Consider the following 57,671-nt stretch of genomic DNA (forward strand, 5'->3'; position numbering starts at 1 on the left):
CCGGGCCAGGTTGAAGCCCTGCTCGCCGCCGGGCAGCCCGCAGCCGACGTAGAGGTCGTCGATGGTGGTGGGGTCGAGGCCGGGGACCGTGTCCAGCGCGGCCTGGACGATGGTGGCGGCGAGGTCGTCCGGGCGGACCTCACGCAGGGAACCCTTGAACGCGCGGCCGATGGGGGACCGGGCGGTGGCGACGATGACGGCGTCGCGGGACGACTCAATCGGCATGAACCAACGTTAACTTGACGGTAACTTGGCGCGGAAGGACGCCGGCCAGCGGGAAATGTCACCCGTGCCGGCCCGGCCGGTCCGCCCGCCGGCCGCGACTCCTCGCAGCCGGCGGAACGGATCGAGACCGCTCAGTGCCGGGAGGCGACGTTCGCGGCGGCGACGACCGCCGGCAGCAGGGCGTGCGCCCAGACCCGGTAACCGTCGGCGGACGGGTGGAAACCGTCGTGGCAGAGCGTCCCGGCGTCGGCCCGGAACACCGGCCCGGTCTCCGTGCCCAGGTCGACGACCGTGCCACCGGCCTCCAGCACGGCGGCGGTCTGTGCCCGCGCGACCCGCCGGCCCGACCAGCCGATCACCTGCCGCAGCGGCGGGGCCACCGCGCGTACCGCCCCCAGGTCCGGGCAGGTGCCGACGACGACCTCGACCCGGGCCTCCCGCAGCCGACGCACCGCCGAGGCGAGGTACGCCGCCGCCTCCGCCGGCCGCCGCATGGCCGTGGCGTCGTTCGCTCCGATCAGCACCACCGCGACGTCCGGCCGGTCACCCAGCAGCGCCCGCGCCACCTGGGTCGCCAGGTCGGTGGAGCGGGAACCGGACACCCCCACGCTGGACAGGTGCACCCGCCGGCCGGTCGGCCCCTCGGTCAGCAGGTGGGCGAGCTGACCGCCGACCGTCTCGTCGAAGCGGGCCACCCCGACGCCGAGCGCCGAGGAGTCACCGAGCAGCACCAGCCGCAGCAGCGGGGCACCGGCCCGGCCGACCGTGGCCCGCAGCGCCAGCCCCAGCTCCGGCTGGGCGTAGTCGCGGTTGCGGGCCGCCACCGCCTGACCGGCGAGCACCGCCGCGCCACCGATCGTCCCGGCGACCAGGGAGACCGCTGCGGCCTTGCCGAGCCGTACGGCCAGCTCGCCGCCGAGTGAGCGGCCCGTCACGGGGTCACCGCCCGAAGGTCCACGGCGGCGGGGACCGGCCCGGCGGGGCGTCTGCGGCACCAGGTGGTTCGCTCACTGTGCTCGCTCATGCCAGTCCCTCCAGTTGGGGTGAGTCGGCGCCGGTGCCGGGTTGCGGCACCGGGGCGACGCCGAAGAAGGCCCGCCGCCGCAGCTGCGCCCAGCGGCCGGCCGGGCCGTGGTCCCGGCCCCTGACCTGGGTGCCGCTGACCTCCGTGCCGGCGTTGCGGGCCGCCTCGTGGGCGGCCCGGGGCAGCGACCGTACGCCCTCGCCCGGGGCCAGCGTCGGCCGGCGCTCCCCGCTGCCGAGCGCCGACAGCACCGTCGGCAGGAGCGCGGCGGCGGCCATCGCGTAGCCCTCGGCGGAGGGGTGGAACCGGTCCCAGGCGAACATCCGGGTCGGCTCGGCGGAGAACCGGGGGCCGAGCAGGTCACCGAGGGAGACCGTCCAGCCGCCCGCCTCGACCACCGCGACCGTCTGGGCGGCGGCGAGCTGCCGGCTCCACCGCCTGGCCAACCAGCGCAGCGGGGGCTGGATCGGCCGGATCGCCCCCAGGTCGGGGCAGGTTCCGACGACCACCTCGCAGCCGGCGGCGCGTAGCGTGCGGACCGCGTCGACCAGGTGCCGGACCGCCACGGAGTAGGGCGACCGGTTGGTGATGTCGTTGCCGCCGATCAGGATCACCGCGACGTCAGGCGCGCACTCCAGGGCGGCCTCGACCTGCGGGCGCAGCCCGGCGGAGAGCGCACCGACCACGGCGAAGCGGTGCACCCGTACGGCCCGGTGCAGCCGCCGGGACAGCCCGGTGGCCAGCAGCGCGCCGAGGGTCTCGCGGCGTCGCGCCACCCCGTAGCTGGCGGCGGAGGAGTCACCGAGGATCACCATGGTCAGCGGCGGGCCGGGGATCTTGGCACCGTAGACGCCGTCGCAGCGCGGGGGCGGGGCCTGCGCCATCGGAATGGTGCGCCGGGCCTGCCGGGCCTGCCCGAGCAGCACGCCGCCGGTCGCGGCGACGGCCGCCGCGGTGGCACCCGTGCCGATCGCCGCCAGCCGGGCCACCTGCCGGGCGCGGTGCCAGCGCGGACCGAGCGGTACGACGGAACCTGCCACCCCCATACAGCGACATTATCGCGCCGCAGCGTCACCCCGCCTCCGTCGGGACGGCCGGTTTTCGGGCTGGGCGGCGACGGTTCTGGGTACCTGGTCGGGTGGCGGGATCACCGGTGGGTGTCCCGCCGCAGGTGGCGACGGCTTGCACGGGCCAGTCACGCTGGTCGGTGGAGAGGGGCTGGATGAGATGGGTAGGACATTGAAGCGCACCGCGGCGTTCACGGCGTTGGCCCGGTCGCTGGCGGCCGGCGCCCGGGGTGGTCCGTCGCTGGGCGCCCGGCTGGCGGCGCTGCCCCGGATGATCCGGGCCACCGCCCGGGGCGAGTACGACGGCGGGCTCCGGCTGGCGATGATGACGGCCGCGACGGTCTACGTGGTGTCGCCGGTCGACCTGGTCCCGGAGCTGTTCCTGACCGTGCTCGGTCTGGTGGACGACGCGGTCATGGTCACCTGGTTGGCCGGCAGCGTGCTGTCGGAGACCGAGCGCTTCCTGGAGTGGGAGGCCCGTCGGGCCTCCGTCATCCCCGGTCATGTGACGCCCTGAGGGCACGTACGCTGGGCGGCGAAGGACCGTCTGCCAGGCCGCCGTCGTCGGCGCCGCAACGAAGGGCACAACGAGGTGCAGTACTACGACAACGTCGTCGACCTGATCGGTAACACCCCGCTGGTGCGGCTGCGCAACGTCACCGCGGGCATCCGGGCGACCGTGCTGGCCAAGGTGGAGTACCTCAACCCGGGCGGCTCGGTGAAGGACCGGATCGCGCTGCGGATGGTGGAGGACGCCGAGGCCGCCGGGATCCTCCGCCCCGGTGGCACCATCGTCGAGCCGACCAGCGGCAACACCGGTGTCGGGCTGGCCCTGGTGGCGCAGCTCAAGGGCTACCACTGCGTCTTCGTCTGCCCCGACAAGGTCAGCCAGGACAAGCAGGACGTGCTGCGGGCGTACGGGGCCGAGGTGGTGGTCTGCCCGACCGCCGTCGCCCCGGAGGACCCGCGCTCCTACTACAACGTCTCCGACCGGCTGGCCCGGGAGATCCCCGGCGCGTGGAAGCCCGACCAGTACAGCAACCCGGCCAACCCGCGTTCGCACTACGAGACCACCGGCCCGGAGCTGTGGAAGCAGACCGGGGGCGGGCTCACCCACTTCGTGGCCGGGGTCGGCACCGGCGGCACCATCTCCGGCATCGGGCGCTACCTCAAGGAGGCGTCCGAGGGACGGGTCCGGGTGATCGGGGCGGACCCGGAGGGTTCGGTCTACTCCGGCGGCACCGGCCGGCCGTACCTGGTCGAGGGGGTCGGTGAGGACTTCTGGCCCGAGACGTACGACCGGGGTATCGCCGACGAGATCGTCGAGGTCTCCGACAAGGCGTCCTTCGAGATGACCCGGCGGCTGGCCCGCGAGGAGGGCCTGCTGGTCGGCGGCTCCTGCGGGATGGCCGTGGTGGCGGCGCTGGAGGTGGCCCGCGCCGCCGACCCGGACGACGTGGTCGTGGTGCTGCTGCCGGACAGCGGCAAGGGCTACCTGTCCAAGATCTTCAACGACCGGTGGATGGCCCGGTACGGCTTCCTCGACCACTCGGGCACCGAGCCGACGGTCGCCGACGCGCTGGCGAGCAAGCCGGGTGGCCTGCCCGAACTGGTGCACGTGCACCCCACCGAGACGGTCCGCGACGCCATCGACTACATGCGCGAGTACGGCGTCTCCCAGCTCCCGGTGCTCAAGGCCGAGCCGCCGGTGGTGACCGGCGAGGTGGCCGGCTCGATCGCCGAGCGGGATCTGCTGGACGCCCTGTTCACCGGCCAGGCGCACCTGCACGACACCATCGAACGGCACATGGCCGACCCGCTGCCGATGATCGGCGGCGGTCAGCCGGTGAGCGAGGCGGTGGGCATGCTGGAGAAGTCCGACGCGGCGCTGGTGTTGGTCGACGGCAAGCCCAAGGGCGTGCTGACCCGGCAGGACCTGCTCGCCCACCTCGGCGCGCACTGATCCGACCTGCTGGCGGGGCCCCTTCCGACGGCAGGGGCCCCGCACCGTGTCCGGGGTCGTGTCGGGGGCGGCCATTCACAGCGATGGCACAGGAGCAGCACAGAGGGCGTCCGTGCAGCCTGCCTACCGTCGGGACCAGCCGCGAGGCACCGACCCACGGGAGGAACGACATGCGCCACGACCTGGACCACCACGAGGGGCAGCGGGTCAGCCGCCGCCGGTTGATCGCCGGAGTCGGTTCGATCGGGCTGGCCGGGCTGCTGGCGGCTTGCGGCCGGGACGGCGGCACGGTCACCACGTCCACCGGGCAGACCGTGTCCCCGCAGGCGACCGCCAGCACGTCGGCCGACCTCGCCGCGTTGTTCGGTGCGGCGAACACCTGCACGTTGACCGCGAGCACCACGCAGGGCCCGTACTACTTCGACGCCGACAAGATCCGCAGCGACATCCGGGAGGACCGGGCGGGCACCCGGCTGCGGGTGGCGATCCGGGTGCAGGACAGCGAGCAGTGCGGGCCGCTGGCCAACGCGGTCGTGGAGATCTGGCACTGCGACGCCGACGGCCTCTACTCGGGGGCGGAGGCCCAGTCGTCCGGCGCATCCGGCGGCGGCACGTCGTCCGGCGGCACCCCGCCCAGCGGCGCGCCCGGTGGCAACCCGCCCACCGGCAACCCGCCCGGGGGTGGGGCGGCCCCGGGTGGCGGTGCCGAGGGATCGGCGGCGGACCTGACGCCGACCGACGACAAGCGCTACCTGCGCGGCGCGCAGGTCACCAACGCCGACGGGATCGTCGAGTTCACCACCATCTGGCCGGGCTGGTACCGGGGCCGCACCACGCACATCCACGCGATGGTGCACGTGGGCGACAACCGGGTGCTCACCACCCAGATGATGTTCGACGAGGCCCTCAACAGCAAGGTGTACGCCGCCGCGCCGTACGCCGCGCACACCGGGCGGGACACCTTCAACGACAACGACAACATCTTTGCCGAGACGATGCTGATGAAGGTCGTCGAGGACGGCGACGGCTACCTCTCGGTGATCAACTTCTCGGTCGACGCGGACCGGGACGGCACCTGAGGTCAGCAGCCCGTTAGTTGCCGGGCGTAGCGGAGCTGTGCGGTGGGGGCGCGCCCGATCCGTTCCTCCCGGCGTTCGCCGGTGGCCTGCCAGCCGCCGCACTCATAGAAGTGCCGGGCGGCGAGGTTGCGTTCCAGCACCCACAGCACCCCGCGACGCCAGCCCCGGGTGCGCATGGTGTCCAACGCGTCGACCATCAGCGCCCGGCCGGTGCCCCGGCCCCGTTCGGTCGGGTCGAGGTGGATGGCGTTGAGCAGCCCGGTCGCCGGGTCGCCCGCGTCGTCCGGGCCGAGATAGCTGAACCCGACCAGCCGGCCGTCCCGCTCGGCCACGGTCATCAGGTGCTCGTCGCGTTCCCACGTCCACCGCTCGACCCAGTACGCCCCCATCGCCTCGGGCGTCGGTTCGGCCAACGCCCCGGGCGGCAGGAACGACGAGTACGCCGCGACCCGGGACCGCTGGTGCAGGGCACCCACCGGCACCAGGTCGTCGGCGACGGCGGGACGGAGCGTGACGGTCACCCGGCCGAGGCTACCCGCCGGGGCGGGACCGGCACGGTGGTCAGGTCCTCGGCGATCACCAGTTCCCCGGCGAAGTGTTCGCGGGCCTCGTCGTGGAAGCGGCGCGGGTCGGCGTACCGCTGGGAGAAGTGAGTGAGCACCAGCGTGCGTACCCCGGACTCGGTGGCGACCCGGGCGGCCTGGCCGGCGGTCAGGTGGCCGACCTCGGCGGCGAGCGCGGCCTCCGAGGCGAGGAACGTCGACTCGATGACCAGCAGGTCGGCGTGCTCGGCGAGGGCGTACACCCCGTCGCAGAGGCCGGTGTCCATCACGAAGGCGAACCGCTGCCCCGGCCGGACGACGCTCACCTCGTCCCGGGTGACGCGGCGTCCGCCGACGTCCAGGTGCCCGACGCGCAGCAGTTCGCCGACGGCCGGCCCACCGATGCCGTACGCGGACAGCCGCTCCGGCAGCATCCGGCAGCCGTCCGGCTCGACCAGCCGGTAGCCGTACGTCTCGATCGGGTGCCGCAGCCGGCGGGCCTCCAGCGTGCCGACGCCCAGGGTGATCCGCTGCCCGTCGGCGGTGACCGGCTCGACGGCCAGTTCGGCGGTCTCATGGAAGCTGCTGGCGTGCCGCAGCCTGGCGAAGTATTCCGCGCCGCCGGCGGGGAAGTGCACCGCCACCGGGTGCGGCACCCGGTCCAGGGAGAGCCGTTGGATGGTCCCGGGCAGGCCGAGGCAGTGGTCGCCGTGGAAGTGGGTGACGCAGATCCGGGTGAGGTCGGTGGCGGTGATCCCGGTGTGCAGGAGTTGCCGCTGGCTGCCCTCGCCGGGGTCGAAGAGGATCACCTCGTCGTCCCAGCGCAGCACGTAACCGTTGTGGTTGCGCAGCCGGGTGGGGGTCTGGCTGGCCGTGCCGAGCACGGTCAGCTCCCGCATGGACACCGCCGGCCTCCCCCGGAGACGAAGCGACCCCCGGGGCTTCCGTGCTCGCGCACGGGCCGACTGGACTGGGTCGGCACCCCGGGGGTCGGGTGGCTGTCGTGGATTCGCCGCACCGCTGCCACACGGTCTCGACGATCATGCTGGTCGTTCACTGTCGAGGACAGCGGCTAGCGGACAGCCACCTCACGAGTCCGATTGCTATACAAGTCTGGACCACCTCCTTTCCCGTGTACCGCCACGCTACCCACTGCACCCCGGGTGCCGGTAGTGATTTTTCGCGCGGTCCTGCGGCCGGGGATCGCCCGTCGGCGGAGGGGCGATCCGGGGCGACTTTTGCTCGACGATGCAAAAGTTCGTGCACATCTGGCCTATCTTTCGCCTGAAGTGAGCATTACTCTCTGCCCCACAGCGGCCACCTCCCGCCGCTGCCCGCCCGAGCCGTCCCCTCGGTCGATCCCCCGTGAGGTGAACCGTGCCCGTCCCGCCCACCACCCCCAGGAACACCCGACGATCCAGGAACACCCGACGATCCCTGACCCTCGGCCTGGTCGGCGCGCTGGCCGTCGCCGCCGGCCCGGTCCCCCCGGCAGGTGCCGCCGCGCCGGCCACCACCCGACCGTCCACCGCCACCGGCGCGACCGTGGCGAACCCGGTGGTCGCCGGGCCGATCGCCCGGACCACCCCGGTCGGCGACCCCGGTCACGGCTACCCGTTCCTCGCCACCGACGTCAACCTGGCCGCCGCCGGCTACGTCGAGGAGGAGTTCTTCCTCTTCGGCACCGCCACCCGGTACGCCGTACAGGGCACCCAGAACGCGACCACCCTCGGCACCGACCAGCCGTACGGCACCCGGCTGGTGGTCCGTCGGCCCGCCAACACCAAGAAGTTCAACGGCGTCGTCATCGCCGAGTGGAACAACGTCAGCAACCAGTGGGACCAGGAGGTCGACTGGTTCCAGTCACACGAGCACCTGATCCGCTCGGGCTACGCCTGGGTCGGGGTCTCCGCCCAGCGGGTCGGGCTGCACTCCGCCACCGGGCTCAAGGCGTGGAGCCCCACCCGGTACGGCCCGCTGGACGTCACCGTCGGCGGCACCGTCACCGACGACAGCCTCTCGTACGACATCTTCAGCCAGGCGGTGAAGGCGGTCCGCAACCCGACCGGCGTCGACCCGCTGGGCAAGCTGCCCGCCCCGCAGTACGTGATCGCCACCGGCCACTCGCAGTCGGCCGGCCGGCTCGCGAACTACTACAACGGCGTCCAGCAGTCGGCGAACGTGCTCGACGCGGTCGTCCTGCACGGCGGCGGCGGGGTGCTGCGCACCGACCTGACGACGCCGGTGTTCCGGATCAACTCCGAGGGGGACGTGGCCAGCGGCATCCTGCCCGCGGCGGCCCGCGCCCAGGCCGACTCGGCCGTCCTGCGGTCCTGGGAGGTCGCCGGCGCGTCGCACGGCGACTGGAAGCTGATCACCGACTACGGGCCGCTGCGCAAGCGCGACATCGGCAGCTACCCGGGTGGCTACCCGGGTGAGCCGCAGACCTGCACGCTGCCCTCGCTGTCGCGGATCCCGCAGCACATGGTGCAGAACGCCGGCTACGACCACACCGTCGCCTGGGTCGCCCAGGGGACCGCCCCGCCGAGCGCCCCGCCGATCCGGACGACCACCACCACCCCACCGGCCGTCGCCCGCGACGACCTGGGACTCGCCCTCGGCGGCATCCGGCTCGCCCAGCACGAGGTGCCGCTGCGGGTGAACAGCGGGAGCAACACCGGGCCCGGCTTCTGCTTCCTCGACGGCAGTTCGGTGCCGTTGACCGACGCGCAGCTCGCCGCCCGCTACCCGACCGTCGGGGCGTACGTCGACGCCAGCGTCGCGGCCACCCTCGCCGCCGCCGACGCCGGCTACCTGCCCGTGCAGTTCACCCGCGATCCCGCCTGGTACTCCGACCTGCGTGACCTGATCGCCGAGTACGTCGCCGCCGGCCGGATCACCGAGTACGTGGCGGCCCGGCTGACCGACCGGCTCCAGCGCGCCGAGCAGGCCGGCACCGCCGGCAACGCGGCCCGCGCCGCCGAACTGCTGGCACAGCTGGCCGACCGGGCGCGGCAGCGGATCACCGGCGACCCGGCCGCCCGGGACGCGGTGCTGCGGGTGACCGAGGCGCTGATCACCCTGCTCGACGCGGCGGACCGCCGCAACCGGTGACCCGACGGTGAGGACCGATGCCACGGTGAGGGGCCGGGGCGTCGGGTGGGCGGCGGGCACGACGGAGGACGTCGGGCCCGCCGCCCACCGGTGACACCGGCACGACGGCTGTGCTCCCGGCCGGTGAGACCGCGCCAGCCGGGGGGCGGCGACGGCGGTCAGTCGATGCCGATCGGGCCCTCCCGGGGGCCGTCTTCGTTGGCCGGCTGCACCGCCAGCGACGGGAAGTCGGCCAGGTCGCCCTCCGGCTCGGCGTCCCACTCGGGGAAGACCAGGTCGCTCTGGAGATAGAGGCAGAGCAGCTGGGTCAGGTGGCGCAGCCCGTCCAGGTGGGTGCGCTCGTGACCGTGGGTGGCGTCCACCCCGAAACCGAGCAGCGCCACCCGGGCGTGCGCGCCCGCCTCGACCGCCGCCGCCACGTCCGAACGGTAGTAGTCGAAGACGTCACGGACCAGGTCCACCCCGTGTTCCCGGGCGATCGTGGCCAGGTTGCGGGTCAGGTGGTAGTCGAACGGGCCGACCCCGTCGCCCATCGCCAGGGTCGCCGCGTTCTCCCGGGACTGCTGGCCGGGCGCGACCACCGCCGCGTCCACCGAGACGATCTCGGCGACGTCCGGGTCGAGGCCGTGGCTCGCCCCGTGGCCGATCTCCTCGGTGACGGTGACCAGCAGGTGGGCGGTGACGGTGGGGGTGATACCGGCGTCCACCACCGCCTTGAACGCGGTCAGCACCGCCGCCACCCCGGCCTTGTCGTCCAGGTGCCGGGACTTCACATACCCGGACGGGGTGACCATCGGGTTCGGCAGGAACGCCACGAAGTCGCCCGCGTCGATGCCGAGCGCCCGTAGGCCGGCGATGTCCTCGACCGGCTCGTCGACCCGGACCTCGACGTGTTCCCAGCCGACGCCCTGCAGGTCGACGTCGTCGTTGTAGCGGTGCCCGCTGGCCTTCAACGGCAGCACCTGCCCGGTGACCACCCGGTCCAGGTCGTCGGTGAAGATCCGCACGTGCGCGCCCTCGGCGAACCGGGCCGAGTGGGTGCCGATGGTCTTCAGCTCCAGCCGGCCGTTCTCCTTGAGCCGCTTGACCATCCCGCCGATGGTGTCGGTGTGCACCACGATGGCCCGGTCGGCGCCGGTCTGCCGGGGGCCGGGGAGGCAGGCGCTCAGCGCCCCCCGCCGGGTCAGCGTGGACGGGATGCCCAGCGCGGACAGGCGTTCCCCCACGTACTGCTGCACGTGGTCGGTACGCCCCGACGGGCTGGGGATGTCCAGCAGTTCCACCAGCACCTGACGGAGGTAGTCCAGATCGATCTCCAGGGGCTTGAGGCTCACGCGACCCCTCCGGGCCCGGCCGGGCTCCAGAGGCGCTGCGGTGCCCGGGTGCCCGGGAAGAGCAGGTCCACGAAGCGTTCGGCGGTCGGCTGGGGCTCGTGGTTGGCCAGCCCCGGCCGCTCGTTCGCCTCGATGAACACGTGCTCGGGCTGGTCGGGGGCGGGGACCAGCAGGTCCAGCCCGGTCACCGGAATGTCCAGGGCCCGGCTCGCCGCCACGCAGGCAGTGGCGATCGCCGGGTGCAGTTCGGCCGTCACGTCGTGGATTGTGCCACCGGTGTGGAGGTTCGCCGTCCGGCGCACCGCCAACACCCGCCCCTCGGGCAGCACGTCGTGCATCCGGTGCCCCGCCTCGGCCACCACCTCGCGGGTCATGTCGTCGATCGGGATGCGGGACTCCCCACCGGTGGCGGCGGCCCGCCGTCGGCTCTGCCGTTCGATCAGCTCGGTGACGTCGTGCACCCCGTCGCCGGTGATCTGCGCCGGTCGGCGGACGGCGGCGGCCACCACCTCGTGGTCGATCACGATCACCCGCAGGTCCTCGCCCGCGCGCAGCTCCTCGATCAGCACGTCCGGGCAGAACCGGCGGGCCAGCTCGACGGCGGTGGCCAGCGCCTCGGCGGTGCGTACCCCGACGGTGATGCCGTTGCCCTGCTCACCCCGGGCCGGCTTGACCACCACCGGGCCGACGTCGGTGAGGAAGGCCAGGTCGTCGGCGTCGCCGGTGGCGGTCCGGCCACGCGGCACCGACAGTCCCGCCTCGGTGAGGATGCGCCGGGTGACCCGCTTGTCGTCGCAGCGGCTCATCGCCACCGCCGAGGTCAGCTCGGACAGCGACTCGCGGGTGACGATCGTCCGGCCGCCGTTGGTCAGCCGCAGCTCACCCCAGTGCGCGTCGGTGACCTCCACCCGGATGCCGCGCCGCATCGCCTCGTCGGCGACGATCTTGGCGTACGGGTTCAGCTCGTCGTAGCCCGCCGGGGCGGACGGCAGGAACAGCCGCTCGTTGATCGGGTTCTTCCGCTTGACGCAGAGCGTGCCGGTGCGGTGGAAGCCCAACCGCTCGTAGAGCCGGATCGCGCCGGAGTTCTCGGCCAGCACCGACAGGTCGACGAACGCGCGACCCTGCTCGTCGAGCCGGTCGGCCAACTCGGTGAGCAGGGCCTGCCCGGTGCCGGGCGGGGCGGTGTTGAAGTCCACCGTCAGGCACCACAGGCTCGCGCCGTTCTCCCGGTCGCCGAAGACCGCCACGTGGTCGACGCCGGTGATGGTGCCGACGACCTCCCCGGTGCTCGCCTCGGCCACCAGGTGCAGGAACCGGTCGGTGCCGGCGTTGTCGACGAGCACGTCCACCGGCGCGGTGACCATGCCGTTGCGGGCGTAGATCCGGTTCACCGCGTCGGCGTCGTCGGCGTCGCGCAGCGGCCGGACGACCAGCCCCGGGATCTCCATCCGCTCGGTGGCCTCCGGGCGGCGCTCACCCAGCGGCAGCCGGTAGGTCAGCGACGGGTCGATGAACAGCTCGTCGGGCAGCCGGGACACCAGCACGTGCGGGTCGCGCAGGTAGATGCAGATGTCCCGGGAGCCGGCCGCCTCGGAGCGCAGCACGTGGGCCACCGCGACCTGCTCGTGGAAGGTCTGGCCGAACACCAGCCGCCCCCAGCCGCAGTCCAGGACCACGTCGGACGGCCCGACCTGTTCCCGGCGCGGCTCCGGGGCGACGCCCGGCGCGACCGGGTCGCCGCCGGGACCGGTCCGTTCCCGGCGGCGGCCGAGCACCCGCTCCCGGTCGGTACGGGCCGTGCCGGTCGCGAGGGTCTCGTTCACGGTCAGTCGATTCCGTGGCTCTGGAGCCACATTTCCAGAAGTCCCAGTTGCCACAGTTTGTTTCCGTTCAACGGGGTCAGTTCGGCGTTCGGGTCGGCGAGCAGCGCATTGACGTAGTCGGCACGGAACAGGTCGCGGCGGCGGGCCTGCGGCGCGGTGAGCGCGTCGCGGACCCGGTCGAGGAGCTTGCCCTCCAGGTGGGTCAGGCCGGGCACCGGGAAGTAGCCCTTGGGGCGGTCGATCACCTCGTGCGGCAGGACCCGGCGGCCGATCTCCTTGAGCACGCCCTTGCCGCCCTGGGCCAGTTTCAGCTCGGGCGGGCAGCTCGCCGCCAGCTCCACGAACTCGTGGTCGAGGAACGGCACCCGGGCCTCCAGGCCGTGCGCCATGGTCATGTTGTCGACCCGCTTCACCGGGTCGTCGGTGAGCATGATCTGGGTGTCGATCCGCAGGCCGGCGTCGACGGCCGTCTGCGCCCCGGCCCGGCCCAGGTGGGCGGCGACGAACTCGCGCGCCGGGTCGCCGTCGGCCAGCCAGGCCGGGTTGAGCACCCGGGCCAGCCCGGCCGCGTCCCGGTCGAAGAACGCCTTCGCGTACGAGTCGAGGGCCTGCTCCCGGTCGATGCCGGCCAGTGGTGGGTACCAGTGGTAGCCGCCGAGGATCTCGTCCGCGCCCTGCCCGGACTGGACCACCTTGACGTGCTTGGAGACCTCCTGGCTGAGCAGGTAGAACGCGACGCAGTCGTGGCTGACCATCGGCTCGCTCATCGCGGCCACCGCCGCCTCCAACGGCGGCACCAGGTCACCGGCGGCGACCTTGAGCTGGTGGTGGTCGGTGCCGAATGTCTTGGCCACCAGGTCGGAGTAGACGAACTCGTCGCCCTCCCGCCCGCCGACCGCGTCGAAGCCGATGGAGAAGGTGGACAGCCCGGAGCGGGTCTGCCCCTCGCCGGCCAGCAGCGCCACCACCAGGCTGGAATCCAGTCCGCCGGAGAGCAGCACACCCACCGGCACGTCGGCGACCATCCGCCGGCGTACCGCGGTGGTCAGTGACTCCAGCAGGGCGTCCTCCCAGTCCCGCGCCGACCAGTCGGCGTGCGACGCGTCCCGGGTGAACGACGGGTCCCAGTAGACCCGCTCGTGGGTGCGGCCGTCGGGCTCGTAGACCCGGACGGTGGCCGGGGGAAGCTTGGCGACCCCGCGCAGGATGGTGCGCGGCGGCGGCACGATGCTGTGGAAGCTGAGGTAGTGGGCCAGCGCCACCGGGTCGATGGTGGTGTCGATCCCGCCGCCGGCCAGCAGGGCGGGCAGGGTGCTGGCGAACCGCACCACGCCCGGCGTCTCGGCCAGGTAGAGCGGCTTGATGCCGAGCCGGTCCCGGGCCAGCACCAGCCGGCCGGTGTCCCGCTCGGTGATCGCGACGGCGAACATGCCGATCAGGTGGTCGACGAAGTCGAGCCCCCACTGTGCGTACGCCTTGACCACCACCTCGCTGTCCCCGGAGGAGAAGAAGCGGTGCCCCAGGGCCTGCAACTCCTCGCGCAGCTCGCGGTAGTTGTAGATGCAGCCGTTGAAGACACCGGTGAGGCCGGCGGCCGGGTCGACGATCGGTTGCCCGCTGGCGGCGGAGAGGTCGATGATCTTCAGGCGGCGGTGCCCGAGGGCGGTGGCCCCCTGTGACCACACTCCGCTGTCGTCGGGCCCCCGGTCACTCATCGTGGCCGCCATGCGTTCCACCGCCGACACATCGGCCCGGGAACCGTCACGGCGGAACTCTCCCGCAAGTCCGCACATGCCAGCCAATGCTGCCAGAGGTTGTTGCACTTCGCCTGTTGAGCTGATGTCGGCCGTGTTACGGGATTGCTAGCATGTGCGCCACTCACCGTGACGGCCCCGCGTGGGCCGACGTTCCTGCCCGGTGCCCGGCCGGTGCCCGATTCGCCCCGGGCCCACGATGTGACAAACACCGCAGGCCCGGAAAACGGCCGCCGGGCGGGTCGCCCGACGGCCGGACGTCGGCAGCTCAGCCGGCGGTACGGGCCACCCCGACCGGGCAGCTCAACCCGTTCGGGCCGTGGTTGCAGTAGCCGTTCGGGTTCTTCGTCGGGGCCAGATACTGCTGGTGGTAGTCCTCGGCGAAGAAGTAGTCGCCCAGCGGGGCGATCTCGGTGGTGATCTCACCCTTGCCGGCCCGCGCCACGATCGGCGCGAACGCGTCCCGGGACGCCTGCGCGGTGGCCAACTGCTCGTCGGTGGTGGTGTAGATCGTCGAGCGGTACTGGCTGCCGACGTCGTTGCCCTGGCGCATGCCCTGGGTCGGGTCGTGGTTCTCCCAGAACACCTTGAGCAGGTCCTCGTAGCCGATCACGGCGGGGTCGTAGACCACCTGGACCACCTCGGCGTGCCCGGTCATCCCCGAACACACCTCCTCGTACGTGGGGTTGGCGGTGTAGCCGCCCGCGTAACCGGCCGAGGTGGTCAGCACCCCCGGCAGGGTCCAGAACAGCCGCTCGGCGCCCCAGAAGCACCCCATGCCGAAAACGGCGACCCGGGCGCCCTGCGGGAACGGGCCCTTCAGCGACGACGCCAACACCTCGTGCCGGTCCCCGATCGGCATCGCGATCGGTCGGCCGGGCAGGGCCTGGTCGGGGCTGATCATCTCGGCCTTCATGCGGCGAAGGAACACGGTGGAACTCCTCTCGTACCTCTCCCCGCATGCAACACCGGCGGGCCCGCCTTCCTTACCCGCTGCGTCCCGGCTCTCGCCCCCGGGCCTCGCCGAATGTCGGCGGGCCTCAGGCCAGGGCGGCGGCGACCCGCCCGGCGTAGGAGGCGGCCTCGGTGTCGTCGTCGTAGCGGGTACGCGGCCAGAAGAAGCCGCGCAGGCCGTCGCCCTTGGTCCTCGGCACCACGTGGGTGTGCAGGTGCGGCACCGACTGGGACACCCGGTTGTTCATCGCCACGAACGTCCCACCGGCCCCCAGACCGGATTCCACGGCCGCCGCCAGGCGCTGCACCAGGCCGAAGTAGCCGGGCAGGTCGGCCGCCGGCAGGTCGGTCAGGGTGACCAGGTGGGTGCGGGGCACCACCAGGACGTGCCCCTTGAACACCGGCCGGGTGTCCAGGAACGCCACGCCTCCCGGCTCGTCGGCCACCCGGAACGCCGGCACCTCACCGGCCACGATCTGACAGAACACACACCCGCTCACCCGCGCAGCGTAAAGCCCCACGCGCCCACCCACCACGCGCCGGGGCGCAGGCGCGGGTGAGCCGGGACGGGTTCCGGCCGACCGGTGGGGGCGGCGGACTAACGTCTGCGGGATGAGTCACGGCTTCGAGACGCTCGCCATCCACGCCGGCCAGGACCCGGAGGCCCGCACCGGCGCGGTGATCCCCCCGATCTACCAGACCAGCACGTACGCCCAGGACGCCGTCGGCGCGCCCCGGCAGGGCTACGAGTACAGCCGCTCCGGCAACCCCACCCGCGACGCCCTCCAGGAGTGCCTGGCCGCACTGGAGGGGGGTCGGGTCGGGCTCGCCTTCGCCAGCGGCCTGGCGGCCGAGGACACCCTGCTGCGGACGGTCTGCTCGCCCGGCGACCACGTGGTGATCCCCGACGACGCGTACGGCGGCACGTACCGGCTGTTCGCCAGGGTCGCCGAACGGTGGGGGCTGACGTACACCCCGGCGAAGGTCTCCGACGTCGACGCGGTCCGGGCGGCGATCCGCCCCGAGACGAAGATCGTCTGGGTGGAGACGCCGACCAACCCGTTGCTCGGCATCGCCGACATCGCCACCCTGGCCGGGGTGGCGCGCGAGGCCGGGGCGCTGCTGGTGGTCGACAACACCTTCGCCTCGCCGTACCTGCAACAGCCGCTCGCGTACGGCGCGGACGTGGTGGTGCACTCCACCACCAAGTACGTCGGCGGGCACTCCGACGTGGTCGGTGGCGCGTTGGTCGTCGCCGATCCGACCCTCGGCGACGAGCTGCGCTACCACCAGAACGCGATGGGCGCGATCAACGGCCCGTTCGACGCCTGGCTCACCCTGCGCGGCATCAAGACCCTCGGGGTACGGATGGACCGGCACTGCGACAACGCCGAACGGATCGCCGCCTTCCTCGACGGGCACGCCAAGGTCGCCCAGGTCATCTACCCCGGCCTGCCGTCGCACCCCGGGCACGAGGTGGCCGCCAAGCAGATGCGCCGGTTCGGCGGAATGATCTCCTTCCGGGCCGCCGGCGGCGAGGAACACGCCGTGCAGATCTGCAACCGGGCCCGGCTGTTCGTCCTCGCCGAGTCGCTCGGCGGGGTGGAATCCCTGATCGAGCACCCGGGCCGGATGACACACGCAAGTGCTGCCGGCTCGCCGCTTGAAGTTCCCGGCGATCTCGTGCGACTGTCTGTCGGCATCGAGACGGTCGACGACCTGCTCGCCGATCTGGAGCAGGCGCTGGGCTGACCGCGGGCTGGGAAGAGGTGGCCGTGCAGGACATCATGCCGACCTGGGTGGGGGCGACCGCCAAGCAGATCGCCCGGGGCGTACGCCGGGGTGACGTCTCCGCCACCCAGGTCGTCGCCGACCACCTGGACCACGTCGGCCGGGTCGACGGCGCCCTCTCCGCGTTCCGGGTGGTCCGCGGCGGCGAGGCGATCACCGAGGCGGAGAAGGTCGACGAGCAGGAGGAGTTGGCGAACCTCCCGCTCGCCGGGGTGCCGGTGGCGGTCAAGGAGAACACCCCGGTCGCCGGGCTGCCCACCTGGAACGGGTCGGCCGCCGCGCGTACCGCGGTGGCGGAGGCCGACCACGAGGTGGTCCGCCGGCTGCGCGGCGCGGGCGCGGTGATCCTCGGGGTGACCCGGATGCCGGAGCTGGGGCTCTGGGCGATCACCGACGACGCGTCCGCCGTCACCCGCAACCCGTGGGACGTGCGGCGTACCCCCGGCGGGTCCTCGGGTGGGGCCGCCGCCGCGGTGGCGGCCGGCCTGGTGCCGATCGCGCACGGCAACGACGGGCTCGGGTCGATCCGCATCCCGGCCGCCTGCTGCGGCCTGGTCGGGCTCAAGCCCGGCCGGGGCGTGGTCCCGTGCCAGCTCGGCGCGGAGGACTGGTTCGGGCTGACCGAGCACGGCATGCTCACCACCACGGTCGCCGACGCCGTAGTCGGCTTCCAGGTGCTCGCCGGGCGTCGCCCGGACAAGCTGGTCCCGCCGTCCCGGCTGCGGGTCGGTGTGTCGCTGCGCTCGCCGGTGCGTGGCGTCGCACCTGACGCCCCCAACCGGGACGCGGTGGCCGCCGCCGGCCGCCTGCTCGCCGCGGCCGGCCACGACACCGTGCCCGCCGACCCGGTCTACCCGACCTCGCTCGGCCTCCAGGGCATCGCCACCTGGCTCGCCGCCGCCGCGGCCGACGTGCGGGCCGCCGGCATCGACCGGCGCAGCCTGCAACGGCGCAGCCGCCGGCACGTCGCGCTGGGGGAGTGGGCGCAACGCCGGGGGTACGTGCGGGAGGCCGACCGGGCCGCCTGGCGGGACCGTTCGGTCGGCTTCTTCACCGACCACGGGGTCGACCTGCTGCTCACCCCGGCGCTGGCCGGACCGCCGCCGGAGGCCACCACCTGGTCCGGCCGCTCCTGGCTGGCGAACATGCGGACCAACATCCGGTACGCCCCGTTCGCCGCCCCGTGGAACGTCGCCGGCCTGCCGTCGATCGTGGTGCCGGTGGGTCGCCGGCCGGACGGCCTGCCCGTCGCCGCGCAGCTGGTCGGCCCGCCCGGCTCGGAGCTGCTGCTGCTCGGCGTCGCCGGGCAGTTCGAGATGCAGGCCCCGTGGACCCGGCACGCCCCCGGCTACCCCCGGGTCGACACGGGTTCCCCTGCCGTCACCTGACCACCCGGTGAGCGCCTCGTCGCCGCTGGTGGTGGGCGGTGTCGCCGCCGGTCGTTGCCGGGGCGGGTGGCACGATCGGGGCATGACGGAACTGGTCGACCTCGCCGACGTACGGGCCGCCCGGGAGCTGCTCGCCGGGGTCACCCGGACCACTCCGCTGGAGCCGTCCCGACCGTTGAGCGCGGCGCTGGCCGGGCCGGTGTGGCTCAAGTGCGAGAACCTGCAACGCGCCGGCTCGTACAAGGTGCGCGGCGCGTACGTGCGGATCTCCCGGCTGTCGGCACGGGAACGGCAGCTGGGCGTGGTCGCGGCCAGCGCGGGCAACCACGCCCAGGGGGTGGCGCTCGCCGCCGGCCTGGTCGGCACCCACGCCACCGTCTTCATGCCGGTCAACGCGCCGCTGCCGAAGGTGGCCGCCACCAAGGGGTACGGCGCGCGGATCGAGCTGATCGGCAACACCGTCGACGAGTCGCTGGTGGCCGCGCAGACCTTCGCGGAGCGCACCGGCGCGGTGTTCATCCACCCGTTCGACCATCCGGACGTGATCGCCGGGCAGGGCACCGTCGCACTGGAGATCCTCGAACAGTGCCCCGAGGTCGAGACGATCATCACGGGGGTCGGGGGTGGTGGCCTGATCTCCGGGATGGCGGTGGCCGCGAAGGCGTTGCGGCCCGACGTGCGGATCATCGGCGTCCAGGCGGAGAGCGCCGCCGCGTTCCCGCCCTCCCTGGCCGCCGGGGAACCGGTCCGGCTGCCGGCGTTCGCCACGATCGCCGACGGCATCGCGGTCGGCCGGCCCGGGGAGATCACCTTCAACCACGTCCGCAAGCTGGTCGACGAGATGGTCACCGTCGCCGAGGAGGACATCTCCCGGGCGTTGCTGATGCTGTTGGAACGGGGCAAGCAGGTGGTCGAGCCGGCCGGTGCGGTGGGGGTGGCCGCGCTGCTCGCCGGTGCGGTGCAGGTGCGGACCCCGACGGTGGCGGTGCTCTCCGGCGGCAACATCGACCCGCTGCTGATGATGCGGGTGATCGAGCACGGTCTCGCCGCCGCCGGCCGCTACCTGCGGGTCACCGTCCGCTGCTCGGACCGGCCCGGTCAGCTCGCCTCGCTGCTCACCGAGATCGCCGAGCACCGCGCCAACGTGGTCGACGTGGAGCACCAGCGGGCCAACCCGCACCTGCGGCTCGGCGAGGTGGAGGTGGCCCTGTCGGTGGAGACCCGGGGCGTCGAACACTCCGACACGCTGATCAGCGCCCTGCGGGCCAGCGGCTACGAGGTGGTGCTCAGCGCGGAGGCGTGAGCCCCACGCCGCCGGGCCCGGTGGACCCGGCGGCGGTGCGGCTCAGCCGGAGAACGGCTCGAAGCTGACGATGGTCACCTTGATGTCCGCCCCGCTGGGCGCGGTGTAGGTGCACGCCTGGCCGGGACGACCGCCCAGGATGGCCTTGCCGAGCGCCGACTCGGGACTGTAGACCGTCAGCTCGGTGGTGGCGGCGATCTCCCGCGACCCGAGCAGGAACGTCTCGGTGTCACCCTCGTCGTCGTCGAAGTAGATCGTCACGACCATGCCGGGCGACACCACGTCGGCCGTCGGGGCCTCGCCGACCTGGGCGGTGCGCAGCAGCTCCTTGAGGTAGAGGATCCGGCCCTCGGCCTTGCCCTGCTCCTCGCGGGCGGCGTGGTAGCCACCGTTCTCCCGCAGGTCGCCCTCTTCCCGCCGGGCGTTGATCTCGGCGGCGATGACCGGCCGGTTGGCGATCAGCTCGTCGAGCTCGGCCTGGAGGCGGTCGTGCGCGTCCTGGGACAGCCAGGTGGCGGGCGCCTTGTGGTCATTGGTGGACACAGGCGTACTCCTCGGATGTGCGTGCTGGCTGACAGGTGACTTACCAACCTACCAGTGGCCCGCACTGCCGGGCGTCGTCGATCACTCGGTCGGGGGACGGCCGGCGGCCCGCCGCGACGTCGGGTCGGTCCCGTCGTCGCTCAGCCGGCGGGACGGCAGCGGACGACCTCGCCGATGAACGGGCGTTCGGTGGTGGCGACCCGGTGCCGGGTGGTGACGTGCCGCTGGCCGGGGGCGGCGGTCACGGTGACCTCCTCGTGGCCCACCTCGGCCCCGGCGTGCGAGCGGGCCCGGACCAGGCACACCGCCGAGCCGCCCGCGGGCACGGTCACCCGGAAGTCGACCTGGACGCCGGTGTCGCTGACGTCGGTGTAGGTGATCACCTCGGGCTGGTATTCCGGGTCACCGTAGCGCTGGTAGAGCTGCGTCGCGGCCAGGACCAACCCGGCGATCAGCATGGCCACCAGTGCCCAGCTCAGCGCCGGGTGTCGACGCCTGGGCTCCCGCCTGCGGCCGTACCGGCCGGGCGGGAACACCGGCGCGGCCGAGGGAACTGTGGCGTGCGTCTCGGTCACCGGCGGGTATCTCCTGGCGTTGTTGTCGGGGGTATCGGCAAGAATGACAGGGTCCATCTTCCCAGCCCGGGGCCGAGCCCGGACCGGCAGGTCGGCAACCGCGCCGGCAGGTCACCGCGGCAGGTCGGGCGAGCGACCCGGAGCGGGCCGCCGCCGGGCACAGACGAGGAGCGCCCACGTTGGCAGAGAAGCTGCGTCTCATGGCCGTGCACGCACACCCGGACGACGAGTCCAGCAAGGGTGCCGCCACCATGGCGAAGTACGTCGCCGAGGGGGTGGACGTGCTGGTCGTGACCTGCACCGGGGGTGAGCGGGGCAGCGTGCTCAACCCCAAGCTGGACCGCCCCGAGGTGTGGGCCAACATCGGCGAGATCCGGCGGGCCGAGATGGACGCCGCGCGGGCCATCCTCGGCGTCGAGCAGGCCTGGCTGGGTTTCGTCGACTCGGGCCTGCCCGAGGGCGACCCGCTGCCGCCGTTGCCCGAGGGGTGCTTCGCCCTCCAGGACGTCGAGGTGGCGGCCGGGCCGCTGGTGAAGCTGATGCGGGAGTTCCGCCCGCACGTCGTCACCACGTACGACGAGGAGGGCGGCTACCCGCACCCCGACCACATCATGTGTCACAAGATCAGCGTGGCCGCGTTCGAGGCGGCCGGCGACCCGACCCGTTACCCGGAGCTGGGCACCCCCTGGCAGCCGTCGAAGCTCTACTACGACATCGGCTTCTCCAAGGGCAAGCTCCTGGCCCTGCACGAGGGCACGCTGGCCGCGGGCCTCCCCTCGCCGTACGAGGACTGGCTCAAGCGCTGGGACGAGCGGCCGGACAAGGGTTCGCGGATCACCACCCGGGTGGAGTGCGCGGAGTACTTCCCGGTCCGCGACGACGCGCTGCGCGCCCACGCCACCCAGGTCGACCCGGACGGCTTCTGGTTCCACGTGCCGATGGAGATCCAGCAGCACGCCTGGCCGACTGAGGACTTCCAACTCGCCCGCTCGACGGTCGAGTCCCCACTGCCCGAGTCCGACCTGTTCGCGGGGGTTCGGGAAGCGGCCCATGCCGGGTGACCGGCGGCCGGGGCTACGCTGACACTCCACCGCACATCGGAGAAACACCATGCTGAACGCTGTCCAGGTGCTCGCGGAGAACAACTTCGGTGACACCCGCACGGGCGGCCTGGCCGGGCCGATGGGCCTCTTCCTCATCGTGCTGCTCGGCACCGCCACCGTCCTGCTCATCCGTAACATGAACTCCCGGCTGCGCCGGCTGCCCGACCGGTTCCCCCACCAGGGTGGTCCGGTCGGGACCGATTCGTCTGCCACCGGCCCGTCGGACGCGACGACGGGGCAGGAATCACGTACGAACCCGCCCAGCGGCCACCAGCAGCCCTGAGTGGGGTGACCGCAGCGTGAATCACGTCGATCCGGGTCGTCGCCCCCTGTTGCGGCCACCCGGATTGGCTTAGCCTTCCGCCGGGGGACGAAAGTCCCTGAGCCGTGCGCGGGAGGGGGTGCCATGACCGTCGTAGCCGCGTTCGTCCGTCGCGCCGTCGACGGCCCCGCGGACGGAGCCGGGCGGTGACCTCCGGCAGGGCCGGCGCGTCCGACGACGGGTCGACGCCGACGGAGACTCCGCTGCGGGTGCGCGTCCTCACCCTCGCGGTGACGGTGACCGCCCTGGTGGCGGTGCTGGTCGGCCTGCGCCTGCCCACCGCCCTGCCGGCCGACGATCCGCTCCCGGCCGTCGCCCGGTTCGGCATCGTCGCCGCCGTGTTCGCCCTGGCCCAGCTCGCCCGGCTGCGCTTCCGCACCGCCACCGGCATGGTGAGCATCACCTGGGGCGAGGCCGCCCTGATCGGCTGCCTCTACCTGGCGCCGGCCGGCTGGCTGCCGGCTGCCGCGCTGCTCGGCACCGGCGCGGCCTGGACGGCGATGTCGCTGGCCGCCGACCGTCGTCCTCCGGTGGAGTTGGTCCGGATCGCCGCCTCGCTGACCGCGGCCACCGCGCTCGCCGTCACCGTCGCCACCGCGTTGGGTGAGCCGTTCCTGGCCGGCCCCACCCCGACGCTCGTGCCCGCCCTCGTCGCCGGTGCGGTCACCTACCTGTTCACCACCGCCGGGCTGGGCGCGGCCACCCTGGCGCTGCGGCACGGCGTCGCGGTCGGCCCGGCGCTGCTCGTCGCGCTGCGCGGCAAGGTGCTGATGTTCGTCGGCAACGTGATGGTCGGGTTGGTCGTGGTGGCGTTGCTTGAGGTCGACCCGCGTTGGTTGCTGCTGCTCCCGCCGCTGCTCTGGCTGCTCCAGCAGACCTACCGGCACCGGCTGCGCGCCGACCAGGAACAGCGCACCTGGCGCGCGTTCGCCGAGGCCACCGCCGCCCTCAACCAGCTCGACGAGCGGGGGGTGGCCACCGCCGCGGTGACCGGGGCGCTGGCCCTGTTCGGGGCGGAACTGGTCGACGTCGACGTGGCCCGGGCCGACGGCCGGTGGCGGCGTTACCGGGGGGATTCCTCCGGCCGCCTCCGCGACCGGGAGGCCGGGCCGCCGGCCGGCGCGGCCCCGGACGCCCACGAACTCGTCCGACCGCTGGCCGTCGGGGACGTCCGGGTCGGCCAGATCCGGGTCCGGTTCCCCGTCTCCGGGCCGCCCGACGACCGGGAACGGGACGCGTTGGCGGCCTACTCCGACGCCCTGGCCGCCGCCCTGCACGACGCGGCCACCCACCGGGAGCTGCGCCTGGTCAGCGCCCGCTCGTCGTACGACGCGGTGCACGACGCGTTGACCGGGCTGGCCAACCGCACGGCCATGTTGAGCAAGGGCGACCAGGCGCTGCGGCAGCTCGCCCACGATCACCCGGTGGCCCTGCTGCTGCTCGACATCAACCAGTTCAAAGAGGTCAACGACACCCTCGGGCATGCCGCCGGTGACCAGTTGCTGCGGCTCACCGGCAACCGGCTGGGCACCCTGGCCCGCCCCGGTGACCTGCTCGCCCGGCTCGGTGGCGACGAGTTCGCGCTGCTGCTGACGTCGGTCCCGGTGATCGGCGACCGGGCCGCCCCGATGGCGTACGCGCTGCGGCAGGCCCGGGAGATCGCCGAGCGGCTGGCCGCACCGACCGAGGTGGCCGGGGTGCGGATGTCGGTGGAGGTCGCGGTGGGGGTGGTGGTGGCCGGGGCGGGCACCGCCGACCTGACCGAGCTGCTGCGCCGGGCCGACATCGCCATGTACCAGGCGAAGGAGGGCGGCGGCAGCGTCGCCGCGTACGACAGCACCCGGGACGCGGCCAGCACCGACCAGTTGGCCCTGCTGGCCGAGCTGCGGGAGGCGTTGCAGGCCGACGACCAGCTGGTGTTGGCCCTGCAACCGGCGGTCGACCTGGCCACCGGAGCGCCGACCGGGGTGGAGGCACTGATCCGCTGGCAACACCCCCGGCGAGGCTGGCTCGGCCCGTCCGACTTCATCCGCCCGGTGGAGAACAGCGAACAGCTCGGCACGTTCACCCGGTACGTACTGGACAAGGCGCTCTCGGTGGCCGCCGACTGGGCCCGGGACGGGCTGGACGTGCCGATCTCGGTGAACCTCTCGGCGCGCAGCCTGCTCGACCCACGGCTGCCCTCGGAGATCGCCGACGCGTTGCGCCGGCACCAGGTGCCGGCGCACAAGCTGGTCCTGGAGATCACCGAGACGGTGGTGATGAGCGAGCTGGAAGTTATCGACGAGGTGCTGGCGAACCTGCGCAGGATGGGCGTCCAGCTTGCCGTCGACGACTTCGGCACCGGCTTCTCGTCGCTGTCGTTCGTGACCCGGATCGCGGTGGACGAGCTGAAGGTGGACCGGTCCTTCGTGATCCGGATGGCCGACTCGCCGGAGGCGGCGGCGATCGTCCGGGCCACCGTCGGACTCGCCCACGAGCTGGGGTTGCGGGTGGTCGCCGAGGGGGTGGAGACCGCCGAGCAGCGGGCCGCGCTGGTGGCCCTCGGCTGCACCGCCGCCCAGGGCTACCACTTCTTCAAGCCGATGCCCGCCGACAAGATCGGCGCGGTGCTCGGCTCGCTGCGCGACTCCGCCGAGTCGAACGTCTTCCCCCTACGCGCCGACGGCGCCTCCTAACCCACCCCACCCCCACCCCCACCCCCACCCCCACCCCCACCCCGTCGATCATGGAGTTGTGGTGCCCTGGAAGCGCCCAAATCTACACAGAGCGACCACCGAAACTCCATGATCGACGGGGTGTGGGGGTGGGCGGGGTGTGGGGGTGGGGGTGGGTCAGCCTCGGGGGAGGACCTCGGCGACGACCGTCGGCAGCGCGGCCCAGTCGGCGGAGGCGACGCTGGCGTGGGCGGCGGCGAGCTGGGCGAGGCGGGCGCGGGCGGCCGTGGCGTCGGTGTTGCCCACCGCCGGTGGGACGTTCTGCGCGTCGGTCATCACCAGCAGGTAGTGGTTGGTGTCGTACCAGGAGGTGTCGATGCCGCCGGTGACGTACGCGCTGGCGTCCCCGTCGAACAGCACGAACCACGGGCGCAGGGCGGTATCGGCGTACCTGGTGCGCGGGTCGCCGGCCTGGGCGCGGTGCACCGCCGGGAACGCCTGGGCCTGGCCGAGGGTGCCGGCCGCCGCCAGGCCGACGAGGTGCTGGGCGTACTCGATGTCGGTCCACAGGGTGTCGGTCGGGTTGCCCTCCTCGACGGTGCCGGGGATCAGCTCCACGATCACCTTCCCGGCGAGCTGCGCCCGGGTGGGCCAGGCGTTCGCGCGGGCGGCGGCGTCCAGGGTGGCGTACCCGCCGCGCAGGTCGGCGGGGCGGAACACCCGGCTGCCGAGCCGGGCGGCGAGCACCGCGTCGAGCTGGACGGGTCCCTGCCCGGTACGGCTGCTGAAGCCGGTCTTCAACTCCAGCTTGAGCTTGAGCGGCCCGGCGTCGGGGTGAGCGTCGAACCAGAGTCGGATGTCGTCCAGGCAGTTCTCCAGGTTCTTGTTGCGGGTGCCGGTGTAGAGCTGCGCGGGGGTGGTGGCGGCGACACAGTTGTTGTCGTTGCCCAGCGGGTTGGAGTGGCTGACCCGCCACTGCTTGGTGATGATGTCCGGCCAGACGTCCAGCTCGATCAGGCCGGGGCGGGCGTCGAGCGCCTGCGCCAGATAGGTGTACGTGCCGCGTTCGTACGCGTTGTGCGTACCGACCACGGTGGTCGCCGAGACCCGGGTGCCGGGGTCCACCGCGGCTGAGGCGGGCGCGGCGGTGGTGAACACCGCCGCGACCACCGCGACCGAGGTGAGCGCCGACAGGAGACGGGAACCGCGCATGGGGACCTCCTCGCGGCCCGGTGCCGATCACCGGACCCGAACAGATCAAAGTCGATGAATGTGAACGGGGGAAGACCCGATATCGGCGCAACGGTTGCCCCGGCGGGTGCGCCCGGGGGTGGATAGGGTCGTCGGGTGAACCGACTCGCCCAGGCCACCTCGCCGTACCTGCTCCAGCACGCCGACAACCCGGTCGACTGGTGGCCGTGGTGCGACGAGGCTTTCGCCGAGGCGAAACGGCGCGACGTCCCGGTGCTCATCTCGGTCGGCTACGCCGCCTGCCACTGGTGCCACGTGATGGCCCACGAGTCGTTCGAGGACGAGACGGTCGGCGCGCTGGTCAACGCCGGCTTCGTGGCGGTCAAGGTGGACCGTGAGGAACGGCCCGACGTCGACGCCGTCTACATGACCGCCACCCAGGCGATGACCGGCCAGGGCGGCTGGCCGATGACGGTCTTCGCCACCCCCGACGGCACTCCGTTCTTCTGCGGCACCTACTTCCCGAAGCCCAACTTCGTCCGGCTGCTGGAGTCGGTGGGCACCGCGTGGCGGGAGCAGCGGGAGGCCGTACTGCGGCAGGGCGTCGCGGTGGTCGAGGCGATCGGCGGCGCCCAGGCCGTCGGCGGCCCCACCGCCCCGCTCACCGCCGGACTGCTCGACGCCGCTGCCGACCAGCTCGCCACCGAGTACGACGAGACCAACGGCGGCTTCGGCGGCGCACCGAAGTTCCCGCCGCACATGAACCTGCTCTTCCTGCTCCGGCACCACCAACGGACCGGCTCGGCGCGCAGCCTGGAGATCGTCAGGCACACCGCCGAGGCGATGGCCCGGGGCGGCCTGAACGACCAGCTCGCCGGCGGGTTCGCCCGCTACTCGGTGGACGCCCACTGGACGGTGCCGCACTTCGAGAAGATGCTCTACGACAACGCCCTGCTGCTGCGGGTCTACACCCAGCTGTGGCGGCTCACCGGCGACCCGCTGGCCCGCCGGGTGGCCCGGGACACCGCCCGGTTCCTCGCCGATGAACTGCACCGCCCCGGCGGGGGTTTCGCCTCCGCGCTCGACGCCGACACCGACGGGGTGGAGGGCCTCACCTACGTCTGGACCCCGGCGCAGCTCGTCGAGGCGCTCGGCGAGGACGACGGCCGCTTCGCCGCCGACCTGTTCGACGTCACCGAGGTCGGCACCTTCGAACCCCGGCCCGCCGCCGGGTCGGACGACGCGGACGCGGCCGGGCACGGCACCGCCGGCACCAGCGTGCTGCGGCTGGCCCGGGACGTCGACGAGGCCGACCCGGAGGTCCGGGACCGCTGGCGCAGCGTGGTGGGCCGGCTGTTGGCCGCCCGGGACACCCGCCCCCAACCGGCCCGCGACGACAAGGTGGTGGCCGCCTGGAACGGGCTGGCGATCACCGCCCTCGTCGAGTTCCTCCAGGTCGTCGCGATCCGGGTGACCTCCGACGACGAGGACGCCAACCTGATGGACGGGATCGCCATCGTCGCCGACGGGGCGCTGCGCGACGCCGCCACCCACCTGGCCGACGTGCACCTGGTCGACGGCCGGCTGCGGCGGACCTCCCGCGACGGCGTCGTCGGCGAACCGGCCGGCGTGCTGGAGGACTACGGCTGCGTCGCCGAGGCGTTCTGCGCACTGCACCAGCTCACCGGCGAGGGACGCTGGCTGGAACTGGCCGGCGGCCTGCTCGACGTGGCGCTGGCCCGGTTCGCCGCTTCCGACGGCGGCTTCTACGACACCGCCGACGACGCCGAACGGCTGGTCGCCCGGCCGGCCGACCCGACCGACAACGCCACCCCGTCGGGCCGGTCGGCGATCGCGGCGGCGTTGACCGCGTACGCGGCGTTGAGCGGGGAGACCCGCTACCGGGAGGCGGCGGAGGCGGCCCTGTCCACGGTCGCGCCGATCGTCGGCCGGCACGCCCGGTTCACCGGGTACGCGGCCACCACCGGGGAGGCGCTGTTGTCCGGGCCGTACGAGATCGCGGTGGTCACCGACGACCCGGCCGGGGACCCGCTGGTCGCCGCCGCGCACCGGCACGCCCCACCCGGTGCGGTGGTGGTCGCCGGCCGGACCGACCAGCCCGGCGTGCCGCTGCTCGCCGACCGGCCGCTGCTCGACGGGCGGCCCACCGCGTACGTCTGCCGGGGGTTCGTCTGCCAGCGGCCGGTGACCTCGGTCGACGACCTGGTCGCCCAGCTCACCTGAGCCGGCCCGGCGGCCCCGGCTTCCGGCGGGCTCCGGCGTCGGCGGTCCTCGGCTTCCGGCGGTCCCCGGCCGGCTGGGCGGGTCCCCGGCTGGTGGGGGTCGCGTGGCCCGGTCCGACCGCCGGGGGTGGCCCTCGGGTCGGCCGGCGGGCCGACCCGGTTAGGCTGGCGGCGCTATGGACTCCCGTACCGGTCTGCCCGTCGTCGGCATGGTGGGTGGCGGCCAACTGGCCCGGATGACCCACCAGGCCGCCATCGCCCTCGGCCAGTCACTGCGCGTGCTGGCGCTCGCCCCCGACGACGGTGCCGCGCTCGTCGCCGCCGACGTGCAGTACGGCGACCATACCGACCTCGCCGCGCTGCGTACCTTCGCCAAGGGCTGCGACGTGGTCACGTTCGACCACGAGCACGTCCCGACCGAGCACATCCGCACCCTCGCCGCCGAGGGGGTGAAGCTGTTCCCGCCCGCCGACGCGTTGCTGCACGCCCAGGACAAGCGGGTGATGCGGGAACGGCTCGGCGCGCTCGGTGCCCCCAACCCGGCGTGGCGGCCGGTGGAGGACCCGGCGGACCTGCTCGCCTTCGGCGCGGAGCACGGCTGGCCGGTGGTGCTCAAGGCGGCGCGGGGCGGCTACGACGGGCGCGGCGTGTGGCTGGTCGCCGACGCCGAACAGGCCGCCGAGCTGGCCGCGACCCTGCTCGCCGGCGGCACCTCGCTGCTCGTCGAGGAACGGGTGCCGCTGCGCCGGGAACTGGCCGTGCAGGTGGCCCGCTCGCCGTTCGGGCAGGTCGCCGTCTATCCGGTGGTGGAGACCGTGCAGCGGGACGGGATCTGCGTCGAGGTGCTCGCCCCTGCGCCCGGCCTGGCGGAGGGACTGGCCGTCGCCGCCCAGCAGCTCGCCATCGACCTGGCCACCGCGCTGGGTGTGGTCGGCCTGCTGGCGGTGGAGCTGTTCCAGACCGACGCCGGCCTAGTCGTCAACGAGCTGGCGATGCGCCCGCACAACTCCGGGCACTGGACCATCGAGGGGGCCCGGACCTCCCAGTTCGAGCAGCACCTACGGGCGGTGCTCGACTACCCGATGGGGGACACCTCGCTGGCCGCCCCGGTGGTGGTGATGGCGAACGTGCTCGGCGGTGAGCCGGGCGGGATCTCCCTCGACGAGCGGCTGCACCATCTCTTCGCCGCCGAACCGGGCGCCCGGGTCCACCTGTACGGCAAGCAGGTCCGGCCCGGCCGCAAGATCGGGCACGTCACGGTGCTCGGCGACGACCTGGACGACGTACGGGCGCGGGCGGCGCGGGCCGCCCGCTGGCTGCGGGAGGGGCACGGGTGAGCACCGTCGGGCTGATCATGGGCAGCGACTCGGACTGGCCGGTGATGAAGGCCGCCGCCGCCACCCTGGACGAGTTCGACGTCCCGTACGAGGTGGCGGTGATCTCCGCGCACCGCACCCCGGTCAAGATGATCGAGTACGGCCGGGACGCCGCCGACCGGGGCCTCAAGGTGATCATCGCCGGGGCGGGCGGGGCCGCCGCGCTGCCCGGCATGGTCGCCTCGGTCACCCCGCTGCCGGTGATCGGGGTGCCGGTGCCGCTGAAGCACCTGGACGGGATGGACTCGCTGCTGTCCATCGTGCAGATGCCGGCGGGGATTCCGGTGGCCACCGTGTCGATCGGCAACGCCCGCAACGCCGGCCTGCTCGCGGTCCGCATCCTGGCCGCGACCGACCCGGCCCTACGCGCCCGGATGACCGCCTTCCAGGCCGACCTGGAGGACCTGGTGGCCGAGAAGGACGCCGCCCTCCGCGCCTCCCTGACCTGACCTTGCGGCGGGGCCGCCCGTCGGGGCGGGCTGCCCGCGCAATGGGGTCGATGTTGCGGTATCCGACCACGTCCGACCCCGCCGTGACCCTCCGATTCACCTCATGGAGCGCAGGGCGGTCTGCAGCCTGTCCTGGGCGCGGCGGCGACGTTCGTTGCTCGCCCCGAGCACCAGCAGGACCAGGCCGACCGGGATGAGCACCAGCCACGGGCCGAGGCTGAACAGGGCGTGCACCGCCGCGATCGCGGTCACCGCCGCGCCGACGATGACCGGGGCCTGCTGCCGGCTGGTCGAGCCGTACACCAGCACCGCTACCGCGCCGAGCAGCAGCAGCACCTGGCGCATCATGCTGGAGTCGGTGGCGAGCACGATCGCCAGCGTCGGCACGAACGCCGCGATCAACGCCGGGCCGTACGCCACCCAGCTCGACAGGTCGGGGCGGTCGCGTAGTTCGAGGATGCCGACCAGCAGGGCGAGCGCCGCGAACGGCAACGTGTACGCCTCGGGCAGCGCCACGTCGGCGACCCGCATCATGATCCACCAGGCGACGATCTCGCAGGCGACCACCGCCCAGAACAGGATCCGCCGCTCCACCGGTCGCCGCCCCGGTCGGACGGCGGCCACGCCCAGCACGGCACCCCAGGCGGCGAGCAGGGCGGCGATGTGCCGGGGCGAGTCGAACGCCAACGCCAGGGCGATGAGCGCGGCGGCGTACCCGCTCCACTCGACGGTGGCGGCCTCCCGGTACGCCTCGGGTCGCCGCAGCCGGGGCAGCGTCGCGGCGAAGACCTGCAACGCCGCGCCCACCGCGAGCACCCCGAACGCCGACCAGACGGCGGGGAAGCCGGCCACCAGACCGGCGGTGAGCACGAACAGCTGCGCCATCAGCGAGGCGAACAGCCAGCCGAGGATGCGGGCCCGCCCGGTGGTGCCGAAGAGCGCGGCGACCACCCCGACGCCGACCGCGCCACCCAGGGTGAACAGGGTCAACCCCCGGCTGGCCAGGCTGCCGGCGAGCCCCGCACCGCCACCGGCCAGCCCGATGACGAAGACCAGTACCCGGGCCAGCCGCAGCGACCGGGCCCGCTCCGCCAGCGGGGGCGGCGGGGTCAACGCGAGCCCCAGCATCGAGATGGTGAACACGGCGAGCGCGGCCAGGGCGTTCTGTGGCCACGCCAGGCCCAGCGCGATCGGGGTGATCAGCAGTGTCACCGCGAGACCGGGCAGCACCACCGGCACCGCCCGGGACCGGCGGCCACCGGCCAGACCGGTGGCGGCCAGCGCGGCGGTGCCGGTGAGCAGCAGAGCGGTGAGCACGTGCGTCGGGTCCACCAGCTCCGGTGGCGGGGTCCGCAACTGCGGCGGCGGCCCCTGCCAGACGTGGGCGAGCATCCGGTGCGGCTCGACCAGCGCCACGAACAGCAGCGGCGCGAGGGACACCACGGCCAACACGGTGGGCACGGCCGCGGCGGCCAGCGCCCCGGCGGCGGGATCGATCCGCCAGCGTCGCTGCGTACCGTCGTCGGGCAGCCGGCGCAGCGCACCGTCCAACAGGACCGCCCAGCGGCGTACCGGCTGGGCGGACCCGACCGGTGGCACGGTCGACGCCCGCACCAGTTCGGCGAGGACCCCGAGCAACGCCGCCGCGGCGGCGAACACCCCGGACGGCAGGTCGACGAAGATGGCGGCGACGGCACTGACGGTCGCCCCGCCGGCGACCGCCGCGCTCGCGTACGGCAGATACTGCGGGACCTGCCGGCGGACGGCGGCCACCGCGGCGAGCCCGAAGCTGGACGCGGCCAGCGCGGCGGTCAGCACCACCTGCGCACCGTGGCCGAACTCGGCGGCCAGCGCGGCGACCGCGCCGGGGAGCGCGAGCAGCGCGGCGGCGGTCGCCAGGCCGCCGATCTGCACCAGGTGCGGCGGCATCCCCTCGGTCTCGACGTCCTCGACCAGCGAGGGGGCCAGGGAACGGGCCATCGCCGCCACGGTCAGGCCGATCAGCGCGATGCCGCCCAGGGCGAGCGCGGTGGTCCACGGGCGCACCAGCCCGGCCCCGGCGGCGTGCAGCGCGACCACCCCGGCCACGGTGGCCCGGGACAACCCGGCGCGCGGGTCGGCGGAGGCCACCGCGGCGGTGCCGAAGGCGGTGGCGACGGCCAGCCCCACCAGTACGGGGGACCACCAGGGCAGGTCGAAGGCGGCCGGGAGGCCGACGGTGGCCAGTACCACGCCGACCCCGGCCACGTCGTACTTCCAGGGGGTGGGGAGCAGGATCGCGGCGGCCAGCGCGAGCAGCGCCAGCGCGACGGGGGCCTGCCAGGTCGAACCGCCGGTCGGCGCGGCCGGCCAGCCGGTGAGGTCACCGGCCCAGATCGGCCCCGGGGTGGCCAGCACGCCCACCCCGCCGCGCAGCGCCGACCAGCCGGCCAGCACCCCGATCAGGGCAGCGCCGACGGCGATGCCGAGCACCGGCCCGCGCCGCCACTCCTCGGGCATCGCCCGCGCGGCGACGGCGACCACCAGCACCAGCACGGCGGCGACCGCGAGCTGCCCGCCCGGCGAGATGACCGCCGTGATCCGGGCCAGGGTGGCGATCAGCGCCGTGGTGACGGCGGCAGCGGCCAGGTCGGCGCCGTCGAACGCCAGGTCCGAAGGGCGACGTGCGTCGATCCGGCCGGCGAAGAGCAGTAGCAGGGTGGCGATCAGGACCAGCCCGCCGAGCCAGGCGTCGGCGGCCGTGCGGCCCGGGGCGAAGAAGGCGGCCCCGATCACCGCCAGCGCACCCAGTCCGGTGCCGACGGCGTGCGGCAGGCTCAGGTGCCGCTGCGACACCTGCATCACCGCCGCGTAGCCGAGGGTGACGCAGACGGCGAGGAATCCCGCCGCCAGGATCGGCACCGTCAGCTCCCGCAGCACCGCCGGGGTGAGCACCGGCCCGGACGGCTCGGTGGCCGCGACGAACGCGGCGACCGCGCCGGGCAGCGCGAACGCCGCGCCGCCGGCCGCCCAGCCGGAGAGGACGTCGGCGGCGGCCGGGGCGATCCGTACCCTCGGCGCGAGCGCCACCAGTACGCCCGCCAGCATCAGCACCGCCAGGGCGGCGGCGGTCAGCGCCGGCCGGCTCAGCGCGGCACCGGCCCCGAGGAACCCGACCACGGTGGCGGCCCCGGCGTGCACCACGGCCGCCCGGGTGGTGGCCGCCCAGAGCCCGGCGACGCCGATCGCGACCGCCGCCAGCACCATCGGCCAGGGTGCCGCCGCCCAGCCCAGGCTCAGCGAGGCGGGCACCGCCAGCGCGGTCAACCCCGCGCCGACCACCGCGAACTCGCGGCGGATCTCCGGCGGCAGGGCGAGCACCGCCGCGATGGTGAGCAGCAGGGCGCTGGCGGCGAGCTGCCCGGCGGCCGGGCCGGCCGCCGCGGCCACCTCGCCGGGGAACGCGGCCAGGTCGGCCCGCCAGGCGGGCAGCGCCGCCTCGACCGGTGCCAGCCCGGCCCGCAGCGCGCCGCCGGCCACCACCAGGCCGCTGACGGTCAGCGCCGCGGCGGAGGCGAGCTGCGGACCCCGCCGGGCGGCTTCCGGTACGGCCCGCACGGCCAGCCCGGTCAGCGTGATCACCGCGGCGATCAGCAGCAGCGCCCGGCCCGGGAAGGCCACCGAGGCGATCCGGCCCAGCGCGCCGATCACGGCCAGGGTGAGGATGCCGGCACCCAGGTCGGGCAACGGCGGTCGGCGCAGCAGCAGGGTGCCGGCCAGGCCCACCGCCGCGGCCAGCAGCAGCGCCGCGCCGGCAGCGGTGGCCGCCGGTACGGTCTGCGCCCGCAGCAGCGCGGTGACCGCGTACGCCAGGGCGAGGGCCACCGCCACCCCGTGCAGCAGCCAGGTCGTCTGGGGCAGCCACGGCACCGGCCGGGGGGCACCGCCCCGGGGGGCCGTCGTGCCGTCGAGCACCTCGCCCGACTCCTCGGGTGCCCCCTCCGGCCGTCCGTCCGGGGCGACCCGCTGCCGGGGCGGCCCCGAGGGCCGGTCGGCGGTGGACTCCGGCGGGGCCTGCCGTTCCCGCATGATGCCGGAGCGGACCAGCGCGAGGTCGAGCACGGCCACCACGGTGAACACCACCGCCCAGCCGGTCGGGCCGCTGATCCACCCGTAGACGAGCAACGGCACCACGGGTTGGGCGGCCAGCACCGCCGCGAACCGGGGTGCCCGCAGGCCGGTGCCCACCGCGTAGGCGAGGGCGACGCCTGTGGTCAGCGCGAAGATCACGCCGGAGAAGACGGCCCCGGACGCGCCGATCCGGTCCACCGCCCACAGCGCGTACCCGGCCAGCGGCACCAGCAGCAGGCCGACCGTCGAGATCGTCTCGGCGGTGGAGGTCAGCCCCCGGCGGGCCAGCACCGGCGGGGCGAGCAGCAGCAGGACGGTGGCGACCAGCAGGATGCCGAGCCGGGCGAGGGCGTCCATCGAGCTGGTCGCGACGGCGGCGAAGACCACCGCGGCGACGGCCAGCACCAGCGCACCCAGCCCGAGCGGGATGTTCTGCACCTCCCGGGAGGACGCCTCGGCCGGGTGTTCCGGGTTGTCCGCGCCCAGCCAGGTGGCGGTCCGGTACGGCGGTGGGAGCGGTGGTTCGTCGGGGCCGTCCGGCCCGGCGGGGGCACCCTGCCGGGGCACCCGGGGCGGCGCACCGGTGGTGGCGGTGGGGGGCCGCCGGTCCGCCTTGCGGCGTAGCACCCGGCGCGGCCGGGTGGCCTGCTTGACGCGTTCCTCACCGGCGTGGGCGAGGATGTCCCGCTGGAAGAGGGCGGCCTGCATCTTGGCGGCGATCTGCCGCTGCTCCCGGGCGATCTCGGCGTCGCGGGCCTTCATCTCGGCGATGGAACGTTCGATCTCGGCGAGGTGTTCGCGCCACTGCGGTTGCTCGGCCCCGCAGTTGGGGCAGCGGGCCGCCGGCTTGATCTGCCGCCCGCACGAGGAGCACTGGAAGCTCTCCACGACATCCCTCCACCCGGCCGGACGCACTGTGGACGCCGCCCCCACGCAGCATGCCCTGAGCGGGCGTGGATTTCGACACCTGCCGCTCCGTTAGGGGTACAAAAAAGCGCCGGCGCGGGGAGGATCGCCTCCCGCGCCGGCGCGTCGCGGTGTCGTCAGGGGCGGCCCATACCCCGGTACTCCCAGCCGGCCTGTGTCCACAGTGCCGCGTCGAGGCAGTTGCGGCCGTCGACGACCTTGCGCCCGGCGGCCAGCTCACCGAGGGCGACCGGGTCGGCGTTGCGGAAGTCGGCCCACTCGGTGAGTACGCAGACCAGGTCGGCCCCGGAGACGGCGTCGTTCATGCTGGACTCGTAGACCAGCTCGGGGGCGACCCGGCGGGCGTTCCCGGTGCCCTGGGGGTCGTACACGTGCACGTCGGCGCCGGCCTTGGCGAGCAGCGCGGCGACGGCGAGGGCCGGGGCGTCGCGGACGTCGTCGGTGTTGGGTTTGAAGGTCGCGCCGAGCACCGCGATCCGGGTGCCGGAGAAGTCCGGGCCGGCCGGGCCGGAGCGGCGGCCGAGCAGGTCGGCGGCGAGCTGGAGCACCCGGGTACGGCGACGCAGGTTGATCAGGTCGACCTCGTGCAGGAAGCGCAGCGCCTCACCCGCGCCCAGCTCCTGGGCGCGGGCCTGGAAGGCGCGGATGTCCTTGGGCAGGCACGCGCCGCCGAAGCCGAGTCCGGCCTGGAGGAACCGGTTGCCGATCCGGGGGTCGTAGCCGATGGCGCGGGCGAGCTGGGTGACGTCGCCGCCGCTGGCCTCGCAGACCTCGGCCATCGCGTTGATGAAGGAGATCTTGGTGGCCAGGAAGGCGTTCGCGGCGACCTTGACCAGTTCGGCGGTGGCGAAGTCGGTGATCACCAGCGGGACCTCCCGGTCCTCGGTGGCGGCCAGGTCGAAGACGCCCTTGTGGGCGGCGTAGAGCATGGCGTTGGCCCACTCGGTCTTGACGCCGACCACGATCCGGTTGGGGCGCAGCACGTCGTCGACGGCGAAGCCCTCCTGGAGGAACTCGGGGCTCCAGGCCACCTCGACGCCCAGGTCGTCCGGGGTGTGCTTGCCGACGAGCTGCTCCACCCACTCGGCGGTGCCGACCGGCACGGTGGACTTGCCGACGATCAGCGCCTTGCGGGTCAGCTGCTGGGCCAGGGCGGTCACCGAGGCTTCGACGTACGACAGGTCGGCGCCCATGCCGTCGGCCCGCTGCGGGGTGCCGACGCAGATGAAGTGCACGTCGCCGAACTCGGCGGTCTCGGCGATGTCGGTCGAGAACCGCAGCCGGCCGGCGGCCAGGTTGCGCCGCAGCAGCTCGTCGAGACCCGGTTCGTGGATCGGCACCTCGCCCGCGTTCAGCTTGGCGATCTTGTCGGCGTCGACGTCGAAGCCGAGCACCTCGTAGCCCAGTTCGGCGTAGCAGATGGCGTACGTCGCGCCGAGGTAGCCGGTGCCCAGGAACGTCACCCGGGGACGCGGCGCACCCGAGGGGGGCGTCACCGGGGAGATGGTCGGCGCCGGCTGGATGTTCGGGTACGGGATCGTCACGCCTGTCTTCTCCGCTCGCACTGGCGGCGCTTCACTGCGTCGCAATCGGCTGCGGCGCCTGGCCGGGCACCGATGGAAAACCTGTCGTTCGGTCAGCGTAGTTGTGCGCTGTCGACGCCTGCCCGGCACGATCCTACCGGCCGGTAACGTGGTGGGGAGCCACGATGGCTATCCTTCAGTCTGCGGCAGTCGGCGGCCTGGAGACGGCACACAGACTGCGCATGATAGCGGTGAAAGGGGAGGGCCGACATGGCCGCAGAACAGACGTTCGACGTCTACCGGTTGCCCGAGGAGCACGAGGCGGTCCGCGAGGCGGTCCGCGAGGTCTGTGCCGCCAAGGTGGCCCCGTACGCCGCCGAGGCCGACGAGACGGGGGAGTTCCCCACGTCGTCGTACGACGCGCTGCGCGCCGCCGACTTCCACGCCCCGCACATCCCCGTCGAGTACGGCGGTGCGGGCGCGGACGCCCTGGCCACCGCGATCGTCATCGAGGAGGTGGCCCGTGCCTGCGCCTCGTCGTCGTTGATCCCGGCGGTGAACAAGCTGGGCACGATGCCGCTGCTGTTGGCGGGGTCGGAGGAGTTGAAGCGGCGTTATCTGACGCCGGTGGCGGCGGGTGAGGCGATGTTCTCGTACTGCCTGTCGGAGCCCGAGGCCGGCAGCGACGCGGCATCGATGACCACCAAAGCAGTCCGCGACGGCGACCACTGGATCCTCAACGGCGTCAAACGATGGATCACCAACGCCGGCGTCTCACAGTTCTACACCGTGTTCGCCGTCACCGACCCCACCGCCCGCTCCCGCGGCATCTCCGCCTTCGTCGTCGACAAGTCCGACCCCGGCGTCAGCTTCGGCGCACCCGAGAAGAAACTCGGCATCAAAGGCTCCCCCACCCGCGAGGTCTACCTCGACAACGTCCGCATCCCCGCCGACCGCATCATCGGCGACCCCGGCACCGGCTTCACCACCGCCATGCGCACCCTCGACCACACCCGGGTCACCATCGCCGCCCAAGCCGTCGGCATCGCCCAGGGCGCCCTGGACTACGCCAAGGGCTACATCCGCGAACGCAAACAGTTCGGCAAACCGGTCGCCGAGTTCCAGGGCATCCAGTTCATGCTCGCCGACATGGGCATGAAGCTGGAGGCGGCACGGCAGTTGACCTACGCGGCGGCCGGGAAGTCCGAGCGTGGCGACGCGGACCTCACCTACTTCGGGGCGGCCGCGAAGTGCTTCGCCTCCGACGCCGCGATGGAGATCACCACCGACGCCGTCCAACTCCTCGGCGGCTACGGCTACACCCGCGACTACCCCGTCGAACGCATGATGCGCGACGCCAAGATCACCCAAATCTACGAAGGCACCAACCAGGTCCAACGCATCGTCATGGCCCGCCAACTCCTCAAGGACTGACGGGCAGACGCGTCACTCCTCCGTTGCGCAGGCGTCGGCGTCTGGCTGAAGCCGGGCCGTCCCGGGGCTCTTCCGGTCCGGACGCCTGCCGCGCCGTCGGTCGCGACTGACGGTGACCGGGCCTTGATCATCGTGGTGCGGGTGGGCCGGTCCGACCGGCCCACCCGGCGGCGTCAACGGTTGTCGGTGCTGTTCTCCGGCTTCGCGCCGTAGCGCGGCGGCGCGGACCACGGCGACTCGCTGCTGGTCCGTCGGGGCAGCGGCTCGGTGGGGGTGTCCAGATCGGGGTAGCCCAGGGTCAGCGGGGCGGTGTCCGGCTCGCTGCGGGCCGGTGGGGGTGGCGGCCAGTCGCTCGTGGCGAAGCTGGGCGGCGGCGGAGTGTCGTCGTCCGCCGGGGCCGGTTCCAGACCGGTCGCCGGCTGCGGCCAGCGCCGCCACCGCTGGGCGCTGAACACGGCCACCAGCAGCAGCAGACCGACCAGGAACAGAGTGCCGTCCTGCACCGGCTGGCGCAGCGGCAGCGGATCGCCGAGCACCTTCCAGTCGTCGGGAATCCGGTCGAGCACGGTGAACGGAGCGATGAACATCCCGACGTACGGGGTGACCAGCAGCAGCCCGGCGACGAGCGGGCCGACCGGCGAGGTGCGCAGGGTGCCGACCAGGCCCAGCAGGATGCCGGCGACGCCGAGGTAGACGGCCGGCTCGATCAGGTTGGCCGTGTTGTACGTGCCGATCTCCACCCAGCGGTCCACGGTCCGGCCCGACCCGTCCTGCCCGAGAGTGATCAACACCCACGTGACGGGTGCCACCACCAACCCGGCGAGGAAGCTCCAGAGATGTCGCATTGGCGCACCGTACCGTTTCTGCCATGACCGAGCACCCCACCACCCCTGCCGGCAAGCCGACGTCGTACTCCCGGGTCACGCTGAGTCGCATCATGACCGCTGTCGATGTCAATCTGTACGGAACCGTGCACGGTGGGGTGTTGATGAAGTTCGTCGACGACGTGGCCGGCGCGGCGGCGGCCCGGCACAGCGGCGGTACGGCGGTGACCGCCTCCATCGACGAGATCGTCTTCTCCGAGCCCGTCCGGGTAGGTGACCTGGTGCACGCCCACGCCCAGGTCAACTGGACCGGCAACACCTCGATGGAGGTGGGCGTGAAGGTGATCGCCGAGCGGTGGGACTCGGCCGAGGACGAACCGGTCCGGGTGGCCACCGCGTACCTCGTGTTCGTCGGCGTGGACGTGGGCGGCGCGCCCCGGATGGTCCGCCCGGTGCTCCCGGAGACCGCCGAGGACGAGCGCCGTTACAAGGAGGCCGAGATCCGCCGCGCCCACCGCCTCGCCAAACGCCGCGCCATCCAAGCCCACCGCGCCTCCTGACCCCCGCTCCCGTCCAGTCACCGGCCCTCTCGCTCTGCCCCGCTCTCCTCCCCGCCCCCCGCCCTCCTTCCCCCCGCCTCGCCTCGCCGCCCGCCCGCCCCTGCCCCCGCCCGGTGATCAAGAGGTTTGCGTCAATCTCAGCCCGGAGACTGACGCAAACCTCTTGATCACCGGGGCGAGGGCTGTTGATCAAGAGGTTTGCGTCAACTTTGGGCTGAAGGCTGACTCGAATCTCTTGATCACCGAACCCGGCCCGAGTTCCGCCCGAGCCCGGCCCGAGTTCCGCCCGAGCCCGGCCCGAGTTCCGCCCGAGCCCGGTCGCAGTTCCGCCCGAGCCCGGCACCCGGGGGGAACCCGACCTGGCGTCAGTCCGAGCCAGCCCTCGGGCCCGGCCCAGATCGGGGACGGCCCAGCCCCGACCCCAGCCGAGTCCGGCCCGAGTCCGGCCCGAGATCGGGAGGGGGCTGTGTGTGCAGGTGGGGACGGATTGTGTGCGCGGGGCACGTTTCCGTGTCGGGCCCCGGTGTGGATGATGGCGCTGCGAGGTAGGCAAGATGGCGGCATGGCCGGGCACAGTGCCGTGTGGGGCCTCAGGGAGGGTGGAGCGGTGGGTGACGTGCTGTGGACGCCGCCGGCGGACGTACGCGAACGGTCCCGGATCGGTGGCTACCTGCGGTGGCTACGGGAGCACCGGGGGCTGGACTTCGCCGACTACGACGCGCTGTGGCAGTGGTCGGTCACCGACCTGGATGCCTTCTGGCGCTCGATCTGGGACCACTTCGAGGTGGTGTCGCACACCCCGCCGACGGCGACACTGGGCGACGCGACGATGCCCGGTGCCAGATGGTTCCCCGGCGCGATGCTCAACTACGCCGAGAACGTGCTGCGGATGCCCGGCCGCGCCGATGACGACCCGGTGGTGGTCGCCCACTCCCAGACCCGTCCGCCGGTCACCCTGACCGTTGCCGAACTGCGCGAGCAGGTCCGTCGGGTGGCGGCCGGGCTGCGTCGGCTCGGCGTCGTGGCCGGGGACCGGGTGGCGGCGTACGCGCCGAACGTTCCCGAGACGTACGTGCTTCTGCTGGCGACCAGCAGCCTGGGGGCGATCTTCTCGTCCTGCGCCCCGGAGTTCGGCACCCGTAGTGTCGTCGACCGCTGGCAGCAGATCGCCCCGAAGGTCCTGGTGGCCGTGGACGGCTACCGGTACGGCGACAAGCCGGTCGACCGGCGGGCCGAGGTGGCCGCCATCCGGGCTGCCCTGCCGTCGCTGACCCACACCGTCACCATTGCCTACCTGCACCCGACCGCCTCCGACGGTTCCGCCCCGGTCGGCCCCGGCGGCTCGGCCCCGGTCGGCCCCGACGGTTCCGCCCCGGTAGGTTCCGCCGGCCCTGCTCCGACCGCCCCCGACGGTGCTGCCCCGGCAGCCGTGCTGCCCGGCGGACCAGCCGACGGGCAGCCGGTCGCCTCGGGCGGCGTACCGCAGAGCAGCCTGAGCTGGGCCGAGCTGGCGGCGGAGACGACCGAGGGGTTGACCTTCACCCCGGTCCCGTTCGACCACCCGCTCTACGTGCTCTACTCCTCGGGCACCACCGGCCTGCCGAAGCCGATCGTGCACGGCCACGGCGGCATCCTGTTGGAACACCTCAAGATGCTGGCCCTGCACCATGATCTCGGCCCGGCCGACCGGTTCTTCTGGTTCACCACCACCGGCTGGATGATGTGGAACTTCCTGGTCTCCGGGCCGGCCGTCGGGGCGACGATCGTGCTGTTCGACGGCAACCCCGGCCACCCCGACCTGGGCGCGCTGTGGCGGCTGGCCGAGGAGACCGATACCACGTACTTCGGGACGTCCGCGCCGTTCCTGCTGGCCTGCCGCAAGTCCGGCCTGGTGCCGAAGGACGTCGCCGACCTGTCCGCGCTGCGCGGGGTCGGCTCCACCGGCGCGCCGCTGCCCGCCGAGGGCTTCACCTGGGTGTACGACACGGTCGGCACCGACCTCCAGCTCCAGTCGCTGTCCGGTGGGACGGACGTCTGCACGGGCTTCGTCGGCGGGGTGCCGCTGCTGCCGGTGTACGCCGGTGAGATCACCTGCCGGGCGCTCGGTGCGAAGGTGGAGGCCCGCTCGTCCGACGGCACCCCGGTCCTCGGCGAACTGGGCGAGTTGGTGATCACCGCGCCGATGCCGAGCATGCCTGTGGGGTTCTGGAACGACCCGGACGGCAGCCGTTACGCCGAGGCGTACTTCGACGTCTATCCCGGGGTGTGGCGGCACGGTGACTGGATCACCATCAACGAGCGGGGCGGCTGCGTGATCACCGGCCGCTCCGACGCCACCCTCAACCGGGGCGGCGTACGGCTCGGCACGGCCGAGTTCTACTCGGTGGTGGAGGGCCTCGACGAGGTGGTCGACTCGGTCGTGGTGCACCTGGAGGACGACGAGGGCGGTGCGGGGGAGCTGCTGCTTTTCGTGGTGCTCGCCGAGGGCCTGGAACTCGACGACACGCTCCGCCGCAAGATCGCCCGCGAGCTGCGTACGGCCCTGTCGCCCCGGCACATTCCCGACGAGATCCACCAGGTCAGGGCGGTACCGCGCACCCTGTCGTCCAAGAAGCTGGAGGTGCCGGTCAAGAAGATCCTCACCGGCACCCCGGTGGAGTCGGCCGCCGCGAAGGGTGCCCTGGCCAACCCGGAGTCGCTGACCGCCTTCGCCGCCTTCGCCCAGACCCGCCCCACCCCGTAACCCCACCCTGTCTCCCATCCCCACCGGCCCCGCCCGATCCCCCCGGCCGCCGCGGTGATCAAGAGCTTCGCGTCACCCCACTGCCAATTCCTGACGCAAACCTCTTGATCACCGCACCGCAGCCTGCCCCCACCCCGTGATCAAGAGCCTCGCGTCACCCCACCCGCCATCCTTGACGCATACCTCTTGATCAACGCGCCCCAGCGCTGTCAAAGCCTGGCGATCAAGAGGTTTGCGTCAACCGACCGCGAACAGATGACGCAAACCTCTTGATCACCGGGGCTGTGCCAGTCGGGGCAGGGCAGGGCGGGGCGGGGGCGACAGGGCGGGGGCGCGCGACTGGGGTCAGGTCAGGGTTTGGGTGGTGCGTTCGGTGTCGGCGCGGGTGGCGAGGCGGGACCGGTCGGCATTGCCGGTCAGCACGATCGTGGCCCGGCGGAGCAGGGGAGCGAGCAGCCAGTCGCGCGGGTCGGGGTGGACCGCCGCGTCGACGAGCAGCCGGGCACCGGGGGAGATGCCGAGGGCCGTGGCGCGGGCGTCCGCCTCGGCCAGCAGGTCCGCGTCGGCCGGACCACCCTGGGTGGACGGCGTGAAGTGGTCACCCTGGGTGCGTACCTCGACCACGTAGTCGGCGAACCCGGCGGGGACCTCCCGCAGCGGGGCGGCGAACGGGGCGAGCGCCAGCGCGTAGCGGTCGCCGGCCGGCCAGGCGTCCACCTCGGCCACCCGGTCGGCGGCGGCGAAGAGCACGTCCACCGCACCCGGTTCGTCACGCACCGTCAACCCGGCGGACCAGCAGCCGAGCAGCACCGCGGCGGTCTGCCAGTGCGGTGGCAGCAGCACCCCGGCCGGATCGCCGGGGCTGCGGGCCAGCTCGTCGACAAGCAGGTTGGCGGTCTTGGCCACCCAGTTCGCCAGGGTCGCGCCGGAGAGTTCGGTGCGTTCCCCGGTGGCGTCGTCGTACCAGGTCAGCAGGGGGCGGGCGGGGTCGGCCGCGATCGCGGCGGCGAACACCCGGGCAATGTTGTCGGCCATCGGCGCGAACGATACGCCCCTGCCGTCCGTATCCGATGGCGATGACAAGTCGGCGTACGGTCGGGTCGGAGTCAGCGTCCGCGCCGGGCTCCGGCGTAGGCTTGCCCGGAGTGTTGTTCCCCACAGACCCGCCACTGCAAGGAGTCGCCCCGTGACCGCCGGTCGCCCGCCCCGCGTGCTCATCGACGCCACGAGTGTCCCCGCCGACCGAGGCGGCGTCGGTAGATACGTCGATGGTCTGCTCGGCGCCCTCGGCACAGTGTGCGGGGAGACGGTCGACCTGGTCGTGGTGAGCCTGCGCACCGACCTGGAGCGTTACACCCGGATGCTGCCCGGGGCCGAGGTGATCCCCGCTCCGGCCGCGGTTGCCCACCGTCCGGCCCGGCTCGCCTGGGAGCAGACCGGCCTGCCGCTGCTCGCCCAGCAGGTCGGCGCCGAGGTGCTGCACTCGCCGTTCTACACCTGCCCGCTGCGGGCCGGCTGCCCGGTCACGGTGACCGTGCACGATGCGACGTTCTTCACCGAGCCGGAGCACTACGACAAGTCTCGCCGGACGTTCTTCCGCAGCGCGATCAAGACGTCGCTGCGCCGGGCCAGCCGGGTGATCGTGCCGAGCAAGGCCACCCGCGACGAGTTGATCCGGCTGCTCGACGCCGACCCGACCCGGATCGACGTGGCCTACCACGGGGTCGACCAGCAGGCGTTCCACGCCCCGGGCGAGGAGGAGAAGGCCCGGGTGCGGGCCCGGCTCGGGCTCGGCGGCAGCAGCTACGTCGCCTTCCTCGGCGCCAAGGAGCCGCGCAAGAACGTACCCAATCTGATCCGGGGCTGGGCGCGGGCGGTGACCGACCGGGAGGACCCGCCGGCCCTGGTGGTCGCCGGCGGCCAGGGGCACGACGACGACATCGACCGCGCGGTGGCCGAGGTCCCTTCGCACCTGCGGCTGCTGCGACCCGGCTACCTGCGCTACGCCGACCTGCCCGGTTTCCTCGGCGGTGCGTTGGTCGCCGCCTACCCGTCGTACGGTGAGGGGTTCGGCCTGCCGATCCTGGAGGCGATGGCCTGCGCCGCGCCGGTGCTCACCACGCCCCGGCTGTCGCTGCCCGAGGTGGGCGGTGACGCGGTCGCCTACACCAGCGAGGACCCGGACCAGATCGCCACCGACCTGGCCGCCCTGCTCGACGACGAGCAGCGCCGGTTGTCCCTGGCCAAGGCCGGTTTCGACCGGGCCAAGGAGTTCACCTGGGCGTCCAGCGCCGAGGTGCACATCGCCGCGTGGAGCCGGGCCCGTTCCTGAGTGGTCGCTGACGGTACGGCCGAGCCGCCATCCGACCTGGGACGGTTCGGGCATGATGTGCTGATGCTCTACGCCGTCATCCCGGCGGGTGGCAGCGGCACGAGGTTGTGGCCGCTGTCCCGCGCGGGGCACCCCAAGTTCCTCCACCCGCTCACCGGCACCGACGCGTCGCTGCTCCAGGCGACCGTCGACCGGCTGACGCCGCTGACCACACCGGAGCGTGTCCTGGTGGTCACCGGCGTCGCCCACGCGGCGGCGGTGGCCCGGCAACTGCGCGGGGTGCCCGAGGAGAACATCCTGGTGGAGCCGTCCCCCCGGGACTCCTGCGCGGCGATCGCGCTGGCGGCGGCGGTGATCGCCAGGCGCGACGGGTCGGCGGTGATGGGTTCGTTCGCCGCCGACCACCTGATCCGGGATCCGGCCGCCTGGGTGCGGACCGTCCGGGCGGCGGTGCAGGGGGCCGAGCAGGGTCTGCTGATGACGGTGGGGATCACCCCGACCCGGGCCGAGACCGGCTACGGCTACCTGGAGACCGGGGAGCCGACCGGGGACGGCCCGCTACGCCCGGTGACCGAGTTCAAGGAGAAGCCGGCCGCGCCGGTCGCCGAGGCGTACCTGCGTTCGGGCCGGCACCTCTGGAACGCCAGCATGTTCGTCTGGCGGGTGGACGTCTTCCTCGCCGAGCTGGCCCGCCAGCAGCCGGACCTGCACGCCGGCGTGACCGCGATCGCCGCGGCCTGGGGCGGCCCCGAGCAGGACGACGTCCTCGGCACGGTCTGGCCGACCCTGCCGAAGATCTCCGTCGACTACGCGGTGATGGAGGGCGCGGCCACCGCCGGCCGGGTCGCCACCGTGCCTGGCGACTTCGGCTGGAACGACGTCGGTGACTTCCACACCCTCGGCGAGGTGCTGCCGGCCGACCCGGACGGCAACGTGGTGCTGGGGGCCGACGCCAAGCCGGGGGTGCTGCTGCACGACGCCCACGACCTGGTGGTGGTGCCGCAGTCGGGTCGGCTGGTGGCCGCCGTCGGAGTCCGTGACCTGATCGTGGTGGACACCCCCGACGCGGTGCTGGTGTGCCCGCGTGACCGGGCGCAGGACGTCAAGGCCCTGGTCGACGAGCTGAAGGCCCGGGGCGAGGACGGGCTGGTCTGAACCACCGCATGTCCTGACCCCGCCCGGCGGCACCCGCCGACCGCCGGGCGGGTTGGCCCCGGGCGGGGGCGGAGCGCGGTCAGCGGCGCGACCCCTGAACGCTGCCACGGGGCCGGTGGACGCGGTCAGCGGAGCCGGGCGGCGGCGCGGTCACCGGCTCCGGCGGGCGTGGGCGGCCAGGGCCGGCGCGACCAGCTGGGCGGTCCCTCCGGCCAGCGGCTCCGGCAGCCGACCGGTCGGGAACCAGCCGAGCGCCTCCGACTCGTCGCTGACCTGCCCGACCGCACCCGGTGGGGCGAAGACCGCGAACCGGACGTCGTGGTGCAGCGAGCCGCCCTGGCAGCGCACCGGGTGGATGTCCACGTCGATCGGTACCGGGTCGATGACCAGCCCGGGGATGCCCGACTCCTCGGTGGCCTCGCGTAACGCCGCCCCGGCCAGCGTCTCGTCGCCCGGTTCGCAGTGCCCGCCCAACTGCACCCAGCGGTGCAGCTTCCCGTGCAGGCAGAGCAGCACCCGCTCACCGGCGGCGTCGAGGATCAGCGCGCTCGCGGTGAGGTGACCCGGCAGGTGGTGGCGGGTCAGCGCGGCCGGACCGTCGGCGAGCAGGTCGAGGGTGCGGTCGCGGGCCCCGGCGGCGGCCGGCCCGGTCGGCGTCCACCCGGTCAGCACCGCCACCGCGTCCGCGTGCAGCGCCCCGTTTCCGCCGGCGCCGTCCGGCCCGCCGGGGTGGGGCGGGGTGGTCGTGGCGGCCGGGGGACGGGTGGGGAAGGCGTCGGGCATTCCGACACTCTACGAGCGCGCGATCCGTACCCTGGCGCGGTGAACCTGAGACTTCTGGAGTTCGTGGTCGCCGGTAACGAGGCCAGCGACCTGTTGCCGGTCCGCTCCCGGTCCCTGCTGCGGGCACACGACGCGGTACGTGGCTTCTGGACGGTGCTCGACGAGGGCCCTGTGGAACACTGCCTGGCCCTGCTGCTGGAACGTACCGACGGCGAGTGGGTCGCCCACCACGTGCCGGCCGACGCCGGGGTCGAGAACGGCCGCACCGAGGACGGCGAGGCGCTCGCCGCACACGACGGCTGGGTGTACGTCTTCGGGTCGCACTTCGGTTCCAAGGCCGGCCCGCTGCGCCCCCGCCGGGCGTTCGTGGCCCGCTTCCGCGAGGACGACGCGGCGACCGGGACGCTGCCGGTGCAGGTGGTCCGGAACCGGTTCCGGGTGCACCGGGCGGTCAACGACGCGCTGGTGAAGGCGGCGTTCACCCCGTTGCCGCCGGGTGACCGGGTGCGCCAGCGGTTCATCGGGGAGACCGTCGCCCGGGGCACCGCGCGGGCCAAGTCCTGGGTACGCCGGCTGGCCGACGACGACCTGCCGCTGAACGTGGAGGCGGCGGCGTTCACCGCGCAGGGGACGGTGCTGCTCGGGCTGCGCTTCCCGGTGACCGTGGACGGGGAACCGGTCCTGGTCGAGCTGGCCGGGGTGCCGGAGATGTTCACCCCGGGCGGCAGCTGGCCGCGCGCCGGCCGGGCGTACGTGCTGACCGGGGTGACGCCGCCCGGCGCGCTGGTCGGCTTCCGCGCGGTCACCCCGACGGCCGACGGCGGGTACGCGGCGGTGGTCGGCTCGATCGACGCGCTGGGCAAGGGTTCGGTGCTGCTGGACGACCACCCCACGGGCGGTGAGGTCACCTCGCGGCACGTCCGGTTCCGGTGGGAGCCGACCGACGACGGCCGGATCGCCGGCGAGGTGGCGGCCGAGCTGACGCCGTTCCGGAACGTCGAGGGGGTGGCCGAGATGGACGGACGCAGCTTCTATGTCACCGACGAGGACCACCGGGTGGCGCTCTGGATCGGTTGACCCCGCCCACCGGAGGGGGACGGTGGGGCCCGGGTGACACCTCTGCGGAACCAGGGCCGCAGACCCTCGTGGTGCCTCCCGGGCACCACCGTGGTGGGCCCCGGCCCGCCCGACCGGCAGCGGGAAGAACCCCGCGTGTCGTACCGGGCAGTAGGAGCATGCCAACCGGCGGGACGGGCGTCGAGGTCTTTCAGTCCACGCTTAAAAGTGGAGATAAGTGCCGCCCGGTACAGTTCAGTGGGTCGGCGGGCCTCCCCCTGCCCCGCCCCAGGAGTGCCCCATGCTGACCATCCACTTCTCCCGGGAGGACATCCTCCGGACCCGGGTGGCCCCCGCCGCCGACCCGGTCTGGGAGTTGGTCCTCAGCCTGCACCTGCTCCAGGGGCGGACCCGCGACCCGCTGATGGCGCACTGGCGTCGGGGGGTCGCCGCCGGGCTGCGCCGGGACACCGCCGCCGACCAGTTCCGTCTGCTGTTCGCGCTGAACCCGCCCCGGGGCTACTTTCCCGACTTCCTCACCCCCTACCAGAGCCTCGACGGTTTCGAGGCGGGCCTGGACGCCGTCCGGTCCACCCCGACCGAGCTGTTGCGTCGCGATCTGAACCTGCTGGCCGAGGCGAACCTGCTGCCGTCCTCGGCCGCCGCGCTCGCCCGGGGTGAGCCGGAGGTGCTGCGCCACCTGACCGAGTCGATGACGCAGTACCGGTCGGTGGCGATCGACCCGTACTGGCAGCGGATCCGGGCCGCCGTGGAGGCCGACCGCGCGGTCCGGGCCCGGGCGTTGCTCGACGGTGGCGCGGAGGGGCTGCTGGCCAGCCTGCGGCCGGGCATGCGCTGGGACTCCGGTGTGCTCCAGGTGGTGGACTATCCGAGCCGGCGGGAGTTGCACCTGGACGGTCGGGGGCTGCTGCTGGTGCCGTCGTTCTTCTGCGCCCGTACCCCGGTCGCGCTGCTCGACCCGGCGCTGCCGCCGGTGCTGGTCTACCCGGCCGACCGGCTCGGCGGACTGGACCCGGCACCGGGGGAGGGCGGCCGGCCCGCCGGGGGCGGCGGCCGGGAGGCGCTGGCGGCGTTGCTCGGCCGCACCCGGGCGGCGGTGCTCGAAGCCAGCGACGACGGCGCGACCACCGGCGAGGTGGCCCGCCGGCTGCACATCTCGGCCGCCGCGGCCAGTCAGCACACCGCCGTGCTGCGCAACGCCGGGCTGCTGGTCAGCCGCCGGGACCGCAACACGGTCCTGCACACCCTGACCCCCCTCGGCCGGGCCATGCTCGACGCGTGACCGGCCCGTCGGGCGGCGCAACGGGGCGGAAGTTGCGGCATCCCGTGCGGGGGATACCGCAACGTCGACGACCGCGTGTCGATCGCCCCCGGTCCGGCCGGCGCGGTGGCCGTCCCGACGACGGCGGGAGCCGGCCGGTCAGAGGGCCAGGCAGGCGCTGGCGATGCTGCCCGTCGGCGGGGGCAGCAGGGTGGACGGGACCCCCTCGGCGGCCAGCGCGATCCGCAGCCGGTGCAGGTCGGCGCCGAAGCGCACCAGGTCGGGCTGGTCGACCGGGGTGGGTGCCGCGCCGAGCACCAGTCCGGTGGCCCCGGCCGGCCATCCGTCGACGCTCGCGGCGAGGCCGGAACGTACCTCGTCGTCGGTGACGTGGGTGAACGTGGTGCCGGGGGCGACCACCTCGGCCACCGCGGCGATCGCCCGGTCGACGGCCGCCGGGTCGGCCGGTGCCTCGCCGCGACCGTCGGCCAGCGTCGCGGCGGCGTGCAACCCGGCCGCCGTCGCCTCGGCGGTGCCGAGGGAGAACAGGTCCAGCGCACTCTCCCGCACCAGGGCGGCGGCCCCGACCCCGTCGTCGGCCAGTCGGACCGCCGGCCGGTCGTCCCGACCGCCGCCGTCGGCCGGCGACGACGACGGCAGGTAGCCACGGACCACCGCCACCGGCACCTGGTCGCACTTGCCCTTGATCAACTCGCCCGCGCCGGCCAGTTCGTCGACCACCGCCATCTGGGTCAGTTGCAGCTCGTTGCCGTACGGGTCGACCTCACCCCGGTGGTCCCGGATCGCGGGCATCCCGGCGACCCCGAGCGCCACGTCGGTCAGCCCGTTGCGCCACGGCCGTCCCATCGTGTCGCTGATGATCACCGCTACGTCGATCCGGTAGCGGTCCCGCAGGGCGGCGCGCAGCGCCCGCGCCGAGGCGTCCGGGTCGACCGGGAGGAGCACCAGCCGGGTCTTGTCGACGTTCGACGCGTCGATCCCGGCGGAGGCCATCACGAAACCGTGGTGGGTCTGCACGATCCGGGTCGCCCCCCGGGTCGCCACCACCCGGGCGGTCTCGGCGGCCAGCACCTCGTCCCGGGCGGCGAGCCGTTCCGGCCCGTCGGCCGGCACGTCCACCAGCCGCCCCTCGGCCTTCGACACGATCTTGCTGGTGACCACCAGCACGTCACCGTCGCGCAGCCACGGCGCGGCGGTGCCGATCAGCACCGCCAGATCGTCACCCTCGGTCACGTCGCCGATGCCGGGCACCGGCAGGATCTCCAGTCTCACACCAGCTCCATCGCGGCCCGGACCATCGCCGTGGTCGCCGCCTCGTCGGTCATCCGCAGCGGGACCGCGCGGACGGTCACCCCGGGCACCGCCACCCCGTCGTCCTCCGGCGCGACCAGCCAGCCGTCGAGCAGGCCACCCTCGCTGCGCCCACCGTAGAGCCGGCCCACCCCTGCCGCGCTGCACTCGACGTCGAGCACCTCCAGGCAGCGGTCGGCCATCCCGCGTACCGGTGCGCCGCCGATGATCGGGGACACCCCGACGACCGGGGCGGGGCCGCTGGCGACCGCGTCGCGCAGCCCGGGGACCGCCAGCACCGGCGCGATGCTCACCACCGGGTTGCTCGGCGCGACCAGCACCACGTCGGCGGCGGCCAGCGCCTCGGTCACCCCGGGGGCCGGCTTGGCGCTGTCCGCGCCGACGAAGACGAACCGGTCGGTGGGCACGCCCGCCCGGTACCGGACCCACCACTCCTGGAAGTGGATGGCCCGCCGCTCGCCGTCCAGGTCGACCACCGCGTGCGTCTCCAGCCGGTCGTCGGTGGCCGGCAGCAGCCGTACGCCGGGCTGCCAGCGCGCGGTCAGCGCCTCGGTGACCTGCGACAGCGGATAACCTGCATTGATCATGGTGGTGCGCACCAGATGGGTGGCGACGTCCTTGTCACCGAGGGAGAACCAGCCCGGCTCGGCCCCGTACGCCGCCAGCTCCTGCTTGATCGTCCAGCTCTCGCCGACCCGCCCCCACCCGCGTTCCGGGTCGGCGCCCCCGCCGAGGGTGTAGAGGACGCTGTCCAGGTCGGGGCAGACCTTGAGGCCGTGCAGGTAGAGGTCGTCGCCGACGTTGACCACGGCGGTCACCTCGGCGCCCACCTCGCGGGCGTACGCCCGGACGCCGAGCAGGAATCGGGCACCCCCGATCCCGCCGGTCAGAACCACGATGCGCATGCCGTCCATCCTCCCGTACGGGACGTGTCCCGCCGTCGGGCGGCCCGGGAGACTAGGCTCACGTCGGCCTCTGTCCGTTTCGCCCCGAGGGAGAGTTCGTGACCAGCCCCGCCGAGCCCGCGTCGCACGACGCGTCGCGGGCCCGCCAGATCACCGCACCCCTGCGCGAACTCGCCGCGCTCGTCCTGCTCGGCGCGAACGCCGTGCTGCTCTTCGTCGGGTTCGTCCGGCTGCTCGTACCGACATCGGACTACAGCACCTTCTCGGGGCGGGCGGGCAGCGAGTTCTTCGCCTTCGTCGGCGTCGAGTCGACGGTGCTGCCGCTGCTGGCCGTGCTGCTGGTCACCCACCTCGCGCCGGTGTCCGGCCGGGCCCGGCAGTTCACCCAGGTCGCCATCGGCGAGTACGCCTTCGCCGCCCTGTTCGGCGTGTTGACCTTCCTGATCTGGCTGGTCGGCCGGCTGGCCGAGGCGGAGGTGCTGGACGCCCTGCTCGGCATGCTGACCCGGGCCGCCTGGTTCGCGCTGTTCGGGGTGGCCGCCTTCGTGGTCTACCGGATCTGGCGCACCCTCTACCACGTGCCGAAGCCGAAGCCGCAGCCCGGCGTCTACGGGCAGCCCCAGCCCGGCTGGGGACAGCCGCAGGGCGGTTACCCGGCCGCCGGCTACCCGGGTCAGCCCGGCACCGGGCAGTACGGCCACCCCGGCTTCGCCCCGCCCCCGCAGTCGGCTCCGCCGTTCGGCACCCCCCAGTCGGCCCCGCCGTTCGGTGCGCCCCAGTCGGCCCCGCCGGCCGGTGCCGCGCCGCAGTCGGCTCCGCCGTTCGGCACGCCGCAGTCCGCCCCGCCGTTCGGTGCCCCGCAGTCCGGCCAGCCGGTGGCCCCGCCGTTCGGGCAGCCCCCGTCGGCCGACCCGACCCAGGCGATCCCGCGGCAGCCGGGCGAGCCGACCACCGGTCCGGCGGACAGCGACGGCGACCGTACCCGGACCTTCCGCCCCGACGACCCGAACGCCCCGCACTGAGCCGTCCCGGCCGGGTCTGCCGGTGCGCTGCGGCGCGCGGTGCCGACCCGGCCGGTGTACCACCCGACGGGGAGATGTCACACCCGGCTCGCGTGCCTGCCGGATAACCGCCGCGAGCGCCTAGGCTGGTCGGATGGTTGACCGCACCGATTCCGGCCCGACCCCGGCGGCTGTGCGTCGGGCGCTGCGCCGGGCCGCCACCGGGCGGGCGCTCGACGTCGACGAGGCCACCGCGCTGCTGACCGCCCGGGGTCCTGAGCTGGACGAGCTGCTCCGGATCGCCGGGGAGGTCCGGGACGCCGGGTTGCGCGACGCCGGCCGGCCGGGCGTGGTGACGTACTCGAAGAAGGTCTTCATTCCGTTGACCCGGCTGTGCCGGGACCGGTGCCACTACTGCACGTTCGCCACGGTGCCGCACCGGCTGCCGGCGGCCTTCCTGGAGACCGACGAGGTGCTGGCGATCGCCCGGCAGGGCGCGGCGCTGGGCTGCAAGGAGGCCCTGTTCACCCTCGGTGACCGGCCGGAGGAACGTTGGCCGGCGGCCCGCGCCTGGCTGGACGAGCGGGGCTACGACTCCACCCTGGACTACCTGCGCGCCTGCGCGGTCGCGGTGCTGGAGGAGACCGGCCTGCTGCCGCACCTCAATCCGGGGGTGCTCTCCTGGTCGGAGCTGCAACGGCTCAAGCCGGTCGCGCCGAGCATGGGGATGATGCTGGAGACCACCGCCACCCGGCTCTGGTCCGAGCCGGGCGGCCCGCACTTCGGCTCCCCGGACAAGGAGCCGGCGGTCCGGCTGCGGGTGCTCGACGACGCCGGCCGGGTCGGGGTGCCGTTCACCACCGGCATCCTGATCGGCATCGGCGAGACCCCGGCCGAACGGGTCGACGCGATCTTCGCGATCCGCCGGTCGCACCGGGAGTACGGCCACCTCCAGGAGGTGATCGTGCAGAACTTCCGCGCCAAGCCGGACACGGCGATGGGCGGCCTGCCCGACGCCGAGCTGCACGACCTGGCGGCCACCGTGGCGGTGGCCCGGCTGCTGCTCGGCCCCAAGGCCCGGATCCAGGCCCCGCCCAACCTGATCGAGGACGAGTACGACCTGCTGCTGCGGGCCGGCATCGACGACTGGGGCGGGGTCTCCCCGCTCACCCCGGACCACGTCAACCCGGAGCGGCCCTGGCCGCAGCTCGACGAGTTGGCCCGGCAGACCGAGAAGTCCGGCTTCACCCTGCGTGAGCGGCTGACCATCTACCCCGAGTACGTGCGGGCCGGCGACCCGTGGCTGGACCCCCGGCTGTCGCCGCACGTCGGCGCGCTGGCCGACCCGGCGACCGGGCTGGCCGTCGAGGCGGCCCGGCCGGTGGGCCGTCCCTGGCAGGAGCCGGAGGAGGTCTTCGGTGGAGGCCGGACCGACCTGCACGCCACCATCGACTCCACCGGCCGCACCGACGACAGGCGGGGCGACTTCGACAGCGTCTACGGCGACTGGGCGGAGGTCGCCGGCAAGGTGAGCCCCGCCGCGTCGGGCGGACCGGTGCCGGTCGGCGACGGCGACCTGCGGGCGGGGCTGCGGCTGGCGGCCGACGACCCGGCGGCGCTGCTGGAGCCCCGGCACGCCGACGCGGCGCTGGCCCTGTTCGGCGCGGACGGCCCGGCCCTGGACGCGCTGTGCCGGCTCGCCGACGACGTGCGGCGGGACACCGTCGGCGACGACGTCACCTACGTGGTCAACCGCAACATCAACTTCAGCAACGTCTGCTACGTGGGCTGCCGGTTCTGCGCGTTCGCCCAGCGGGAACGGGACGCCGACGCGTTCCGGCTGTCGGTGGAGCAGGTGGCCGACCGGGCCGAGGAAGCGTGGGCGGCCGGCGCCGGCGAGGTCTGCCTCCAGGGCGGCATCGACCCGAAGCTGCCGGTGACCGGCTACGCCGACATCGTCCGGGCGATCAAGGCCCGGGTGCCCGGCATGCACGTGCACGCGTTCTCCCCGATGGAGATCGTCACCGCCGCCGCCAAGGCCGGTGTGCCGGTGCGGGACTGGCTGTCGATGCTGCGCGAGGCCGGCCTGGACACCATCCCCGGCACCGCCGCCGAGATCCTCGACGACGACGTGCGCTGGGTGCTCACCAAGGGCAAACTGCCGGCCGCCGCCTGGGTCGAGGTGGTCTCCACCGCCCACGAGCTGGGCATCCGCTCCAGCTCCACGATGATGTACGGCCACGTCGACCACCCCGGGCAGTGGTTGGCCCACTTCCGGGTCCTCGCCGGGGTGCAGGACCGTACCGGCGGGTTCACCGAGTTCGTGGCCCTGCCGTTCGTGCACACCAACGCGCCGATCTACCTGGCCGGCATCGCACGGCCCGGCCCGACCTGGCGGGAGAACCGGGTGGTGCACGCGATGTCCCGGCTGCTGCTGCACGGCCGGATCGACAACATCCAGTGCTCCTGGGTGAAGCTCGGCGACGAGGGCACCGTGGCGATGTTGCGGGGCGGCTGCAACGACCTGGGCGGCACCCTGATGGAGGAGACCATCTCCCGGATGGCCGGTTCGGGCAACGGGTCGGCGCGTACCGAGGAGCAGTTGCGGGCGATCGCCGCCGCCGCCGGACGCCCGGCGCGCAAACGGACGACCGCCTACGGTCATCCGTCGCGATGACATCGAACCTTTCGCGCGTGCGGGCCGTACCAGTGTTCGCCGGCGGCGGTTGAGGCGAGGGCCGCTGCCGGCGACCTCGCGCTCCACACCGCGCGCGCTCACGCGCCGCCGGAGGAAAGGTTCCCCATGACGAGCGAAGTGCGGAAGCGTTCCTGGCCGCGACTGACCCGCCGGCAGACACTGACCGCCGCGGCGAGCGCCACCCTGGGTGCGGCGGCGCTGACGGTGACCGGCGTGTCGGCCGCGCAGAACTCCCCGTCGGCGAGCAGCGCGGACGGCCCGATCGTGGTCCACCTGCGCGACGCCAGGTCCGGGACGATGGACGTGTTCGTCGGTTCGTCCCGGATCGAGGTACGTGACCGGGGGCTGGCCGACCGGTTGCGTCGCGCCGCCGGGCGCGGCTGACCTGTCCGTCGGGCCGGACTGACCTGTCCGTCGTCCGGGCGGGCCGCCCGGAGAACCGTCAGCGGGCGGTCTGACCCGTCCGCCCCTGCCGTGCGGCGCTGACCTGCCGCGTTCCTTCCCCTTCACCGCCAGGCGCAGGCTCCCGCGCCCGGTTCGTCATGCCCTGATTCCTCATGATCCCGCAAAGGTTGGTCCGCCATGTCGTCCCACCGCGAAGCACCGGAAATAAGCAAGGACCCGGTCGCCGACAGTTCCGACCTCTACGCCTTCGTCAGCCCCGACCGGCCCGACTCGGTGACGTTGATCGCCAACTACGTGCCGTTGCAGCTCCCCTCGGGCGGCCCGAACTTCTTCGAGTTCGGCGACGACGTGCGGTACGAGATCCATATCGACAACGACGGTGACGGCCATCCCGACGTGACCTACCGGTTCGAATTCCGTACCGAGATCACGAACCAGAACAGTTTTCTCTACAACACCGGCCCGATCGACTCGCTGGACAGCAAGAACTGGAACCGGCGGCAGTTCTACAAGCTGACCCGGGTGACCGACGGCAAGGAGCACGTGCTCGCGCACAAGCTGCCCTGCCCGCCGTGCAACGTCGGGCCGCTGTCCATCCCCAAGTACAACGACCTGGTCCGGCAGGCGACGTTCAAGCTGTCGACGGGGGAGAAGGTGTTCGCCGGGCAGCGCGCGGACGGCTTCTTCGTCGACCTGGGCGCGATCTTCGACCTGGGTACGCTGCGCCCGTTCCAGCAGTTGCACGTGGCCGGCAAGAAGCTGTTCAAGACCGAGGGCGAGCCGGTCAACGCGGTGGACCGGATGAACGTGCACAGCATCGCGGTGCAGGTGCCGCTGAGCAAGGTGCGCCGCCGGGCCAACCGGTACGGCGTGGACGACCGGGCCTCGACGATCGGGGTGTGGACGACCGCCTCCCGGCAGCAGGTGCGGGTGCTCGGCGACCGGGTCGCGGCGGACGCGGCGGTCGGCCCGTGGACCCAGGTGTCCCGGCTGGGCAACCCGCTGTTCAACGAGGTCATTGTGCCGATGTCCAAGAAGGACCTGTGGAACACCCTGCCGCCGACCGAGGACAAACGGTTCGCCCGGTTCGTCGAGCAGCCGGAGCTGGCGGCGCTGCTGCCGGTGCTCTACCCGGGGGTGTTCCCCAACCTGGACGCGCTGAACAAGTCCAAGAAGCCCCGGGCCGACCTGCTCGCCATCCTGCTGACCGGCATCCCGTCCGGGCTGATCGACGGCTTCACCAACCTCACCGGTGACGTGCAGGCCGACATGCTGCGGTTGAACACGGCGATCAAGCCGAGCAGCAAGCCGAACCAGTTCGGTCTGCTCGGTGGGGACCTGGCCGGGTTCCCCAACGGCCGCCGGGTCGTCGACGACGTGGTGAGCATCGCGCTGCGGGCGGTGGCCGGGGTGACCGTGCCGCTGGTGGACAAGAAGTTCAAGCCGGACGCGGCGGCCGGCGCGGTGACCCCCGGGTTGAGCGCCGCCGACGTGACCGCGCCGTTCCTGCGGGACTTCCCCTTCCTCGGTACGCCGTACGACGGGTTCAACAACCCGCCCGCGGCGAACTCCTGACCGGACGGAGCGCGGTGTGAACGGACACCACCACCACCATCATCACCAGTACGGGCCGACGGAGAGCGGCACGGTGATGCTCGACGTCGGCGGGGAGATGGGTGCCCTGATCATCTACACCGGACGTGACCTGCACGGTCGGGAGATCGAGATCAGCCGGGTCGACCAGGACGGTACGGTGCGGACGCACTCGGCCGTCCGGGAGCGGATCGTCCGGGACGGGGTGTTCCACAGTGCCGTCTACCCGGATCTGACCGCGGGTCTCTATACCGTCTGGTGGGACGAGGAGACACCCGCCGGAACGATCTCCGTGAACGGTGGGGCGATCGCCGAATTCGTCTGGCCGAGCAGCCCAACCCGGTCGGCCTGAGGGCCGCGACAGCCGTACCGACCCGAGCGCCCCGTCCACATCGTGGACGGGGCGCTGTCGGCATTTCCGGCCGGACGGGCGGTCCGGGGCCATCCGCGTTAACCTGTCCCCCACCATGCTCATGATCTTGGCGAGACGGTCGGACGGGGCGTCCGTCGGCGTTCCCGGGTGTCGTCCGTCGGCGGCGACGCCACGGCAGAAATCTGGGGCAACTCGCCGGAGAGGGCGTTACTCGCCCGGGGTCTGAATCGATAGGGCAGGTTGCGAGGGCCGGGTGGTCCGGGTGACCGTCCGGTGGCGTGTCGGGAGGGCGACTCCATTATCAAGTTCGGCTTGACGGCGCACGCATTACACGCGTGTAATTTCGATGGGGTTGTTCGCGCGGAACGCACAAATAGGACCGGACGGACAAGCACGCCTTTCGCGTGGGGGGTTGCAGCGGCGGTGACGTCGGTGCGCGACAAGGAGGCATCTGATGGACGGCCAGCTTGAGGTGGCCGACCTGCTCGGAAACGCACCGGAGTGGCAGGAGCGGGCACTGTGCTCGCAGACCGACCCGGAAGCGTTCTTCCCCGAGAAGGGCGGCTCGACCCGCGAGGCGAAGCGGATCTGTTCGCGGTGCGAGGTCAAGACGGAATGCCTCGAATACGCTCTCGGGCACGACGAGCGGTTCGGGATCTGGGGTGGGCTCTCCGAGCGGGAGCGGCGCAAGCTCAAGCGGCGGGCCGCCTGAGTCGACGGGTCGAGCCGGGGCGGTGGGGGCCGCCCGGCTCACGCCCGACGGGGGTCGCGGGGGTGACCGACGTCGGGCCGGTGGTCGGCCACCGGGGAGT

General features: G+C 73.5%; 46 protein-coding genes (1 of these 46 cut by a window edge). 26 read left to right on the forward strand and 20 right to left on the reverse strand.

What is annotated here, in order from left to right:
- The 3 genes from JQN84_RS00755 to JQN84_RS00765 form a co-directional block, all read right to left on the reverse strand.
- Positions 1-225, reverse strand: the start of a protein-coding gene (locus JQN84_RS00755; RefSeq protein ID WP_204956485.1) for an acetyl-CoA C-acetyltransferase. 1,038 nt of this gene lie to the left of the window's left edge; the window shows 225 of its 1,263 coding nt (coding positions 1-225); it begins with the start codon at positions 223-225; its stop codon lies beyond the left edge, outside the window.
- Positions 226-356: 131 nt separating this feature from the next.
- The gene (locus JQN84_RS00760; protein ID WP_204956486.1) at positions 357-1,160 is read right to left on the reverse strand and encodes an SGNH/GDSL hydrolase family protein; all 804 of its coding nucleotides are present in this window, start codon (positions 1,158-1,160) and stop codon (positions 357-359) included.
- A gap of 85 nt (positions 1,161-1,245) precedes the next feature.
- Positions 1,246-2,295: an SGNH/GDSL hydrolase family protein gene (locus tag JQN84_RS00765; protein WP_204956487.1), complete on the reverse strand. Its 1,050-nt coding sequence runs from the start codon at positions 2,293-2,295 to the stop codon at positions 1,246-1,248.
- A gap of 181 nt (positions 2,296-2,476) precedes the next feature.
- Here JQN84_RS00765 and JQN84_RS00770 point away from each other — a divergent pair, with 181 nt between their 5' ends.
- The 3 genes from JQN84_RS00770 (at position 2,477) to JQN84_RS00780 (ending at position 5,358) form a co-directional block, all read left to right on the forward strand.
- Positions 2,477-2,833: a YkvA family protein gene (locus JQN84_RS00770; RefSeq protein WP_204956488.1), complete on the forward strand. Its 357-nt coding sequence runs from the start codon at positions 2,477-2,479 to the stop codon at positions 2,831-2,833.
- A gap of 75 nt (positions 2,834-2,908) precedes the next feature.
- The gene (locus JQN84_RS00775; protein WP_204956489.1) at positions 2,909-4,279 is read left to right on the forward strand and encodes a cystathionine beta-synthase; all 1,371 of its coding nucleotides are present in this window, start codon (positions 2,909-2,911) and stop codon (positions 4,277-4,279) included.
- Positions 4,280-4,449: 170 nt separating this feature from the next.
- Positions 4,450-5,358: an intradiol ring-cleavage dioxygenase gene (locus tag JQN84_RS00780; protein WP_204956490.1), complete on the forward strand. Its 909-nt coding sequence runs from the start codon at positions 4,450-4,452 to the stop codon at positions 5,356-5,358.
- 2 nt (positions 5,359-5,360) lie between these two features.
- Here the strand turns inward: JQN84_RS00780 and JQN84_RS00785 are convergent, their stop codons facing one another.
- Together JQN84_RS00785 and JQN84_RS00790 are read right to left on the reverse strand one after the other, a co-directional pair.
- Positions 5,361-5,879 carry a GNAT family N-acetyltransferase gene (locus tag JQN84_RS00785; protein ID WP_204956491.1) on the reverse strand — a complete coding sequence of 173 codons (519 nt, stop codon included), beginning with the start codon at positions 5,877-5,879 and terminating at the stop codon, positions 5,361-5,363.
- Positions 5,876-6,805 (reverse strand): ribonuclease Z, encoded by a 930-nt coding sequence (locus JQN84_RS00790; protein WP_204956492.1) that lies wholly within the window; start codon positions 6,803-6,805, stop codon positions 5,876-5,878. Before JQN84_RS00790 ends, JQN84_RS00785 begins: the two co-directional genes overlap by 4 nt.
- A 472-nt stretch (positions 6,806-7,277) precedes the next feature.
- Here JQN84_RS00790 and JQN84_RS00795 point away from each other — a divergent pair, with 472 nt between their 5' ends.
- On the forward strand, positions 7,278-9,014 hold the full coding sequence (locus JQN84_RS00795; protein ID WP_204956493.1) for an alpha/beta hydrolase domain-containing protein: 1,737 nt from the start codon (positions 7,278-7,280) through the stop codon (positions 9,012-9,014).
- A 158-nt stretch (positions 9,015-9,172) separates the two neighbouring features.
- Here JQN84_RS00795 and JQN84_RS00800 read toward each other — a convergent pair whose 3' ends face one another.
- The 5 genes from JQN84_RS00800 to JQN84_RS00820 all read right to left on the reverse strand — a co-directional run bounded on the left by JQN84_RS00800 (position 9,173) and on the right by JQN84_RS00820 (position 15,382).
- Positions 9,173-10,348: an osmoprotectant NAGGN system M42 family peptidase gene (locus tag JQN84_RS00800; protein ID WP_204956494.1), complete on the reverse strand. Its 1,176-nt coding sequence runs from the start codon at positions 10,346-10,348 to the stop codon at positions 9,173-9,175.
- Positions 10,345-12,174 carry an N-acetylglutaminylglutamine synthetase gene (ngg, locus tag JQN84_RS00805; RefSeq protein WP_204956495.1) on the reverse strand — a complete coding sequence of 610 codons (1,830 nt, stop codon included), beginning with the start codon at positions 12,172-12,174 and terminating at the stop codon, positions 10,345-10,347. Before ngg ends, JQN84_RS00800 begins: the two co-directional genes overlap by 4 nt.
- Before the next feature lie 2 nt (positions 12,175-12,176).
- A complete protein-coding gene (locus JQN84_RS00810) occupies positions 12,177-13,967 on the reverse strand; it encodes an N-acetylglutaminylglutamine amidotransferase (protein WP_204956496.1) in 1,791 nt (596 codons plus the stop codon).
- A gap of 229 nt (positions 13,968-14,196) precedes the next feature.
- Positions 14,197-14,859: a peptide-methionine (S)-S-oxide reductase MsrA gene (gene msrA / locus JQN84_RS00815; protein WP_204956497.1), complete on the reverse strand. Its 663-nt coding sequence runs from the start codon at positions 14,857-14,859 to the stop codon at positions 14,197-14,199.
- 109 nt (positions 14,860-14,968) lie between these two features.
- Positions 14,969-15,382 (reverse strand): HIT family protein, encoded by a 414-nt coding sequence (locus tag JQN84_RS00820; protein WP_204956498.1) that lies wholly within the window; start codon positions 15,380-15,382, stop codon positions 14,969-14,971.
- A gap of 112 nt (positions 15,383-15,494) precedes the next feature.
- Here JQN84_RS00820 and JQN84_RS00825 point away from each other — a divergent pair, with 112 nt between their 5' ends.
- The 3 genes from JQN84_RS00825 (at position 15,495) to ilvA (ending at position 19,364) form a co-directional block, all read left to right on the forward strand.
- A complete protein-coding gene (locus JQN84_RS00825; RefSeq protein ID WP_204956499.1) occupies positions 15,495-16,634 on the forward strand; it encodes a cystathionine gamma-synthase in 1,140 nt (379 codons plus the stop codon).
- A gap of 17 nt (positions 16,635-16,651) precedes the next feature.
- Positions 16,652-18,061 carry an amidase gene (locus JQN84_RS00830; RefSeq protein WP_204956500.1) on the forward strand — a complete coding sequence of 470 codons (1,410 nt, stop codon included), beginning with the start codon at positions 16,652-16,654 and terminating at the stop codon, positions 18,059-18,061.
- Positions 18,062-18,143: 82 nt separating this feature from the next.
- Positions 18,144-19,364 carry a threonine ammonia-lyase gene (ilvA, locus tag JQN84_RS00835; protein WP_204956501.1) on the forward strand — a complete coding sequence of 407 codons (1,221 nt, stop codon included), beginning with the start codon at positions 18,144-18,146 and terminating at the stop codon, positions 19,362-19,364.
- 42 nt (positions 19,365-19,406) lie between these two features.
- On the opposite strand, the gene greA is transcribed toward ilvA, so the two are convergent.
- Together greA and JQN84_RS00845 are read right to left on the reverse strand one after the other, a co-directional pair.
- Complete coding sequence (greA, locus tag JQN84_RS00840) at positions 19,407-19,907, reverse strand: transcription elongation factor GreA (RefSeq protein ID WP_204928278.1); 501 nt, start codon at positions 19,905-19,907, stop codon at positions 19,407-19,409.
- Between the two features lie 140 nt (positions 19,908-20,047).
- A complete protein-coding gene (locus tag JQN84_RS00845; RefSeq protein ID WP_204956502.1) occupies positions 20,048-20,482 on the reverse strand; it encodes a DUF4307 domain-containing protein in 435 nt (144 codons plus the stop codon).
- Between the two features lie 179 nt (positions 20,483-20,661).
- Between JQN84_RS00845 and mca the strand changes: the two genes are divergently transcribed.
- From mca to JQN84_RS00860, 3 genes are all read left to right on the forward strand, one after another.
- The gene (gene mca, locus JQN84_RS00850) at positions 20,662-21,543 is read left to right on the forward strand and encodes a mycothiol conjugate amidase Mca (protein ID WP_204956503.1); all 882 of its coding nucleotides are present in this window, start codon (positions 20,662-20,664) and stop codon (positions 21,541-21,543) included.
- A gap of 49 nt (positions 21,544-21,592) precedes the next feature.
- Entirely contained in the window at positions 21,593-21,868 is a 276-nt protein-coding gene (locus tag JQN84_RS00855; RefSeq protein ID WP_204956504.1) for a hypothetical protein, read from the forward strand.
- A 269-nt stretch (positions 21,869-22,137) separates the two neighbouring features.
- The gene (locus tag JQN84_RS00860; RefSeq protein ID WP_204957259.1) at positions 22,138-24,585 is read left to right on the forward strand and encodes a putative bifunctional diguanylate cyclase/phosphodiesterase; all 2,448 of its coding nucleotides are present in this window, start codon (positions 22,138-22,140) and stop codon (positions 24,583-24,585) included.
- Between the two features lie 156 nt (positions 24,586-24,741).
- Here JQN84_RS00860 and JQN84_RS00865 read toward each other — a convergent pair whose 3' ends face one another.
- Positions 24,742-25,776, reverse strand: coding sequence for a phosphatidylinositol-specific phospholipase C domain-containing protein (locus JQN84_RS00865; RefSeq protein ID WP_204956505.1), 1,035 nt, complete (start codon positions 25,774-25,776; stop codon positions 24,742-24,744).
- 135 nt (positions 25,777-25,911) lie between these two features.
- Here JQN84_RS00865 and JQN84_RS00870 point away from each other — a divergent pair, with 135 nt between their 5' ends.
- The 3 genes from JQN84_RS00870 (at position 25,912) to purE (ending at position 29,823) form a co-directional block, all read left to right on the forward strand.
- Positions 25,912-27,999, forward strand: coding sequence for a thioredoxin domain-containing protein (locus JQN84_RS00870; RefSeq protein ID WP_204956506.1), 2,088 nt, complete (start codon positions 25,912-25,914; stop codon positions 27,997-27,999).
- 175 nt (positions 28,000-28,174) lie between these two features.
- Entirely contained in the window at positions 28,175-29,335 is a 1,161-nt protein-coding gene (locus JQN84_RS00875) for a 5-(carboxyamino)imidazole ribonucleotide synthase (RefSeq protein WP_204956507.1), read from the forward strand.
- Positions 29,332-29,823, forward strand: a complete 492-nt coding sequence (purE, locus tag JQN84_RS00880; RefSeq protein WP_204956508.1) for a 5-(carboxyamino)imidazole ribonucleotide mutase — start codon at positions 29,332-29,334, stop codon at positions 29,821-29,823. The genes JQN84_RS00875 and purE overlap by 4 nt, the downstream gene beginning before the upstream one ends.
- 96 nt (positions 29,824-29,919) lie before the next feature.
- On the opposite strand, the gene JQN84_RS00885 is transcribed toward purE, so the two are convergent.
- A complete protein-coding gene (locus tag JQN84_RS00885) occupies positions 29,920-34,821 on the reverse strand; it encodes an SCO7613 C-terminal domain-containing membrane protein (protein WP_204956509.1) in 4,902 nt (1,633 codons plus the stop codon).
- Between the two features lie 155 nt (positions 34,822-34,976).
- On the reverse strand, positions 34,977-36,404 hold the full coding sequence (locus JQN84_RS00890) for a UDP-glucose dehydrogenase family protein (RefSeq protein WP_204956510.1): 1,428 nt from the start codon (positions 36,402-36,404) through the stop codon (positions 34,977-34,979).
- A 249-nt stretch (positions 36,405-36,653) separates the two neighbouring features.
- On the opposite strand from JQN84_RS00890, the gene JQN84_RS00895 reads away from it, so the two are divergent.
- The gene (locus JQN84_RS00895) at positions 36,654-37,817 is read left to right on the forward strand and encodes an acyl-CoA dehydrogenase family protein (RefSeq protein ID WP_204956511.1); all 1,164 of its coding nucleotides are present in this window, start codon (positions 36,654-36,656) and stop codon (positions 37,815-37,817) included.
- Between the two features lie 173 nt (positions 37,818-37,990).
- Here JQN84_RS00895 and JQN84_RS00900 read toward each other — a convergent pair whose 3' ends face one another.
- On the reverse strand, positions 37,991-38,662 hold the full coding sequence (locus JQN84_RS00900; RefSeq protein WP_204956512.1) for a hypothetical protein: 672 nt from the start codon (positions 38,660-38,662) through the stop codon (positions 37,991-37,993).
- A gap of 23 nt (positions 38,663-38,685) precedes the next feature.
- Here JQN84_RS00900 and JQN84_RS00905 point away from each other — a divergent pair, with 23 nt between their 5' ends.
- Positions 38,686-39,201, forward strand: a complete 516-nt coding sequence (locus JQN84_RS00905; protein WP_204956513.1) for an acyl-CoA thioesterase — start codon at positions 38,686-38,688, stop codon at positions 39,199-39,201.
- Positions 39,202-39,808: 607 nt separating this feature from the next.
- Positions 39,809-41,944 (forward strand): acetoacetate--CoA ligase, encoded by a 2,136-nt coding sequence (locus JQN84_RS00910; RefSeq protein WP_204956514.1) that lies wholly within the window; start codon positions 39,809-39,811, stop codon positions 41,942-41,944.
- Between the two features lie 345 nt (positions 41,945-42,289).
- Here JQN84_RS00910 and JQN84_RS00915 read toward each other — a convergent pair whose 3' ends face one another.
- Positions 42,290-42,979, reverse strand: coding sequence for a TIGR03089 family protein (locus JQN84_RS00915; RefSeq protein ID WP_204956515.1), 690 nt, complete (start codon positions 42,977-42,979; stop codon positions 42,290-42,292).
- 151 nt (positions 42,980-43,130) lie between these two features.
- Between JQN84_RS00915 and JQN84_RS00920 the strand changes: the two genes are divergently transcribed.
- Together JQN84_RS00920 and JQN84_RS00925 are read left to right on the forward strand one after the other, a co-directional pair.
- Positions 43,131-44,276, forward strand: coding sequence for a glycosyltransferase family 4 protein (locus tag JQN84_RS00920; protein ID WP_204956516.1), 1,146 nt, complete (start codon positions 43,131-43,133; stop codon positions 44,274-44,276).
- Positions 44,277-44,339: 63 nt separating this feature from the next.
- Positions 44,340-45,431, forward strand: coding sequence for a mannose-1-phosphate guanylyltransferase (locus tag JQN84_RS00925; RefSeq protein WP_204956517.1), 1,092 nt, complete (start codon positions 44,340-44,342; stop codon positions 45,429-45,431).
- A gap of 150 nt (positions 45,432-45,581) precedes the next feature.
- Here the strand turns inward: JQN84_RS00925 and JQN84_RS00930 are convergent, their stop codons facing one another.
- Positions 45,582-46,214, reverse strand: a complete 633-nt coding sequence (locus JQN84_RS00930) for an NUDIX hydrolase (protein ID WP_204956518.1) — start codon at positions 46,212-46,214, stop codon at positions 45,582-45,584.
- 39 nt (positions 46,215-46,253) lie between these two features.
- Between JQN84_RS00930 and JQN84_RS00935 the strand changes: the two genes are divergently transcribed.
- Together JQN84_RS00935 and JQN84_RS00940 are read left to right on the forward strand one after the other, a co-directional pair.
- Positions 46,254-47,291, forward strand: a complete 1,038-nt coding sequence (locus JQN84_RS00935; RefSeq protein WP_204956519.1) for a hypothetical protein — start codon at positions 46,254-46,256, stop codon at positions 47,289-47,291.
- A gap of 280 nt (positions 47,292-47,571) precedes the next feature.
- Positions 47,572-48,573, forward strand: coding sequence for an ArsR/SmtB family transcription factor (locus JQN84_RS00940; RefSeq protein ID WP_204956520.1), 1,002 nt, complete (start codon positions 47,572-47,574; stop codon positions 48,571-48,573).
- A 138-nt stretch (positions 48,574-48,711) separates the two neighbouring features.
- On the opposite strand, the gene JQN84_RS00945 is transcribed toward JQN84_RS00940, so the two are convergent.
- Together JQN84_RS00945 and cofD are read right to left on the reverse strand one after the other, a co-directional pair.
- The gene (locus JQN84_RS00945; RefSeq protein ID WP_204956521.1) at positions 48,712-49,845 is read right to left on the reverse strand and encodes a coenzyme F420-0:L-glutamate ligase; all 1,134 of its coding nucleotides are present in this window, start codon (positions 49,843-49,845) and stop codon (positions 48,712-48,714) included.
- Complete coding sequence (cofD, locus tag JQN84_RS00950) at positions 49,842-50,789, reverse strand: 2-phospho-L-lactate transferase (protein WP_204956522.1); 948 nt, start codon at positions 50,787-50,789, stop codon at positions 49,842-49,844. Before cofD ends, JQN84_RS00945 begins: the two co-directional genes overlap by 4 nt.
- A 98-nt stretch (positions 50,790-50,887) precedes the next feature.
- Here cofD and JQN84_RS00955 point away from each other — a divergent pair, with 98 nt between their 5' ends.
- The 6 genes from JQN84_RS00955 (at position 50,888) to JQN84_RS00980 (ending at position 57,571) form a co-directional block, all read left to right on the forward strand.
- On the forward strand, positions 50,888-51,811 hold the full coding sequence (locus JQN84_RS00955) for a hypothetical protein (RefSeq protein ID WP_204956523.1): 924 nt from the start codon (positions 50,888-50,890) through the stop codon (positions 51,809-51,811).
- 133 nt (positions 51,812-51,944) lie between these two features.
- A complete protein-coding gene (locus tag JQN84_RS00960) occupies positions 51,945-54,467 on the forward strand; it encodes a bifunctional FO biosynthesis protein CofGH (RefSeq protein ID WP_204956524.1) in 2,523 nt (840 codons plus the stop codon).
- A gap of 126 nt (positions 54,468-54,593) precedes the next feature.
- Positions 54,594-54,872: a hypothetical protein gene (locus JQN84_RS00965; RefSeq protein WP_204956525.1), complete on the forward strand. Its 279-nt coding sequence runs from the start codon at positions 54,594-54,596 to the stop codon at positions 54,870-54,872.
- Positions 54,873-55,070: 198 nt separating this feature from the next.
- Positions 55,071-56,468: a DUF4331 domain-containing protein gene (locus JQN84_RS00970; RefSeq protein ID WP_204956526.1), complete on the forward strand. Its 1,398-nt coding sequence runs from the start codon at positions 55,071-55,073 to the stop codon at positions 56,466-56,468.
- A 76-nt stretch (positions 56,469-56,544) separates the two neighbouring features.
- Positions 56,545-56,838 carry a phospholipase gene (locus JQN84_RS00975; RefSeq protein WP_204957260.1) on the forward strand — a complete coding sequence of 98 codons (294 nt, stop codon included), beginning with the start codon at positions 56,545-56,547 and terminating at the stop codon, positions 56,836-56,838.
- A 475-nt stretch (positions 56,839-57,313) separates the two neighbouring features.
- A complete protein-coding gene (locus tag JQN84_RS00980; RefSeq protein WP_007455784.1) occupies positions 57,314-57,571 on the forward strand; it encodes a WhiB family transcriptional regulator in 258 nt (85 codons plus the stop codon).
- Positions 57,572-57,671 lie beyond the last annotated feature (100 nt).

Origin of the sequence: Micromonospora humidisoli (genome assembly GCF_016900955.1) — a bacterium.
Classification (GTDB): Bacteria; Actinomycetota; Actinomycetes; order Mycobacteriales; family Micromonosporaceae; genus Micromonospora; species Micromonospora wenchangensis.

What these genes read in the sequence shown, in the direction of transcription:
- JQN84_RS00900 (WP_204956512.1), bottom strand. Translation starts at nt 38,662, where the DNA reads ATGCGACATCTCTGGAGCTTCCTCGCCGGGTTGGTGGTGGCACCCGTC.
- JQN84_RS00925 (WP_204956517.1), top strand. Translation starts at nt 44,340, where the DNA reads ATGCTCTACGCCGTCATCCCGGCGGGTGGCAGCGGCACGAGGTTGTGG.
- JQN84_RS00780 (WP_204956490.1), top strand. Translation starts at nt 4,450, where the DNA reads ATGCGCCACGACCTGGACCACCACGAGGGGCAGCGGGTCAGCCGCCGC.
- JQN84_RS00770 (WP_204956488.1), top strand. Translation starts at nt 2,477, where the DNA reads ATGGGTAGGACATTGAAGCGCACCGCGGCGTTCACGGCGTTGGCCCGG.
- JQN84_RS00975 (WP_204957260.1), top strand. Translation starts at nt 56,545, where the DNA reads ATGCTCGACGTCGGCGGGGAGATGGGTGCCCTGATCATCTACACCGGA.
- JQN84_RS00765 (WP_204956487.1), bottom strand. Translation starts at nt 2,295, where the DNA reads ATGGGGGTGGCAGGTTCCGTCGTACCGCTCGGTCCGCGCTGGCACCGC.
- JQN84_RS00875 (WP_204956507.1), top strand. Translation starts at nt 28,175, where the DNA reads ATGGACTCCCGTACCGGTCTGCCCGTCGTCGGCATGGTGGGTGGCGGC.
- JQN84_RS00825 (WP_204956499.1), top strand. Translation starts at nt 15,495, where the DNA reads ATGAGTCACGGCTTCGAGACGCTCGCCATCCACGCCGGCCAGGACCCG.
- JQN84_RS00915 (WP_204956515.1), bottom strand. Translation starts at nt 42,979, where the DNA reads ATGGCCGACAACATTGCCCGGGTGTTCGCCGCCGCGATCGCGGCCGAC.
- cofD (WP_204956522.1), bottom strand. Translation starts at nt 50,789, where the DNA reads ATGCGCATCGTGGTTCTGACCGGCGGGATCGGGGGTGCCCGATTCCTG.
- JQN84_RS00810 (WP_204956496.1), bottom strand. Translation starts at nt 13,967, where the DNA reads ATGTGCGGACTTGCGGGAGAGTTCCGCCGTGACGGTTCCCGGGCCGAT.
- JQN84_RS00930 (WP_204956518.1), bottom strand. Translation starts at nt 46,214, where the DNA reads ATGCCCGACGCCTTCCCCACCCGTCCCCCGGCCGCCACGACCACCCCG.
- JQN84_RS00960 (WP_204956524.1), top strand. Translation starts at nt 51,945, where the DNA reads ATGGTTGACCGCACCGATTCCGGCCCGACCCCGGCGGCTGTGCGTCGG.
- JQN84_RS00905 (WP_204956513.1), top strand. Translation starts at nt 38,686, where the DNA reads ATGACCGAGCACCCCACCACCCCTGCCGGCAAGCCGACGTCGTACTCC.
- JQN84_RS00895 (WP_204956511.1), top strand. Translation starts at nt 36,654, where the DNA reads ATGGCCGCAGAACAGACGTTCGACGTCTACCGGTTGCCCGAGGAGCAC.
- JQN84_RS00855 (WP_204956504.1), top strand. Translation starts at nt 21,593, where the DNA reads ATGCTGAACGCTGTCCAGGTGCTCGCGGAGAACAACTTCGGTGACACC.
- ilvA (WP_204956501.1), top strand. Translation starts at nt 18,144, where the DNA reads ATGACGGAACTGGTCGACCTCGCCGACGTACGGGCCGCCCGGGAGCTG.
- JQN84_RS00970 (WP_204956526.1), top strand. Translation starts at nt 55,071, where the DNA reads ATGTCGTCCCACCGCGAAGCACCGGAAATAAGCAAGGACCCGGTCGCC.
- JQN84_RS00965 (WP_204956525.1), top strand. Translation starts at nt 54,594, where the DNA reads ATGACGAGCGAAGTGCGGAAGCGTTCCTGGCCGCGACTGACCCGCCGG.
- JQN84_RS00865 (WP_204956505.1), bottom strand. Translation starts at nt 25,776, where the DNA reads ATGCGCGGTTCCCGTCTCCTGTCGGCGCTCACCTCGGTCGCGGTGGTC.
- JQN84_RS00940 (WP_204956520.1), top strand. Translation starts at nt 47,572, where the DNA reads ATGCTGACCATCCACTTCTCCCGGGAGGACATCCTCCGGACCCGGGTG.
- JQN84_RS00980 (WP_007455784.1), top strand. Translation starts at nt 57,314, where the DNA reads ATGGACGGCCAGCTTGAGGTGGCCGACCTGCTCGGAAACGCACCGGAG.